Here is a 55400-nt window from a genome sequence, read left to right as displayed (position 1 = left end):
CGGACAGGCTGGCAGATTGTGGATAAATATGGCCGGAATTATACACAGCTGCTTATCCACATCTGTTGCGCACGGAATTTACCTGGTTAACCACAGCGGCTTCAGTGCAGCTCGGTTACAATGCGCGCCATGATGAACGTACTGATTGTGCGTACCTCGTCGATGGGCGACCTTATCCACACCTGGCCAGCCATCACCGAGCTCAAGACGCACTACCCCAATCTCAGGATCAGCTGGCTGGCCGAAGAAAATTTCGCCGACATTCCCCGTTTACACCCGGCGGTGGATGACGTGATTCCTTTGGCATGGCGACGCTGGCGCAAAAAGCTGCTGTCACCAGCCTGTTGGGCTGAAATGAAAGCCGTGCGCCAGAAGCTGCGCGCCACGCAATGGGATCTGGTGGTGGATTGTCAGGGGTTGCTGAAAAGTGCAGTGCCAGCCAAGTTCAGCGGTGCGCCGCTTACCGGCTATGACCGCCACAGCATTCGCGAACCGCTGGCCTGCCTGCTGTATGACAAGACCCACCGGGTGGACTGGTCGCTGTCGGCAGTGGAACGCTGCCGCTTGTTGCTGGCCAAGGTATTCGGTTACCAACCGCAGGGCAGCCCATGTTTTGGCGTACCTGCGGCAGCCCGACCGGACTGGTTGCCGCAAGGCGAATACGCCGTGCTGCTGCATGCCACCAGCCGTGCCTCCAAGGAATGGCCGGAACAACACTGGATTGCGCTGGGTGAACAGCTTGCTGCACAACATGGTCTGCAACTGATTATTCCCTGGGGCAATGCTGCCGAACAGCAGCGCGCTGAGCGACTGGCCGCTGCCATGCCGCAGGCCATGGTGGCACCACGCATGAATCTGGTAGAGGCTTGCGGATTACTGGGCCATGCCCGCGCCGTCATCGGCGTGGATACCGGTCTGTGCCATCTGGCCAATGCCCTGAATGTGCCGCTGGTGGCCATCTACACCGATACCGACCCCAGCAAGACCGGCGTGGTGGAAACCCCCTGGGCCACCAATCTGGGCAATATCGGCCAGTGCCCGACGGTGGATGCGGTGTATCAGGCCTTGCTGGCGCGCAAGGACATGCAATGAACTGGCGGCGCGGCCTGTACTCGCTGCTGTGGTGGGCTGCCACGCCCCTGATTCGCCGTTATCTGAAAAAACGCGCGCGCAAGGCCCCGGCCTATCTGCAGCATTGGGACGAGCGATTCGGCCAAGCACGCCAGCCGCGTGCCACCGGCGCGATCTGGATTCATGCGGTATCGGTGGGTGAAACCCGCGCCGCCCTGCCGCTGATTCAGGCCATTCGCCAGCGTTGGCCGGATGCGCCGCTGCTACTCACCCAGATGACCCCCACCGGGCGGGAAACCGCCTGCCAGCTCTACCCGGATGCCGAAGTGCGTTATCTGCCCTACGACTATCCCGGTGCGGTGCGGGATTTTCTGGCCGTGTGGCAGCCGCGCTTTGGCGTGCTGATGGAAACCGAGCTCTGGCCCAATCTGCTGCATGCGGCACGCCAGCAAGGCGTACCGGTTTTTCTGGCCAATGCCCGGCTGTCGGAAAAATCGCTGCGCGGCTATTGCCGCATTCAGGGGCTGATTGGCCCGGCCTTGCGTAATTTGACTGCTATTGCTGCACAAAGCCAGCAAGATGCCGAACGTTTACAGCAATTGGCTGTGTGTTCACCGGTAGTGTGTGGCAATACCAAGTACGATTTCACCCCGCCAGCCGCCATGGCTGCACTGGCGACGCAGTTTCGCCAGCGCATTGGCAGCCGTCCGGTATTCATTTGCGCCAGCACGCGCGATGGCGAGGAACAGCTGATCCTGCAGGCCTGGCAACAGGCCGAAGTCGGCAATACCCTGCTGCTGCTGGTGCCGCGTCATCCGGAACGCTTCGACAGTGTGGCCGCGCTGGCGCAGGACATGGGTTTTGCCGTGCAGCGTCGTAGCGACCAGCAAACCGTGGCTGCATCAAGCAGGGTGTGGCTGGGCGACAGCATGGGCGAGCTGTTTGCCTATTACGGCTGTGCCGATGTGGCTTTTGTCGGCGGCAGCCTGTTGCCGCTGGGTGGGCAGAACCTGATCGAGCCGGCCAGCCTCGGCCTGCCGGTCTTGTTTGGCCCGTCCATGTTCAATTTTGCCCAGGCCAGTGAATTGGCGCTGCAGGCAGGCGCTGCCTTGCAAGTGGCGGATGCCGCCGCGCTGGTGCAGCAGGCACTTGAGCTGTTGCAGGACGATGCCCGTCGTCAGCAGATGCACAGCGCCGCGCTGGCGTTTACGGCAGCGCATCGTGGTGCCAGCCAGCGTATTGTCCAGTTACTGCAGGCGCATCTGCCTGACTGATGCAGTGGGCCGGCTGCGGCCTGCTGTTGCCTGCCCGCCACGCCTGACCGGCCATTTCCTGTCTTGCATCAATTATTCCAATATCTTGCTTTGCCATTTTTATACACATGTATAAATTAGCAGCATGAAGCGCGAAACCAATCCTCACCCCACCCGCGTCCTGTTGCTGGAACATGGCTTGCAGCACTTGCGCCAGCATGGCCTGCGCCAGTTGACCGTACGGGGTATTTGCCAGCAGGCCGAGGTGAATCCCGGTGGTTTTGTCTACCACTTTGGCAACCGCCAACAATTTGTCAGCATGCTGCTGGAGCTGTGGTATGCGCCGCTATACCGGCAATTGCAGGACAGCCTGCAGCAGCAGGGTGAGCCGCTGGACCGTCTGTCGGCCATGCTGCTGCAGCTGGTGGCTTTTGCCAAAGCCGAGGGCGGGGTGATCAGCCAGTTGCTGCTGGATGCCGGCTCGGGCGAGGTGGTCGCGGTGGAATTCATCCGCAATCTGGCGCCGCGTCATCCGCAGTTGTTATTGCAATGCCTGAGCGAGGCGCAACAGGCCGGCCAGCTGTGTCAGGCTCCGCCCTTGCATCAACTGATGTATTTGATGTCGGCACTGGGCTTCCCGGTGCTATTGCAGCAATTGAGCAGTGGCAAGCACATTCTGCCCACGCTGCTGGAGCAGGGTTTGGCCAGCTATGCGCTGGAACCGGAACATTTGCAGCAAAGATTGCACTGGGCGCTCAAGGGCCTCAGTGCCAGGGAGCTGGCGTAATGAACAAGAAACGCATGGTGGCGGGGCTGCTGGTGTTGGGGCTGCTGGCCGCAGGTATCTGGTACGGGCAACAAGACAAGGGCGCAGATGCGCTGGTGCTGTCCGGCAATGTGGATATCCGCGAGGTGAATTTGTCCTTCCGCGTGGGTGGCCGCCTGCAGCAAGTGCTGGTGGACGAAGGCGCAACGGTGAAGGCCGGGCAGGTACTGGCCCGGCTGGACGACGCACCGCAACGCAATACCCTGGCCGATGCCGAAGCGGCACTCTCAGCACTCAAGGCCCGGCAATCGCTGATGCACCAGGGGTATCGGGCGGAAGATGTGGCACAGGCCCGCGCCACGCTGGATGCCCGCCAGGCGGTGCTGACCGATGCCAATGCTGCCTGGCAGCGGCAACAGGAACTGGCCGGCAGCGGTGCCGCGGCCGTGAAGGCGCTGGATGCCGCCCGCTCTGCCCGTGAGCAGGCGCAAGCGCAGTATCAGGCCGCACAGCAGCAATACCAGGCACTGAGCAAGGGCTACCGGCCGCAGGAAGTGGCCGAAGTGGACGCCAATGTGAAACGGGCCGAAGCCCAGCTGGCCAGTGCCCGGCTGCAACTGGCCGATACCGTGCTGAGCGCACCGTCGGACGGCATCATCCTCACCCGGGTGCTGGAGCCGGGCAGCATGCTGGCAGCCGGTGCCAGCACCTTGACCCTGTCGCTCACCCGGCCGGTGTGGGTGCGTGCCTATGTGGCTGAAACCCAGCTGGGCCAGACCCAGCCGGGGCGCAAGGTATGGGTTTATCGCGACGGGCGCAGCCAGCCCTATGCCGCCGTAGTGGGCTTTGTCTCGCCCACGGCGGAATTCACTCCCAAGAATGTGGAAACCGCCGACCTGCGCACCGCCCAGGTTTACCGTTTGCGCGTGATCGTCTCCCAGCCGGATGCCGCCTTGCGTCAGGGCATGCCGGTGACGGTGAAGCTGGCGCAGCCATGAACCAGGCCACGAGCACGCCTGCGGACGACATCGCCATCCGCCTGCGCGGTCTGAGCCATGCCTTTGCCGGTCGCCCGGCCCTGCATGCGCTGGATGCCGACATCCGCCGCGGCGTCATCACCGGGCTGGTGGGGCCGGATGGTGCTGGCAAGACCACCCTGCTGCGGCTGATGGCCGGCCTCCTCAAGCCTGATAGCGGTAGCTTGCAGGTGGAAGGGCTGGACCCGGTAACGGCGGGTGACGCATTGCGCCTGCAACTGGGCTATATGCCGCAAAAATTCGGCCTGTACGAAGACCTTACCGTGCTGGAAAACCTCACGCTGTATGCCGATTTGCGCGGTGTCACCGGCGCTGAGCGGGAGGAAAGTTTTCAGCGCCTGCTGGCGTTTACCGATCTGGCACGCTTTACCACACGGCTGGCCGGCAAATTGTCCGGCGGCATGAAACAGAAACTGGGCCTGGCCTGCACCCTGCTGGGTTCGCCACGCATCCTGTTGCTGGATGAACCCTGTGTCGGGGTGGACCCCATCTCGCGGCGCGAGTTGTGGCGCATGGTCAGCAGTCTGGCCGATGGCGGCATGGCGGTGCTGTGGAGTACCTCTTATCTGGATGAGGCCGAGCTGTGCGGCGAAGTGTTGCTGATGCACGAAGGCCGCCTGCAATACCGCGGCAGTCCGCAGGCGCTGATGGACAGCATGCAGGGCCGCAGCCTGCTGTTGCAGGGCATTACCGGCAACCGTCGTCAGGTATTGCGCCGCGCACTGCGTTGCCCGCAGGTGATAGACGGTGCGCTGCAAGGCCACGCGGTGCGGCTGGTGTTGCGCATGGCAGGCGAGCTGCCGGATCTTGCCAGTTTGGATGCCGGGCCGGATGCCAGCCTGCAGCCAGTCAAACCACGGCTGGAAGATGCCTTCATCGATTTGCTGGGTGGTGGGCCGGGTGGCGATTCACCGCTGACCGAACATATGCCGCCAGCGCGATTGCCGGATGGGGTGGATGCCGACGCCGTCATCGTGGCGGAACAGCTCACCCGTCGTTTTGGTGATTTTGTCGCCACCGATCATGTGGATTTCCGCATCCGCCGAGGCGAAATCTTCGGCCTGCTCGGCCCCAATGGCGCGGGCAAATCCACCACCTTCAAGATGATGTGCGGCCTGTTGCCGGTAAGCAGTGGCACGGCACGGGTGATGGGGCTGGACCTGAAAAAATCCGCCAGCCAGGCGCGGCAGCAAATTGGCTACATGGCGCAGAAATTTGCCCTGTACAGCAACCTCAGCGTGGCGCAGAACCTGGAATTCTTTTCCGGCATCTACGGCCTGTCCGGTGCGCGCCAGCGGGCGGCGGTGGCTGACATGGTGCGGGTATTTGCCTTGCAGCCTTTCCTCGCCATGAATGCCGGTGAACTGCCGCTGGGCTTCAAGCAGCGGCTGGCGCTGGCCTGCGCGCTGATGCATCAGCCGCCGCTGCTGTTTCTGGATGAACCAACGTCGGGGGTGGACCCGGTCAGCCGCCGCGAATTCTGGAACCATATCAACAGCCTGGTAGACAAGGGCGTCACGGTGATGGTGACCACCCACTTCATGGACGAAGCAGAATATTGCGACCGCATCGGCCTGGTGTACCGCGGCCGCATGATTGCCAGCGGCACGCCGGATGCACTCAAGGCCATGGTGGCCAGCCCGGCCCTGCCCGACCCAGGCATGGAAGACGCCTTCATCGCACTGGTGGAGCGTGACGACCAATTGCAGGAGGCCACATGAGCATCAGCCTGCGCCGCCTTGCTGCGCTGTGCCGCAAGGAAAGCTACCAGATCGTGCGTGACCCCAGCAGCATCCTGATTGCCTTCGTACTGCCGGTGTTGCTGCTGTTCATCTACGGCTATGGCATCAATCTGGATGCCAACCGGGTGCGTCTGGGCATCGTGCAGCAGGATGGCGGCGCAGAAGCCAGCCGCCTGGTGCAAACGCTGCAAGCCTCGCCCTATATCGCCGCCAGCTTGTCCACTTCCGAGTCCGCCATGCGTCAGCAATTGCAGGCGGGCGAGGTGCGCGGGGTGGTGATCCTACGCAGCGATTTTTCCGCCAGGGTCAGGCAGGGTCAGGGCACCGCCGCCATCCAGCTGCTGACCGACGGGGCCGAACCCAATACCGCCAATTTTGTTGCCAGCTATGTGCAAGGGGTATTCCAGCTGTGGCTGAACCAGCGCCAGAGCGGCCCGCCGGCTGCCGCTACGCTGACCGTGCAGCCGCGTTACTGGTTCAACCCCACCACGGTGAGCCGCAATTATCTGGTGCCCGGCTCCATCTCGGTCATCATGACCATCATCGGCGCGCTGCTCACCTCGCTGGTGGTGGCACGCGAGTGGGAGCGCGGCACCATGGAGGCACTGCTATCCACACCGGTCACCCGCAGCGAATTGCTGCTGTCCAAAATCATCCCTTACTACCTGCTGGGCATGGCTGCCATGGGCATGTGTGTGCTGGTGGCTACCCTGGTGATGGGTGTGCCGCTGCGCGGTTCGCTGTGGGTGCTGTTTGTGGTCACCAGCCTGTTTCTGGGCAGTGCACTGGGCTTGGGCCTGTTGCTGTCCACCACCACGCGCAACCAGTTCATTGCCGCCCAGTTTGCGCTGACCGCGGCCTTCCTGCCCGCCATCATGCTGTCCGGTTTCGTGTTTGAAATCCGCAGCATGCCGCTGGCGGTACAGGCGGTGACTTACCTGATTCCGGCGCGCTATTTTGTCAGCGCCTTGCAGACACTGTTCCAGGCTGGTGAAATCTGGCCGGTCTTGCTGATCAACCTGCTGTTTCTGCTGCTGTCCGCCGCCTTCTGGCTGGGCCTGACTGCCTGGCGGACACCGCGCCGACTGGATGGCAACTGAGATGTGGCAACGTCTGCTCACCCTCATCCGCAAGGAAATGCAGGCGCTGCTGCGCACCCCGCAAAGCCGCCGCCTGCTGATCGCCCCGGTGCTGCTGCAACTGCTGCTGTTTCCGTTTGCCGCAACGCTGGAAGTGAAAAACAGCACGCTGGCTGTATTCAATCAGGATGGCGGCGCTGCTTCCATCGAGCTGGTGCAACGTTTGGCTGCCACCCAGGCTTTTCCACAAGTGCTGATGCTGCACAGCCAGCAAGACATGCAGCAGGTGATAGACCGGCAACAGGCCTTGCTGGCCATCAGCCTGCCGCAGGATTTCTCGCGCCGCCTGGCCAGCGGCCAGGGCGTGACGGCGCAGGCCATCATCGATGGCCGACGCAGCAACAGCGCACAGATTGCCTATGGCTACGCCCTGCAAGTGGTGCAGCAGTATGCCGCCGAGCGCAGCCGGCAAGCCGCACCGGCGCGGCTGCTGGTGCAAAACCTGTACAACCCCAATCTGGAATACCGCTGGTTCGTGCTGCCAAGTCTGGTGGCCATCATCACCACCATCGGCTGCCTGATGGTGACCGCGCTGTCGCTGGCACGCGAGCGCGAGGAAGGCACCTTCGAGCAACTGCTGGTGTCGCCGCTGACCCCGGCCTACATCATGGCCGGCAAGGCGCTGCCCGGCATGCTGGTGGCGCTGGTGCAAGGCTGCATCATTGCCGCTGCCGCGGTATGGGTTTACCAGGTGCCGTTCAGCGGCACGGTGTGGTTGCTGCTGGTTTCCATGCTGTGTTACGGGCTGTCGCTGGTGGGTTTCGGCCTGCTGATTTCCGCCCTCAGCAGCAATCAGCAGCAGGCATTTCTCGGCTCGTTTGCCTTCATGTCGCCAGCGGTGATTTTGTCCGGCTACATGGCCCCGGTGGAAAACATGCCCTTGCCGCTGCGCATGGTCAGCGCGGTGGACCCGCTCAGCCACTTCATCGTCATCGTCAAGGGCATCTTCCTGAAGGGTTATGGCCTGGCCGAGGCCTGGCCACACCTGTGGCCGCTGCTGGCCATTGCCGCCGGCACCTTGTTGCTGGCTTACCGGATGTTCCTGCAGAGGAGTCACTGATGTCACACCGTATCCTCTTTCCTTTGCTCTTCCCCTTGCTGGCGCTCACCGCCTGCGCTGTCGGCCCGGATTACCACGCGCCGCAAACCACGCTGCCGGCGCACTACCAGCATCAGGCCGGCAGCAGCCAGCCGCAGTTGCAGCGCTGGTGGACGGTATTTGATGACGCCGCGCTCAGCCAGCTGGTGGAGCAGGCCTTGCAGTCCAGCCCGGATCTGGCCCAGGCCGAGGCCCGTGTGCGCCAGGCACGGGCCAGCCTGGGTGTGGTGGACAGTGCGCTGTGGCCGCAACTGAATGCCGGTGCGCGCAGCGGGCGCGACCAGTTCAGCCGCAATAGCGAAAACTTTGCCAACATCCCGTTTGCCAATCCGCGCACCGGCTTTAACGACCAGCGCCTGCAACTGGATGCCAGCTGGGAAATCGACCTGTTCGGCCATACCGCCCGCAGCCGCGAAGCTGCCAGCGCCCGGCTGGACAGCGTGCAGGAACAGCAGGCCGATGTAGCGCTGCGGGTGGCGGCGGAAGTGGCGCGCAATGTGATTGATTACCGTGGCTGGGTGGCACGCCAGCACAATCTGGAAGCCCAACTGGCGGCAGCGCGGGAAAGCCTGCGCCTCACCGGCTTGCTGCGCCAGACGGGTGAAATTTCCGATAGCGAACTTAACCAGGCGGCCAGCAATGTGGCCAGCCTGCAAGCGGCGCTGCCAGCCCTGCACACCGCCCAAGGTGCTACCGTGGCTGCACTCAGCGTATTGCTGGACCAGACCCAGGCCCAGTTGCTGGCCACGCTGGCAGCGGAACGGCCTGTTCCTGCCACGCTGGCGCAGGCACCGGTGGGCATGCCGGCTGACTTGTTGCGGCGGCGGGCGGATATCCGTCAGGCCGAACGCGAACTGGCGGCGGCGACAGCCGATATCGGCGTGGCAGTGGCCGAGCAATACCCGCGGCTGGTGCTGGTGGGCAGTGGCGGCTGGGATTCCATCCACGAAGGCAATCTCACTGCGGCGGCAAGTCGCTTCTGGAATGTCGGCCCGCAACTGAGCCTGCCCTTGTTTACCGGTGGACGACTGAAAAACCAGGTGACAGCGCGCGAAGCGGCGCGGGATGCGGCTTTGGCGGCTTATCGGCAAAAAGTGCTGGCAGCACTGGCCGATACCGAAACCGCCTTGCTGCGCTACCAGCAAGAGGCACAGCGCCAGCATGCCTTGCAGGCCAATGTGGAACTGGCCGAATTGCAGCTAGGGTTGGCGCGGCAGCGTTTCCGTGTTGGTGAGGTGGCAAAAACCGAGGTATTGGCGCAGCAACAATTGGAAGCGCAGCAGCGTGAAGCCTGGCTGGCATCACGGCAAGCGCAGGCAGAAAACCTGGTGGCCCTGTTCAAGGCACTGGGCGGGGGTATGCAAGGCAAGTAGTGTGGCAAGGAGACGCAATGCAGCAACGGAGATGTTGCGAATGGGTCTCCATGCCATGCTTACGGTTTGGTAGCCTGCCACACGGCAATACCCTGACTCCCAGCCTGCAGCGGAATTTCAAACTGCATCAAATCCTCGCCTATCACAAAAGGGCCATCGTAATTTGCTTGCACCTGTTTGGCGATGTCCGCAACGGAAACCTCCCCATTCAGACCGATATGACTGAAGACTGCCAATGTGGGTCGCGCTTCCCGCAAGACCCGGGCGGCATCCAACGGAGAGGAAAGATGGCCAAAAATGGCCTTGTATGCCGGGTTGGATTGCAACAAGGCATCCGATGTCAAAGAAATACAATGCACTAGCAAATCCACACCTTTGGCCTGCTTGACTACCTCAGGGCTATAGCGGGTATCCCCGGAGAGCACCACAACATGACCTTGATATTCAATGCGATACCCAAATGAAGGCTTGATATTGACGCCATGATCATTATCAAAGGCATAAACCCGCACGCCACCCTCGTCATACACCAAACCTGCTGTTTCATCATGAGCCTGGATCATGACCCCATCCATAGGGGTGCCCTCATCTTTCACTCGGGTAGCAATATCGGTTGCATAAGCCTGTTGCAAGCCCTGCGCCAGCGCTTCCGTTCCAGTGGGGCCATAAAGCTTCATCGGTGAAGTACGGCGGCCATAGGCCGGTTGTAACCAGCCCGTCAGCCAAAAATCAGGTAAACCGACAGTATGATCGGAATGAAAATGAGTCAGGAAAAAAGCATTGATGCGCCCTAGCGGAATATGCAATTGCCACAGCCGCGTGCTGGCACTGCGACCAAAATCAAAAACCAGTTTCTGGTTTCCTGCCTCCACTAAAGTGCTATAACCCGCACGCGCCATTTGTGGCACTGGCGTCCCGGTACCCAGTAAGCTTACTCGAAAAATCTTACCATCCTGATCCGCCGTAAGCTCACTGGCCTGTGCCACCAGTGCTGATATGGCAAAAACAGCAGCAAGCAAACCTTTGGCAAAAGTAGCAAATTTCATTTTGGCCTCATCCGCTAGTTGTTTAGAAAGAAATGAGTTTAATTTGAAATTTTTTCAGCATAAATAATTAAATTTTCTATAATATCGAAACCAATAGTTTCTAATTAAGCGATATTACAGACTTTTGTAAGGCAAAAATGTGGACAGATTGACGAGCATGACCGCTTTTGTCAGGGCAGTTGAGGAAGGGTCATTTACCAAGGCGGCAGACAAGCTGGAAATCACGGCCCAAATGGTAGGCAAGCATGTACGGGCTCTGGAGCAATGGACCGGCACCCGGCTCATGAACAAAACCACCAGGCAGCAAAGCCTAACTGAAACCGGCAACCTGTTTTACCAACGCTGCAAAACTATCCTGGGTGAAATCGCAGCCACAAAAGCGATTGTAGAGGAAATGCAGGCCGAACCACGCGGACGTCTGAAGCTGGCAGCACCCTTGAGTTTTGGTCAATGCTTACTGGTGCCCATGTTGCCCTCTTTTCTGCAGGCCCATCCTCATATTGAAATGGATCTGTACCTGAGCAACCGCTTTGTGGACTTGGTAGAAGAAGGATTCGATGCTGTGATTCGCGTACAGTCGCCTGGTGATGAGCAATTTGTCGCCAAGCCACTGGGGGAGCAGCAGCTCTGTTTGTGCGCCGCCCCTTCTTACCTGGAAAAATACGGAAAACCAGTCCATCCTGTGGAGCTCAAACATCACCAATGTCTGCATGGCAACTGGGGAGGCAATGAAACCTGGTCGTTTCAAGGCCCGGATGGAACACACCACATCAAGATCTCCAGCCGGTTGAAAATAAACAACTGGCCTGCCTTGTTTTCTGCCGCGCTACATGGTGGCGGTATCAGCCTGCAACCTATTCATATGCTGCAACAAGCCCTGGCACAGCACGAACTAGTGCCACTGCTGGAGGACTACACCATTCCTGCCATACGGCTTTACCTATTCTTCCCGCCAGCCAGACAACAAACCCTTAAACTGCGATGCTTTGCCGATGCTTTGCAAAAATATCTGCAAACCAGAGCAATCCATGCGGCACCCGCACCGTAGAAGCAGCAGCGTGACGGATAGCGGGGGCAGCAGTAAAAAAATGGCCATTAATTGAACAATGCCGCCATCTGGCTGGCCGCCGCTGCCGGGTCGGGGGCATCAAACAGGCCGCCAATCACCGCAATGGCACTGGCACCGGCGGCCACCACTTCGGCGGCATTGTCCGGGGTGATGCCGCCAATGGCGACGGATGGCAGGCCCAGCTTTTTTGCTGCGGCAAACAGCGACAGCGGTGCTGCCACTGCATGCGGTTTGGTGCGGGAGGGAAACACCGCGCCAAAGGCCACATAGCTGGCACCGTCGCGTGCGGCCTGTTCGGCCAGGCGGATGTCGTTGTAGCAGGACACGCCGATGATGGCATCCGGCCCCAGTATTGCGCGGGCATCGGCTACCGAGCCGTCGGTCTTGCCCAGGTGCACGCCATCGGCCTGTACCGCGCGGGCCAGGGTGACATCGTCGTTGATCAGGAACAGCACGCGGCGGCTCTTGCACAGGCTGGCCAGCAGGCTGGCCTGGCGCAGGCGGCGCACGGTGTTGTCGCTCTTGTTGCGGTATTGCAGGATGGCCACACCGTTATCCAGCACGCGGCTGACCTTGGCCAGTAATTGCTCGCTGTCTTCTGCCTCCGGCGATACCGCATACAAGCCCTTAATCACTGTCACCTTCTGCTCCTTCTTCTTCGCGGGCCCAGAACATCCGGTCCGGGATGTATTGGCCCATGCCGGGGCGGAAACCCGCCACCAGGCTTTGATAGGTATATTCCTGTGCTTCGCGCACTGCTTCGGGCAGCATCAGCCCGGTGGCCAGCATGCCGGCAATGGCCGAGGCCAGCGTGCAGCCCGAGCCGTGATAGCTGGCAGGCAGCCGCTCCCAGCGGTCGGCACGTACTATGCCGTTGGGACTGTACAGACTGTTTATGACTTCTTTGGTATTTTCGTGCGTACCGGTAATCAATACATGCGGGCAGCCCAGTGCCAGCAGGCGTTTGGCACACTCGTCCAGGCTCAGTTCCTCGTCTTCGTCCGGGTCGTTCATCGCCAGCCGGCGTGCTTCCATGCTGTTGGGGGTGATGATGGACACCTGCGGAATCAGCAAGTCGCGCATGGCGGCAATCAGGTCGTCATCGGCCAGCTCGTGGCCGCCGCCGCTGCGCAGCACCGGGTCCAGCACCACGGGTACATCCGGATAGTCGGCAATCAGCTGGGCCACCACGGCCACGTTTTCTACGCTGCCCAGCATGCCGATCTTGAACACCAGCACTGGAATGTCTTCCAGCAGGAAGCGCGCCTGGTCGTTCACCATGTCGGCATCCAGCACCATGAAGTCGTCCACGCCCACCGTATCCTGCACGGTAATGGCGGTAATTACGGACAAGGGGTGGCAACCCAGGCTGGCCAGGGTGAGAATGTCGGCCTGGATGCCGGCGCCGCCGGAAGGGTCGGAACCAGCCAGGGTGAGTACTGCTGGTGGAGGGGGCAATGTGGACAAGGCGGTAACCTCTTTGGTCAGATCGTGCGGCAGCAATTAGAATGCCTATTTTAACCGAGCTTGGAACAAACGTATGCGCACCTGGATGTGTCTGATTTGCGGTTTCATCTACGACGAGGAAGCCGGGCGGCCGGAAGACGGCATCGCGCCGGGAACTCCGTGGGAAGATGTCCCGCCCAACTGGACCTGTCCCGATTGCGATGCCCGCAAGGACGATTTCGAAATGGTGGAAATCTGAGCTGGCGGCACGCATGCACTTCACGGCATTAAGGCCGTGGCAAGGAATGTGGCATGAATCAAGTTTGCAGAAAAGTCTTTTCCCACGCAGCCCTGCTGTTGGCACTGGCCGGCTGCGCCCAGGTCAACACCACCAATAGCGGTGTGGTGGGCATCAACCGTAGCCAGAGCATGTGGCTGAGTGCACAGGAAGTGGAGCAGTCCTCGGCCAAATCCTACGCTGGCCAGGTCAGCCAGGCGCGCAGCGCGGGCAAACTCAATACCGACAAAGTACTCACCGCCCGGGTAAAACGGGTGGCGCAGCGGCTGATTGCCCAGACGCCGGTGTTCCGCCCGGATGCCGCCAAATGGAAATGGGAAGTCAATGTGGCGCAGACGCAGGAGCTGAACGCCTACGCCATGGCCGGCGGCAAGATCATGGTGTATTCCGGCCTGGTGACGCGCTTGCAGCTGACGGACGATGAAATGGCGGCCGTCATCGGCCATGAAATTGCCCATGCGCTGCGCGAGCACAGCCGCGAAACCCTGAGCCAGGCCTATGCCCAGCAGATGGGCTTGTCGGTGGTGGGCACGCTGGCCGGGCTGAACCAGAGCCAGCTGAACCTGGCCGGCATGGTGACCGATGTCACGCTGAGCAAGCCGCATAGCCGCACCATGGAATCCGAAGCCGACATCATCGGCCTGGAGCTGATGGCGCGCGCCGGTTACAACCCCAATGCCGCCGTCAATGTGTGGAACAAGATGATGAGTGCCGGTGGCGGCAGCGGGCCGGAGTTTTTGTCCACCCACCCTTCGGGGCCCACGCGCATCAGCGATTTGCAGGCACATATCCCGCAAGTCATGCCGCTTTACTTGCAAGCCAGGCGTGGTTGAACCTGGTGTTTCACGTGAAACGTCGTGTGGCACCGGCTACATGGCATGCAGTCTGAATGGAGTCTGAATTGGCTTACCTGTATCTGAAGGCTTTTCACATCATTTTTGTCACCTCGTGGTTTGCCGGGCTGTTTTATTTGCCGCGCATCTTCGTCAACCTGGCCATGGCTGCACCGGGTGCCGAGTACGACCGCCTGCTGCTGATGGCGCGCAAGCTCTACCGCTTCACCACGCCGCTGGCGGCGCTGGCGCTGGCGCTGGGCCTGGTGCTGTGGCTGGGCTTTGGCATTGCCGGTGGCTGGCTGCATGCCAAGCTCACCCTGGTGGCACTGCTGATTGCCTATCACCTGTACTGCGGCAAGCTGTATCGCGACTTTGTTGCCGGTGCCAATCGCCACAGCCATGTGTGGTATCGCTATTTCAACGAAATCCCTGTGCTGGTGCTGTGCGCGGTGGTGATTCTGGTGGTGGTGAAACCCTTCTGAATACATTTAGCTCAAGCATGAGCCGGGCCATGCGCCCGCAACAGGAAAACAAACATGGGACTGGAAATCGAACGTCGTTTTGTTATCGCCAATGATGGCTGGCGCGGTCTGGCAGAAGGCGTGCAATACCGCCAGGGTTATCTGTCGGTAGAGAAAGAACGCACCGTGCGGGTGCGTATCGTGGGCGATCAGGCCTGGCTCACCCTCAAGGGCAATATCAGCGACATCAGCCGCCACGAGTTCGAATACACCATTCCGCTGGGCGATGCCCAGACCATCATGGACGCCATGTGCCCGATGGTGGTGGACAAGCTGCGCCACCGTATCGAGTTTGGTGGCTTTGTCTGGGAAGTGGACGAGTTCTTCGGTGAAAACGCCGGGCTGGTGCTGGCGGAAATCGAGCTGCCAGCGGAAGACACCCCGTTTGCCAAGCCGGACTGGGTGGGCGCGGAAGTCACCCAAGACGGGCGTTATACCAATGCCTATCTGTCCAAGAAGCCCTACACCAGCTGGCCGCAGCGCTGAAATGCCAACACTGGCCAGCCCGGCTGTGGAAAAATAACGCTTTCGCCAGCATGGATACCGCACGGCGCATGCCCTGCGCCACTGGCAAACCCGATTCCGGCAGCAAACCAGACTGGTTTGCGCCCTACCCGTCATAAGGAAACAGCATGTCCCGCAATCTCGAACTGTTTGAACGTGGCAAGAAAACCATCCCCGGTGGTGTCAATTCGCCGGTACGGGCCTTCGGCTCGGTAGGCGGCACGCCGCGCTTTGTGAAAAAGGCGCTGGGCGCACACTTCTGGGATGCCGACGACAAACAGTACATCGACTACATCGGCTCCTGGGGCCCGGCCATCGTCGGCCACGCCCACCCCACCGTGATCAAGGCGGTGCAGGATGTGGCGGTGGATGGCCTGTCCTTTGGCGCGCCCACCGAAGCGGAAATCGAGATTGCCGAGGAAATCTGCAAGCTGCTGCCCTCGGTCGAGCAAGTACGTCTGGTGTCCTCCGGTACCGAAGCCACCATGAGCGCCATCCGTCTGGCACGTGGCTTTACCGGCCGTGACGCCATCGTAAAGTTTGAAGGCTGCTACCATGGTCACTCCGACAGCCTGCTGGTGAAGGCCGGTTCCGGCCTGCTCACCTTTGGTAATCCTTCTTCCGGTGGTGTTCCGGCCGACTTCACCAAGCACACCCTGGTGCTGGAGTACAACAACGTCGAGCAGCTGGAACGGACGTTCAAGGAAATCGGCGACCAGATTGCCTGCGTCATCCTGGAGCCGATCGCCGGCAATATGAACCTGATCAAGCCGTCGGCAGAATTCGTGCACGCCCTGCGCGCCCTCACCGAAAAACACGGCACGGTGCTGATCTACGACGAAGTGATGACCGGTTTCCGCGTGGATCTGGGCTGCGCCCAGGCCCTGCACGGCGTCAAGCCGGACCTCACCACCCTGGGCAAGGTGATTGGCGGCGGCATGCCGCTGGCTGCTTTCGGTGGCCGTGCTGACATCATGGGCTGCATCTCGCCGCTGGGTAATGTGTATCAGGCCGGCACTCTGTCCGGTAACCCGGTGGCCGTGGCCGCTGGCCTCACCACGCTGAAGCTGATCCAGGAACCGGGCTTCCACGCCACCCTCAGCCGCCGTACCGCCCGTCTGGCACAAGGCCTGGCTGAAGCCGCCAAAGAGGCGGGTGTCAGCATGGTCACCGACAGCGTGGGCGGCATGTTCGGCATCTACTTCTGCGATGCCGTACCCACCAGCTATGCCCAGGTGACCGCCTCGGACCGCGAACGCTTCAACCGCTTCTTCCACGCCATGCTGGAAGAAGGCGTGTACCTGGCCCCGTCGGCCTACGAAGCCGGTTTTGTTTCCATCGCCCATACCGACGAAATCATCGAACAGACCATCGCCGCCGCCCGCCGCGCACTGGCGCGCATCTGAGCGCAGGTCGCAGGTGCAAGGGCGGCTGCTTTGCAAGCGCCCGACAGCCCAACCGTCCACCCTTGGTGGGCGGTTTTTGTTTGTCCGTACCGCTTGGCAAACTGCCATCAACAGCGGGTCTGAGGCACAATAGCCCAGCCCAAACAAACCGCCGTTTTCCTGTTTCCCTGCTGATGAATACCACCTCCTCCCAGCGCCTGGCCTGGCGCATTCTGGCCAATGAAGCCGGTATCCACCTCACCCCCTGTATCCAGCAGCCAGAAGGCGCTGGCTGGAGCCGTGGCCGCGTGCTGCCGCTGGGGCGCTTGCTGGATCAGGCCGCGCAGTGGGACTGGCTCAGCGCGCAGGACCGCTTGGTGATAAGCCAGCTTGAACGTACCCATCAGCTGACTGATGGCAGCAGCCTGGCCGAGCTGGAGGGCGAAGCCGCCCTGCCGCTGCTGCTGGGTCATCCGGCCTTGTTCTGGGAAGAACAGCCCGATCAGCCGGTCACGCTGGAAGCGGGCCAGATCAGCCTGCTGTTGCACAAGCAGCAACAGCAGATGGTGTTGCAACTCAGTCCGCCCGGCATTGCTGCCTGCCAGCATTGCCTGTGGCAGCGCAGCGGGCTGAACAGCTTGCTGGTGTACTGGCCGGGGCCGGAAATCCGCCAGCTGGCCGCGCTGCTGGGCCATCGCCTGAGCGTGCCCTTGGCCGCGCGCAAGAAACTGCTGGAAGCCATCGGCGACATGGTGCCGTGGCTGCCGGTCGAGCTGGTGGAGGCGGATGATGGCGCCGACCTGCCCGCCATGCCGGCCGACCCGCGGCTGTTTGCCGTTCTCACCCCGCTGCCCGAGGGACTGCGCCTGCAACTGCGCTGCCGGGTGGCGGAACAAGCCGCCTGGTATCCGCCGGGGCGCGGGCCATGGCAGCAGGTGGCGCTGGAACAGGGCCAGGCTATCCGCTTTCAGCGTCAGTTGGGCGAGGAAAAACAGGCACTGGCGGCCTTGCTGGAAGATTGCCCGGCATTGGCGGCGGCAAGGCCCGACCCGGATGGCGTGCTGCAATGGCTGCTGGCCAATCAGCAACAGGCCTTGCAAGTGGTACAGCAGTTGCAGCAATTGCAGGCCATTGCCCCGCAGCGGCTGGAATGTGTCTGGCCGCAAGGCCAGCGCATGCGCATCCAGGCCCAGGCCGGCTTGCCCCAGCTGCGGCTGAAAACCAAACGCAAGAATGGCTGGCTGGAAGTCACGGGTGAAGTGCAGGTGGATGAAGACCGGGTGCTGCAATTGCGTCAGTTGCTGGAAGCGCTGGCCAATCAGCCCGGTCAGTACCTGCGCCTGTCCGAGCAGGACTGGCTGGTGCTGTCCGACAGTCTGCAAGCCAGGTTGCAGCAATTGGCCCGGCTGGCCGATCACGCCATGACTGACGGTTTGTGCCTCAGCCTGCTGGCCGCCCCGCTGCTGGCCGGGCTGAGTGAGGACATCGGCCAGTTTGACGGCGATGCCGGCTGGCGGCAGTTGCAACAAGGCTGGGACAGCCTGCGCACCTTTCAAGCTGAGGTCCCAGCCACGCTGCAAGCCAGCTTGCGGCCTTATCAGTTGCAAGGCTTTGCCTGGTTGTCCCGGCTGGCGCATATCGGTGCCGGGGCCTGCCTGGCCGACGACATGGGGCTGGGCAAGACGGTACAGACGCTGGCGCTGTTGCTCAGTCGTGCGCATCTGGGCCCGCAACTGGTGGTGGCACCCACCTCGGTGGCGCTCAACTGGTTGGCCGAGGCCGCCCGCTTTGCCCCCAGCCTGCGCTTGCGCCCTTATCAACAGCAGCGCGACTTATCCACAGTCGGGCCGCAGGATCTGGTGATTGCCAGTTACGGCCTGCTGCAATTGCAGGCGGACGATTTTGCCGATGTGCACTGGGCCAGCGTGGTGCTGGACGAGGCACAGGCCATCAAGAATGCGGCTACCAAACGTGCGCAGGCGGCACAAAGCCTGTGGGCGGATTTCCGCCTGGCTGCCAGCGGCACGCCGGTGGAAAACCATCTGGGCGAGTTGTGGAGCCTGTTCCGCTTCATCACTCCCGGCCTGCTGGGTAATGAGGAGCGCTTCCAGCAGCGCTTTGCCCAGCCGATTGCCGAAGGTGATGAAGAAGCCCGCGCCACGCTCAAGGCGCTGATCCAGCCTTATCTGTTACGTCGTACCAAGGCCGAGGTGCTGACCGAGCTGCCACCGCGTACTGACATTACCCGCCGCATTGCGTTGTCCGAGCAGGAATTGCATGTCTACGAAGCCATGCGTCAGCAGGCGCTGCAAAAGCTGGCCGAGGTGGACAGCCAGGATAAGAAGACCATGCAGGTGCTGGCCGAACTGACCCGCTTGCGCCGCTTCTGCTGTCACCCGGCCTTGCTGCAAGCGGACACCGCCCTGCCCGCCAGCAAGTTTGCCTTTTTCTGCCAGTTGATGACCGAGCTGCTGGACAACGGCCACAAGGCGCTGGTGTTCAGCCAGTTTGTCGATCATCTGGCGCTGGCGCGGCAGTGGCTGGATGAGCAAGGCATTGCCTACCAGTACCTGGACGGTGCCACACCGGGCAAGCAGCGCAAGGCACGCATGGATGCGTTTCAGGCTGGCGAGGGGGATGTTTTCCTGATCAGCCTGAAAGCCGGCGGCACCGGGCTGAACTTGACGGCGGCCGACTACGTGATTCATCTGGACCCATGGTGGAACCCGGCAGTGGAAGACCAGGCCAGCGACCGCGCCTACCGCATGGGCCAGCAACGGCCAGTCACCGTGTACCGGCTGGTGGCGGAAAACACCATCGAGGAAAAAATCGTCGCCCTGCATGCGGAAAAACGCGCACTGGCCGACAGCCTGCTGGAAGGCGGCGATCTGGCAGCCAGACTGGATGGCGAGGCGCTACTGGCGCTGTTGCAGTCGTTCTGACCCCAGGGGTGCGACGCCATTCTGTCAGCAGCCTCAAGCGCTAGGGCCGCTAGTGGCTGAACTGCTGGAACAGGTGCTTGCGCAGTTCGGCAATGCCGCTGCCCACGGCAGACGACAAGCGGCTGTAGTGTGATGGCCCGACCGCCAGTGCTTCGCTGGCGGCATCGAACTGGCCCTGGTTGATGAGTGTGGCCACCCGCGCTGCTTCCAGATGGAAGTCGCGATGGTTTTCCACCAACTGTTGGAACACCGCATACTGACAGCAATTGACACGGCCCTCCTCCTGCAGCCAACGCCCCAGTTCACAGCCGCAGTCATCGGCAATCTGCGCGCAATCCAGCTGTCTGCCCTCCAGCATGGCCATGCGCAGTTCCTGCTTCATTTCAAAATGCAGCAGCAGGGCATCTTCAAGATTCATGCCTATTTCTCCGCAATCACGACCCCCGAGCTGTCAATATAGACAGGGAGAATCCATCAATGCCAGCCCGGTTTCAAGTCCTGTAGGCACTTAGCGATACCAGGGCTGGCTGGTGGTGCGTAGCTGCTGCTGCCGCTTGGCCGCGACTGTCCGGGTTACCTGCATGAAGCCATCCAGCGGGATTGCCGACGGCCAGTCAGCCGTGGAGATTTACCATTGCTGCAGACGGTAGGCGCGGTGCATGGCGTGTGCTTTTTGAATCCTGCGTGTTCAAGGTGTGACCGGGCTGCATAACTCCAGCAGCATGCCATCCGGGCAACGCAGGAAAGATACCGTCTGGCCCCAGGGTTTGACTTGTGGTGCCGCCAGTTCGCTGGCACCGGCAGCCAGTGCGGCCTGGTGTGCCGCCATCACGTCATCAGTAGCCAGGGCGATTTCCACCCCCAGCGGCAGTGCGCCATCATCGGCAAAGCGAAAACCCTGTGGATGATTGCCAAGCGCCAGCGCCTTGCTGGCAAAGGACAGGGTGGTGTCGCCGGTGTCCAGCTCGCCATAGTCGCCTTCCGGGGTGAGAAAGCGGCGGGAAAAGCCGAATGCCGTTTCAAAAAATGCCAGCGAACCGGCAACATCCGCCACATAAACAATGGTGTAGGCAAATTTCATCATGCTTCCTTTCCTGAGGTGGTGCGAGGTAGCTGTTCCCGCGCCAGTGCGATGACCTTGGCGATGGCCTGCCGTGCCTGCGGGCTGTTATGCCAACAGCTGGAGCCAATTGCCTGCGCCACTTGCCAGGTGATGTTGGCGGCGTCTTGGTCCGCCAGCTGGCTCAGGCTGCTGAAGCCTATCTGTTCCAGCCGGGCGATGACTGTCGGGCCAACACCCTTGAGTGCAAGCAGTTGCTGGCGTTCCTGAGCGGTAAACGGCATGGGTGTGCTCCTGCTGGATTATTTATGATATGTGGATTGATGGATGGTTCGCGGGCACCAAGGTTCCACAGCAGGACCATGAAATTGGCTAGTAGAAAGCGAGGGCATGTGCATGGGTTTGGACGCAAAAAAGCCACCGGCTGGCGGTGGCTGTGGGCGGTCAATGCAAGGCAGGTAGCAGCGCAGGCACTAATCGAGCTGACCGGCCAGCGCAGCCAGTACACGGGCGCTGGTGGCCTGCGGATGGGCAGTGATGCGCAGCATGTGGCGCACGGCCGGGTGCTGCGGGCGGTGAATGGCGATGCCGCTTTGCAGCAGATGGCGCTGGATGGCCTCGGCCTGCTGCGCATCCGGATAGGCGACGCAGACAAAGTTGGTGTGCGATGGCAGCGGGGTCAGGCCCTGATCGTACAAGGCATGGCTGAGGTGATGGCGCAGGGTGATGGTCTGTGCCACCAGTTTGCGCGAGTAGTCCGGGTCGTCCAGCACGATTTGTGCCGCGGTCTGGGCAATGCTGGACAGCGCATATTGCGGGCGGATCTGGTCGGCCTTGGCGATGATGTCGGCGCTGGCAATGGCATAGCCCACGCGCAGACCGGCCAGTGCATAGGCCTTGGACAGGGTGCGCAGGCGCAGGGTGTGCGGCAGGATGCCGGCGGGGGGCGCATCGGCGGCATCGGTACAGAAATCGACATAGGCCTCGTCCAGCAGCAGCAGGGTGTGCGGTGGCAGTGCGGCGCGCAAGGAGCAGATATCCTCGGCTTGCCAGTAATGGCCGGTGGGATTGTCGGGGTTGGCCAGATACAGTACCGAGGCATGCTCGGCGCGGGCTACTTCGGCCAGCCGGGCCAGATCAGGTCGCATGTGCTGACCACGCTGGCAATAGGGCACTTCCAGCACGCGTGCGCCCACACCCTCGGCAAAGTAGCGGAAGCTGGGATAGGTGCCAGCGGTGGTGACCACGGCGTCGCCAGGGTTGCAGGTCAGTCGCAATGCCAGCAGGATCAGGCTATCGGCACCGGTATCGAACAGCACTTCCGCCGGGCTCACACCGTTAAGCTTTGCTGCCCGTTCACGCAGTGCGTGGGCGTAAGGATCGGGATACAGCCTGGCCATTTCCGCCAGGACCTTGCCCAGTTCACCCGCCAGTGGCGACACCGGGTCCGGCAGGCTTTCATTGGAGCCGATACGGGTCTTGATGCGATGCCCGAGTGCGGTTTCCAGTTTCACGATACCGGGAAAGGGATTGACGATGGTGTGGTGTTCCAGATGGCGGGCAAAACGGGTCATGGCAGCTTTTCGTCCTTCGGGCAGCGTATTCTGGATGAAGACCGGCTGGTGACAAATCACCAGATCAGCTAACGATAGTATCCCGCCGGGCCAGCGCGGCACGCGGGCCACGCAGTGTAGCGGCAAACCCGCCAGCCGACGGATCCGGCCGGGTAAAAAGCGGAAAAACCGTTGTTACTGGGCCGGGCGCGCCTGCGCCGCCGGGGCCGAAGCATGGGTATGGGCCCCTTCCTGCTTGGGCAGGAAAAGATTGCCTTTATAGCCACAGGCAGTCACGACAAGGCTCAGGGCAAGGCAGGTCAGCATGGTTCGCAGCATAAAAGGCAGTCCGATGTGGCAAAATCCTGAGTCTAGCACACCGCAATTCAAGGAAGAGACGACATGAACGAAAGCGAATTTCTGGATGTGACCGATCGTATTTTCAGCCGCATCGAAGATGCCATTGACGACGCCGGTCTGGATGCCGACTTCGTTACCAATGGCAATGTACTGGAAATCGAGTTCGACGATGGCAGCAAGATCGTGGTGAACCGCCATGCCGCCAATCAGGAGCTGTGGATAGCCGCCAAGAGCGGTGGTTATCATTTTGCTCACAAGGACGGCCAGTGGTTGGCGGTACGGGATGGTGCCGAATTCTTTACCACGCTGCGCGCCGCCATTGGCGAAGCCTGTGGCCAGCCTGGCCTGGAACTGGACATCTGATGGATGCCGTCTGGCTGGCGCTGGGCGGACTGGCGGTATCGGCATTTACCTCGGCCACCATTTTGCCGGGCAATTCGGAAGTGGTGCTGGCGGCCTTCCTCTACAAATGGCCGGACTGGCTGTGGCCAGCTTTGCTGCTGGCTACGCTGGCCAACAGCGCCGGCAGCATCACCAGTCTGTGGCTGGGGCGCCGCGCCCCGCGCAAGGAATTATCACCGAGGCTGGAGGGCTGGTTTGCCCGTTATGGTCCGGCGGTATTGCTGCTGTCCTGGGTGCCGTTGATTGGCGACGCCCTGCCGCTGGCGGCCGGCTGGCTGCGGCTGCCGTGGCTGGCCAGCATTGTCTGGCTGACCGCAGGCAAGGCCCTGCGTTATCTGGTACTGGCCTGGGGTGTGCTGGCATTTGCCCACGGCTGAGCAGAAACAAGGGGTTGGCACACGCTGGCGGGTAAGGTTTACAATTCAGGCAATTCTTCTCTCGAGCTTCCATGAGCCAACATATTCCCCGCAAACGCTTTGGCCAGAATTTCCTGCAAGACGCCAGCGTGATTGAAAACATCGTGCATGCGGTGAACCCGCAGCCGGACGATGTAGTGATCGAAATCGGCCCCGGTCTGGGTGCCATTACCAAGCCGCTGCTGGACCGCCTGCGCCACCTGCATGTGGCGGAGATCGACCGCGACATCATTGCCCGGCTGAAAAAGGAATTCCCGCCCGAGCGCCTGACCATCCACGAAGGTGATGCACTCAAGTTCGATTTCGGCTCCATTACCGATGGCGCGTTCAAGATTGTCGGCAACCTGCCCTACAACATTTCTACCCCGCTACTGTTTCACCTGGCCAGCTTTGGCCAGCGCGTTACCGACATGCACTTCATGTTGCAAAAGGAAGTGGTGGACCGCATGCTGGCTGAGCCTTCCACGACAGATTTTGGCCGGCTGACAGTGATGTTGCAGTACCGCTTTGAAATGGAACTGGTGCTCAATGTGCCGCCGGGTGCATTCTGGCCGCCGCCGAAGGTGGATTCCGCCGTGGTGCGCATGATTCCGGCGCCGGGACGCTGTGGTGTGGCCAAGGATGAACGGCAGCTGGAAGAGCTGGTGACCAAGGCCTTTTCGCAGCGGCGCAAGACCTTGCGCAATAATCTGAAGGGCGTGCTGGAACTGGCCGATTTCGAAGCCCTGGGCATAGACCCGGGCCTGCGGCCGGAAAACCTGCAGGTGGAAGACTTTGTCCGCATGGCCAACCAGCTGTCTGGTAGAACTGTCGCAACAAGTTGACAAAGGGGCTGCTGCAAGCAGCCCTTGTTGCAGTGCCACTTGCATTACTGCGGTCACTGGCAGCAGAATCGCAAACTTTTCACCCCCGGCCAAAACGGGGGGAAAACACAGGGAGAGCCGCCCATCACAAGAGGCGGTGACTGTAAGCAGGATGTCTACGATGGACTGACGGGATGGCAAACGGGGGTTTGCCGGCAGTGCCCGCAAGTCAGGACTGGATCCTGTTGCTGGTAAATCCAGCCTATAACAGCAGCAGTGCCTGCGGCCTTCAGGCTGAGGGCAGTGAATCTATCAAGGACCCCAGGAGAAACCAATATGAAGCTTTGCACCCGTCTCATCTCTGCAGCAACCCTGGCCGCTCTGGCCAGCACCCCGGCCATGGCTGCCGAACTGACCGGCACCCTGAAGAAAATCAAGGAATCCGGCGTCATCGTGCTGGGCAACCGTGATGCATCCATCCCTTTCTCCTACTACGACAATAACCAGAAGCCGGTGGGCTACTCGGTAGACCTGGCCAACAAGGTTGTCGAAGAAGTGAAGAAAGAGCTGAAAATGCCGAACCTGCAGGTCAAGTACAATCTGGTGACCTCGCAAACCCGTATTCCGCTGGTACAGAACGGTACTGTCGATCTGGAATGTGGCTCCACCACCAATAACGTAGAGCGCCAGAAGCAAGTGGCTTTCTCGGTGGGCATTTTTGAAATCGGCACCCGTCTGCTGACTGCCAAGACTTCCGGCGTGAAAGACTTTGCCGACCTCAAGGGCAAGAACGTGGTAACCACCGCCGGTACCACTTCCGAGCGCCTGCTCAAGGCTATGAATGCCGACAAGCAGATGGGCATGAACATCATTTCTGCCAAGGACCATGGCGAATCCTTCCTGATGCTGGAATCCGGCCGTGCCGTCGCCTTCATGATGGACGACGCCCTGCTGTACGGTGAAATGGCCAAGGCCAAGAACCCGGCGGGCTGGGTGGTGACCGGCAAGCCGCAGTCCTTCGAAATCTACGGCTGCATGCTGCGCAAGGACGACGCTGCCTTTAAGAAGGTGGTGGACGATGCCATCAAGGCCACCTACAAGTCCGGCGAAGTAAACAAGATTTACGCCAAGTGGTTCACCAGCCCGGTTCCGCCCAAGGGCCTGAACCTGAACTTCCCGATGTCCGAAGTGGTGAAGGAACTGATCGCCAAGCCGACCGACAAGGCCGCCGAATAAGCGATCCCTCCCTGTAGTGCAGATGCATGAGCCGGCCTGGGCCGGCTCAATTGCTATCTGCCTGTCCCCCTGTTCTGCTTATGGCTATAACGGCAGCACGGGGGCGGCAGCTTTGCATCTGCATTTTCTGCCTGCAGGCTGCAGGCAGGGACTTCATCCCTCAGTCCTGCCTTCCCGGCTTGGGAAGGCGTGTGGCTGTCGGCAGCAGGCATGTGTGCCTGCTTGCATCAGGAGAAAAACATGAATTATCACTGGGACTGGGGCATTTTCTTTAAGTCCACCGGTGTCGGCAGCGAAATCTACCTGAACTGGTTTGTGTCCGGTCTGGGTTGGACCATTGCCGTGGCGCTGGCGGGCTGGATCATCGCCCTGCTGCTCGGTTCGGTGCTGGGCGTGATGCGCACCTTGCCGGGCAAGCTGCTGCCCACCATCGCCACCACCTATGTCGAGTTGTTCCGCAACGTACCGCTGTTGGTGCAGCTGTTCATCTGGTACTTCCTGGTACCGGATTTGCTGCCCACGCCGCTGGAAATGTGGTTCAAGCAGGGCATCAGCCCGGCGACCTCTGCCTATCTGTCAGTGGTGGTCTGCCTGGGTCTGTTTACTGCTGCACGGGTGTGCGAACAGGTGCGCACCGGCATTCAGGCGCTGCCGCGCGGCCAGAACAATGCCGCTCAGGCCATGGGTTTCACCACGGTACAGACTTACCGCTTTGTGCTGTTGCCGCAGGCCTTCCGCATCATCATTCCGCCGCTTACCAGCGAGTTCCTGAACATTTTCAAGAACTCCTCGGTGGCGTCCTTGATCGGTCTGATGGAGCTGCTGGCCCAAACCAAGCAGACCGCCGAGTTTTCCGCCAACATCTTTGAAGCCTTCACTCTGGCAACGCTGATCTACTTTGTTCTCAACATGAGCCTGATGGGTTTCATGGCCTGGGTGGAAAAGCGGGTACGCATTCCCGGCATGATGGGAGGTAGCAAATAATGGCCCTCGATTTCAGTCAGATCATTCCCGCCCTGCCCGGCCTTGCCGATGGCATGGTGCTCACCCTCAAGCTGCTGCTGCTGGCGGTGACTGGCGGTGTGGTGCTGGGTACCCTGCTGGCACTGGCACGCCTGTCGGACAACCTGGTGCTGTCACGGCTGGCCAAGTGGTACGTCAATTATTTCCGTTCCATCCCCTTGCTGCTGGTCATCTCCTGGTTCTATCTGGTGGTGCCGATGGTACTGAGCTGGATTACCGGCGATTTGACGCCGGTCGGTGCATTCACCTCCTGCCTGGTGGCTTTCGTGATGTTCGAGGCGGCGTATTTCTCTGAGATCGTCCGCGCCGGCATCCAGTCCATTTCGCGCGGGCAGATCAATGCCGCCTATGCACTGGGCATGACTTACAGCCAGGCCATGCGGCTGGTAATCCTGCCGCAGGCCTTCCGCAAAATGATGCCGCTGCTGTTACAGCAAAGTATCATCCTGTTCCAGGACACCTCGCTGGTGTATGCGGTAGGCTTGATGGACTTTCTCAACACCGCCCGTTCCAAGGGCGATGTCGTGGGGTTGCCGCATGAATTCCTGCTGTTTGCCGGAGCGGTATACTTCGTGATCAGTTTTGGCGCGTCGCAATGCGTGAAGCGTCTGCAAAAAAGGTTGGCGGTATGAGCGCGATGATTAGCATCAACAATGTAAGCAAGTGGTATGGCGATTTCCAGGTGCTGACCGATTGCACCACCGGCGTCAAGAAAGGCGAAGTGGTGGTGGTGTGCGGCCCGTCCGGCTCCGGCAAGTCTACGTTGATCAAGTGCGTCAATGCACTGGAACCCTTCCAGAAGGGTGAAATCATTGTCGACGGCATCTCGGTGGGCGACCCGAAAACCGATCTGCCCAAGCTGCGTAGCCGCGTGGGCATGGTGTTCCAGCACTTTGAGCTGTTCCCGCATCTGTCCATTACCGAAAACCTGGCCATTGCCCAGGTCAAGGTACTGGGCCGCAGCACGGACGAGGCTCGCGATAAGGGCCTGAAGCTGCTGGATCGGGTGGGCCTGAAAGCCCATGCGCACAAATTCCCCGGCCAGTTGTCCGGTGGTCAGCAGCAGCGCGTGGCCATTGCCCGTGCGCTGGCGATGGATCCGATTGCCATGCTGTTTGACGAGCCCACCAGTGCGCTGGACCCGGAAATGATCAACGAAGTGCTGGATGTGATGACCGAGCTGGCCCAGGAAGGTATGACCATGATGTGCGTGACCCACGAAATGGGCTTTGCCCGCCGTGTGGCGCATCGTGTCATCTTCATGGACAAGGGGGCCATCGTGGAGGACTGCGACAAGGACGCCTTCTTCGGCGACATCAATGCCCGTTCAGAACGTGCCCGTCAGTTCCTGTCCAAGATCCTGCAGCACTGAGACCATCAGCCTGCAGTACCGAAAACCCGGCCCCGGCCGGGTTTTTTCATGCCCCACCCAGCGCCGAGTAACCGGTTGATGACAGTAGAATCCAGTTCTTGCCGCGCACAGATGACACTATCCGCCTTATTAGTTGATAATGATTACAAGTGATGTAATCACCAATGTATTATTGACGGAGTAAAATCCCTGCCAAGCCATCTGCTACGGGCCTACACTGACAATAGTGTCAACGATTTGCCGCCAGGTCCCTTCATGTATTCGACCCGCTATCTTGGGCGACAGCCCATTGTCGATGCCAACCAGCAGTTGGTGGCATACGAACTGTTGTTCCGCTCCAGTCAGGCCAATGTCGCCCGGGTCAACGATGATGTGATGGCCACCACAGCGGTGATCCGCCATGCCTTTGTCGATCTGGGTGTGGGTGAAGTACTGGGAGACCGGCTGGGCTTCATCAATGTCAGTGACACCCTGTTGATGGATGATCTGCTGGACGTTTTGCCCTGCGACAAGGTGGTGCTGGAGATCCTGGAAACGGTCAAGGTAACCCCGGCCTTGCTGGACAGGCTGGCTGATCTGCGCCGCAAGGGCTTCAGGCTGGCGATGGACGATGTCATCGAACTGGATGACGACCGGCGTGCCCTGCTGCCGCTGGTGGATATCATCAAGATCGACCTGGTGGCACTCAGCCTGCTGCAATTGCGTGAGCTGGTGGTGCAGCTGGCCGGTTTCCCCGGCATTCTGCTGGCCGAGAAGGTGGATACGGTGGAGCAGTTTGCGCTGTGCCGCGAACTGGGCATCCAGTGGTTCCAGGGCTATTTCTTTGCTCGGCCTACGGTATTGTCCACCCGCCAGGCCAATGCCAGCCAGCATGCCATGCTCAGCCTGCTGGGCTTGCTGATGAGCGATGCCGACAATGAGGAACTGGCACAGGCACTGAAGCTGGCACCGGATGTGGTGCTGATGCTGATGAAGCTCGGCACTACGGCTTCTGCGGCAACGCGTCGACCGGTATCGTCAGTGCAGGAGGCCATCATGGTGCTGGGGCGGGCCAAGATAAAACGCTGGTCCATGCTGCTGCTGTTTGCCAGCAATGCCACCAATATCGAACCACAGCGCAATCCGCTGCTGGAGCTGGCCGCCACGCGCGGGCGCATCATGGAGCTGCTGGCCGAAGCCTGTTATCCACAGCGGCGCGATGTACAGGACAGCGCCTTCATGATCGGCATGCTGTCACTGGTGGATGTGCTGGTACAGCAGCCCAAGGCCGAGGTGATTGCTGGCTTGCCGGTGGATGACATCCTGAAGGAAGCGGTACTGGAAGGCCGGCATGTGCTGGGCGAATTGTTGCGCGTGACCGAATCGCTGGAGAACGAGGTGGAGCCTCAACTCGCGGGTTACGACCCGGAAATGCTGATGCGGGTGCAGACCCAGGCGCTGGACTGGGTCAACAGCATGTGGAAATGACACTGCCCAGCCCGTGCGGTCCCCAGCCGAACTGATCTAGTCACCATCCTGATCATGCAGCCGGTTAAGAAAGCCCTGTACCCGTTCGTTATCCCTCGGCAGCCAGTCCAGAATCTCATGCAGCATGCGGTCGTATTCGGCCACATCCTGATTTTTCTTGCGCAGTTGCTCCCGAACCCGCAGCAAAATGGCACAGGCGTTCATGCCCGTACGCTCGTTGTACAGGCGCATGGCCATTTCATGCAGCATATGGCCTGCTTCGGCGGCTCGGCCCTCGGTCGTCAGTTCCACGGCCCGGTTGCTTTGCTCCTGCAATTCGGCATAGGCCTGCTCGATCAATTCGCTGCAATGGGGATGCTTGCGGGCAATTTCCTGTAGCGTAGCCAGTTCGTGCCGGCTGTAGGCAAAACGCATGGTGATGGTACGGGTCCAGTTTTCCAGCAGCGACGGGTCTGGCAAGGTTTCTGGCAGGCGTACCACGGCCCCCAGAAAACGCTGGGCCGATTCAAAGTGCACAAAGGGTTTGAGCAGGTCGCCAGCCGCCTGCTTGAGCAAGCCCAGCGCCTCCTCGGCCCGTTGCTGTACCAGCGCGGTCAGTGCCTTGCAGGTGAGCAGGGTGAATTGCGCTTCGGGGCGATCGGCCAGGCTGGCGCTGATTTCGGCTTGCAGACGGTCGATATTCTGGGTATTGCCGGTTTCGGAATAAGCCTGCAGCAAGTCGACCAGTACTTCCGGGCCAAAGAAATTGTTGTTACGCCCTACTTCCACCGCCCGTTGCAGGTATTGTGCACCCTTTTCCGGATCTCCAGAGCGCAGGGCCGCGGTGCCACAGCTTTTCAGACGATGAAAATTGCGTGGTGAAATGCTGACTGCTTTTTCCAGCACATCAACGGCCTGTGCATACTGCCCTTCGTCGATCAGGTTCTGCGCCAGCAAGTCGTAGGCGTCGGTATAAAGCGGTGCATCCTGGATGATTTCCTTGAGCAGCGCGCTGGATTCGCCCTGCATGCCCTGGTCGGCCTGGATGCGCGCCACGCCCATCTTGGCCCAGGGAATCACTTTGCTTTCCAGCAATTCCTGGTAGATGTGCAGTGCCTCGCCCTGGCGGCCTTCGGTCACCAGCAGTTCGGCACACAACCGGTTGGCGTCAATGCGGTTGGCCGTGCCCGGCGCGGCAGCAACCAGCTGCTGCAAGGTGCTGATGGCACCACTGCGGTTGCCCTTCTCCAGTTGTTCGTGGGCCGGGGCCAGAAACTGTTTGCGCTTGTGGGCATTATTCATGCGGGTAAGCAGCAGGTTGGAGTTGAAGGGCTTGAGGATGTAATCATCCGGAGCCATTTCGGCGGCAGCTACCACGCGTTCGTATTTGCGCTCGCCGGTAATCATGATCCAGATGGTGGGTAGCGGTAGCGCCCCGGTTTTGCGCAGTGCTTCCAGCAATTCCTGGCCGTCCATACCGTCGCCCAGGTTGTAGTCGCACAGCACGACATCAAAGCGCCGCCCTTTGAGCCTGGCGCGCCCTTCGGCAGCGCTGCTGACTGCATCGGAGCGGGTAATGCCAGCCATGGACAGCATGGTACGCAGGCCCTGACGTACGGTAAGCGAATCCTCGATGATGAGGACAGTCGTGTTTTCGTCGAAGTACATCTGTTATTTTCCAGTCGCCCGTGCAGGTGGCTCAGCCTGGGCGTAATGCCACCGGCTCAGACGATGTTCAGATGGTCGATGCCATCCAGCGGGTCGCGTCCTTTCGAGCTCTCGCTGTATAGCTTGATCTTCAGGCGCAGGTCGTTGATGGAGTCGGCATTGCGCAGCGCATCTTCGTAACTGATGTAGCCGGCTTCGAACAGGTCGAACAGCGACTGGTCGAAGGTTTGCATGCCGGACTCGCGTGCACGGCTCATCACTTCCTTCAGGCTGGCAATTTCGCCCTTGAAGATCATGTCGGAAATCAACGGCGTATTGAGCATGATTTCCACCGCAGCCACCCGTCCGCGCCCGGTCTTGATTGGCAGCAGGCGCTGCGAAATGATGGAGCGCATGTTCAGCGACAAGTCCATCAGCACCTGCTGGTGGCGTTCTTCCGGGAAGAAGTTAAGGATGCGGTCCAGCGCCTGGTTGGCATTGTTGGCGTGCAGTGTGGCCAGGCACAGGTGGCCGGTTTCGGCGAACTGCAGCGCATAGCCCATGGTTTCCCGGTCGCGGATTTCCCCCATCAGGATCACATCCGGGGCCTGGCGCAGGGTATTTTTCAGGGCAACTTCCCAGTCTTCGGTATCCACGCCTACTTCGCGCTGGGTGACAATCGACTTCTTGTGCTGATGCACGTATTCGATCGGGTCCTCGATGGTGATGATGTGGTCCTGGTTATGGCTGTTGCGCCAGTCAACCAGAGCTGCCAGTGAGGTGGATTTGCCCGAGCCGGTACCGCCAACGAAAATCACCAGCCCGCGCTTGATCAGCGCAATGTCCTGTAATACCTCGGGCAGGTTCAGCTTGTCGAAGGTGGGAATCTCGGTATTGATCTTGCGCAGTACCATGCCGGCACAGCCCTGCTGGATGAAGGCGCTGACCCGGAAACGCCCGATGCCCGGCGGGTTGATGGCGAAATTGGCCTCTTTCTTCGATTCGAACTCTTCCGTCTGGCGGTCGTTCATCACCGAGCGCACCAGCTCCTTGGTGTGCTGTGCCGACAGCGGCTGAGGCGCTACCGGGGTGATCTTGCCGTCGATTTTCATTGCCGGCGGGAATTCGGCTGAAATGAAAATATCAGACGCGTTTTTACCGACTGCATGTTTGAGCAAGTCGTGAATGAATTTTGATGCCTGGTCTTTTTCCATGATGGCCATCCGAGCGGGCTAGCGTGCCTGCTTTAGTTTAGAACGCATCCTTGGACGCTGCTTTCTGGCGTGCTTCGTTTGGCGCAACAATATTGCGCCGTACCAGCTCCTGCAGACACTGGTCCAGCGTTTGCATGCCGTGTTGCTGGCCGGTCTGGATCATTGAGTTGATCTGGGCGATTTTGTTTTCGCGAATCAGGTTGCGGATGGCCGGTGTCCCGATCATGATTTCATGTGCCGCCACCCGACCATTGCCGTCCTTGGTTTTCAGCAGGGTCTGGGAGATGACTGCGCGTACCGATTCGGACAGCATCGAACGTACCATTTCCTTTTCCCCGGCCGGGAACACATCGACGATACGGTCGATGGTCTTTGCCGCAGAACTGGTGTGCAGGGTGCCGAATACCAGATGGCCGGTTTCAGCTGCCGTCAGCGCCAGGCGGATGGTTTCCAGATCGCGCAATTCACCCACCAGGATTACATCCGGGTCTTCACGCAGTGCCGAACGCAGGGCATTGGAGAAGCTGTGGGTCTGCAGGCCAAGCTCGCGCTGGTTGATTAGCGATTTCTTGCTTTCGTGCACGAATTCGATCGGGTCTTCCACCGTCAGGATGTGCGAATAATTGTTTTCGTTGACAAAATCCACCATCGCCGCCAGCGTGGTGGATTTACCGGAACCGGTCGGGCCGGTAACCAGCACCAGGCCGCGCGGGTAGCTGGAAATATCCTGGAAAATCTTGGGTGCCCCCAGTTGCTCCAGCGTCAGCACCTTGGACGGAATCACACGGAATACCGCGCCCATGCCGCGGTTCTGCACGAAAGCATTTACCCGGAAACGGGCTATGCCGGGTAATTCAAAGGAAAAATCGCATTCGAATTCGTCTTCGAAAATCTTGCGCTGATAGTCATTCATGATGTCGTACACCATATCGTGCACATCATGGTGATCCAGCGGCGGCAGGTTGATGCGACGAACATCGCCGTGAACCCGGATCATCGGTGGCAGACCTGCGGACAGGTGCAGGTCAGATGCCTTGTTCTTGACGGTAAAGGCCAAGAGCTCGGAAATTTCCATTTATAATTTCTCCACGATTACCCGGCAGCGGGCATGACGCTAACGTTTTTTTGCGATTGTAAGCGCAAGCCGTTGCAAAAGGATATGTAGATAGCAATAGAGGCAGCAGTCCTGCCATTTTCGTTGTAGAGAGCGCCCGGCTGCGCCACAAGGAGCAATATGAGCGATTCCATCGCACAGGCCATTACCGATGTCTGCCAGCGCATCCGTGCCGCCGAAACCGCTGCAGGCCGGCAAACCGGCAGCGTGCGTCTGCTGGCGGTCAGTAAGACTTTTCCTGCCAGTGCCGTGCAGGAAGCTTATGCCACTGGCCAGCGTGCCTTTGGCGAAAACTATGTGCAGGAGCTGCAGGCCAAGGCTGCGGCCCTTGCTGGGCTGGATATCGAGTGGCATTTCATTGGTCCGCTGCAGTCCAACAAAACCCGTATCGTGGCAGAAAATGCCCATTGGGTGCACTCCATCGAACGGTTGAAGATTGCACAGCGCCTGTCCGAGCAGCGTCCGGCAACACTGCCGCCCCTGCAGGTTTGTGTGCAAGTGAATGTGTCCGGTGAGGACAGCAAGAGCGGCTGCGCACCTGCCGAAGCCAGGGCGCTGGCCCAGGCGGTGGCGGCACTGCCGAATCTGCAGCTGCGAGGCCTCATGTGCATTCCCGAGCCAACCGACGACAGGGAAAAGCTGGCGGGCCAGTTTGCCCTATTGCGTCAGTTGCAGGATGAATTGCGCGAAGACGGCCTCACATTGGATACTGTATCCATGGGAATGTCTTCCGACATGACGCAAGCCATCGCGGCAGGCAGCACCATGGTGCGGGTAGGCACTGCCATTTTCGGTGCCCGCCACTATCATGCATAACATCAGCAACCGGGCAGCAGGACTGTCCGGGCATGGCAATAGAGATCAAGAGGAAAAACAGGCAATGCAGATTACCTTCATCGGCGGCGGCAACATGGCTACGGCCATCATCGGCGGACTCCATCAGCAAGGCGGCCATCGCATTCATGTGGTGGACCCCAACACCACCAAGCTGGCGGAATTGAGCCGTGATTTTGGCGTGACAACAGCCAGCGACCTGCCGGAGCAACTGTCGGCGGATGATATCGTGCTGCTGGCCGTCAAGCCGCAACAGCTGAAAGATGTCTGCCAGGCGCTGGCACCACGGCTGAATGGCGGCATGGTATTGTCGATTGCCGCCGGCATCCGCTGTGATGCCATGGCACGCTGGCTGGGCAGCGAACGCATTGTGCGCGTGATGCCCAATACCCCGGCCATGGTGGGCAAGGGCGTATCCGGCTTGTATGCTGGCAGTGGCGTCAGCGCGGAAGACCGCAGCAATGCCGAAACCATCATGCAGGCTGCCGGTATTACGGTATGGCTGGACAAGGAAGAAGGCATAGACGACATTACCTGCGTTTCCGGCAGTGGCCCGGCCTATGTGTTCTACTTTATCGAAAGCATGATCGAAGCCGCCGAACAGGCCGGCTTTGCTGCCGACGAAGCACGCCGGCTGGTACTGGCCACCTTTGATGGTGCAGTGGAGCTGGCACGCCAGAGCACGCTGCCGGTAGCCACCCTGCGTACCAACGTGATGTCCAAGGGCGGCACCACCGAACGTGCCATCGCCCGTTTTGAAACCGAAGGCGTCAAGGCTGCCATCATTGCGGGTGCCATGGATTGCCGTGACCGCTCCATCGAAATGGGTCAACAACTCAGTCAGGATTAAAGCTTCATGTTTCTGGAAACCGTGCAATCTCTGATCAAGACCATCGCCGACCTGTTTGTACTGGTTCTGCTGCTGCGTTTTTACCTGCAAGTGGCCCGGGCACCGTTCAAGCACCCCTTGTGCCAGTTTGTCATGGCCGCCACCAATTTTGCTGTGCTGCCGCTGCGCAAGCTGGTGCCATCGCTGCGCGGTTATGACAGCGCCACCATGCTGCTGGCCTGGCTGGTAAGCATGGTTTCCAGCGTCATCATCCTGTCGCTCAATCCGATGTACAGCCTGGCAGCACCAGAAACCTGGCTGGCACTCACCCTGCTGGCTGTGCTGGATGTGTTCAAGCAGTCGTTGATCTTGCTGATGGGCGCGGTCATTGTGCAGGCGGTGCTCAGCTGGGTGAACCCCTATAACCCGCTCAGCCCGATTCTGGATGCCCTGACCCGGCCGTTTCTCAAACCCTTCCGCCGCGCTACGGTGGGCGGGGTCGACCTGTCGCCGATGATTCTGTTCCTGATCATCCAGTTTGTTCTGATGCCGCTGGTGCAGTACCTGGAAAACAGCTTCTTGATGCAACTCAAAGTGGTGATGCAGTAAATGTGTTTATTTGTCAGGCTCTGTTATATCTGAAAAGATGTAGAGACATTTCCTCAATGATCTGGAGAATCGTGATGAAGAAAATGCTGCTTGCTGCCCTGCTGCTGGGTACTGTTGCTGCACCTGCCATGGCTAACCTGCAACTGGCACAAAAGAACAATTGCCTGTCCTGTCACGCGGTAGACCACAAGGTGGTGGGTCCGGCTTACAAGGATGTGGCCAAGAAGTACGCTGGTGACAAAGGTGCCGAAGCCAAGCTGATCGCCAAGGTAAAAGCAGGTGGTTCCGGTGTGTGGGGCCCGATCCCGATGCCGCCGAACGCTCAGGTCAGTGACGCCGACGTCAAGACTCTGGTGAAGTGGATTCTGTCGCAGAAATAAGTGCGGATTGTAGTTCCAAGGCGGCTTCGGCCGCCTTTTTCATGTGACAAGCTTGTTACCCGCCGCGATTGGCGCTATACCAAGTGTCAGCAGCGGGGCGAGCCGGAGAAGGGAATTGTAGCTGGCAGTTGCACAAATCCGATACCGTGGGTAATCTTCTTCGCCTGTCTGCCAACTCTCATGCTGGAAGCACCAAAATTATGGCCAAGCTGACCGAACAAGATATTCTCAACTGGGAAGGCGATGATTACATGAACGCCGACCATCTTGAGTTCTTCAAAGACCGGTTGTTGCAGATGCAGCAGGAGTTGTTGATCAACGCCAATGCCACTGCCAACCATCTGCAAGAGCAGGAAGCCACCCCGGACCCTGCCGATCGCGCCACGCTGGAAGAAGAATATGCGCTGGAATTGCGCACCCGTGACCGCGAGCGCAAGCTGCTGCAGAAGATTCAGGCCTCGATCCGTCAGATTGACGATGGCTCCTACGGCTATTGCGAAGACACTGGCGAACCCATTGGCCTGCGCCGCCTGATGGCGCGTCCGACAGCCACCCTGTCGGTGGAAGCCCAGGAGCGCCGTGAACGGATGAAGCGCCAATACGCAGACTGAGCCAGCGCGACATTCTACCCTGACAAAGCGTCATCGCCTTGCGATGGCGCTTTTTGTTTTTTTGCCTGTGCATGCCACTCACACAAGGGCTTGTCGGCCATGGCTGGTACGGGTATCTTGCTGCTATGCAAGGTAAAAACGATATCAGCTAGGGACAAACATGCAACGCCAGACCGACGACGTCAGAATCAACGAAATCAAGGAATTACTGCCTCCGATTGCCCATCTGTACGAACTGCCCATCACCGAAACCGCTTCCGAAGTCATCTACACCACCCGCAAGGACATTGCCGCCCTGCTGCGTGGTGAGGATGATCGCCTGCTGGTGGTGATCGGCCCCTGTTCGATTCACGATACCGATGCCGCCATCGAGTACGCGCGCAAGCTCTCCACGCTGCGCAACAGTCTGGCTGGCGAGTTGGTGGTGGTGATGCGTGTGTACTTTGAAAAGCCGCGCACCACCGTGGGCTGGAAGGGTCTGATCAACGACCCGCACCTGAACGAATCCTACGATATCAATACCGGCCTGCGCCTGGCGCGCCGTCTGCTGCTCACGCTCAACGACATGGGCATTCCGGCGGCAACCGAATTCCTCGACATGATCACCCCGCAATATTTTGCCGACCTGATCAGTTGGGGTGCCATTGGTGCACGTACCACCGAAAGCCAGGTTCACCGCGAACTGGCTTCCGGTCTGTCCTGCCCGGTGGGTTTCAAGAACGGTACTGACGGCAACCTGAAAATTGCCGTGGATGCCATCCGCTCGGCCAGCGTGTCGCACCACTTCCTGTCGGTTACCAAGACCGGTCATTCCGCCATTGTGTCCACCGGCGGCAATCCAGATTGCCATGTCATCCTGCGTGGTGGCAAGGAACCCAACTACTCGGCCGAGCATGTACGCGCCGCCGCTGCCGAACTGGCGGCCGTGGGCCTGCCGCAAAAGCTGATGGTGGATTTCAGCCATGCCAACAGCCGCAAGGACTATCGTCGTCAGATGGAAGTGGCGGACGACGTGGCTGGCCAACTGGCAGCCGGAGATCAGCATATCTTTGGCGTGATGGTGGAAAGCCATCTGGCAGAAGGCCGTCAGGACCTGAAGCCGGGCTGCGAGCTGAAATACGGTCAGAGCATCACCGATGCCTGTATCGGTTGGGATGACACCGAGAAGCTGCTTACCACCTTGGCCGATGCGGTCAAGGCACGCCGTGCCAAACTGGGCACGGTTGGTGGCAAATAAGCTCTCTTGCATCCGATATGAAAAACGCTGCCCTCGGCAGCGTTTTTTTATGACCAGCACCAAGTGGCAAGCTTTAGCCGCCTTGCAGGACCACTTCCGTTGCCGGTTCGTCCGGAGCGGCATGCCGCCGTACCGCCCAGGCCACCCCGCCAAGCAACAGCAGCATGGAGGCCAGTTCCAGCGGTCGCGGCCAGCGTTGCAGCCAGGCAAAGCCATACAGCAAGGCAAACAGCGTTTCAAATACGATCAACTGACCGGACAAGGTGGGTGGCAGACGGCGCGCTGCGGCATACCACAGTGCATTGGCCAGCCAGGAACCGCCGAGCGCACACGCGGCAGCAGCCAGCCAGAACAGCTGCCACTGCCCGTTGCTGACGGCATGGCTGACCATGGGCAACCCCAGCCCCTTGCCAACCAGCCACAACACACCGCCCATCATCCCGGTCACCATGCCCAGCAGGCAAGACCATTCATGGCTGTCAAAACAGGGGCGCTGGCGCAGATAGCGCGTATTGCGGGAGGCAAACCAGCTCCAACTGGCCAGTGCACCCAGCGCAGCCAGTACGCCCAGGATACGGTCTGCCACGCTGGCAGTGGCCGGATGGCTGCCGGCAAAGGTATCGATATTGATGCAGACAATGCCGGCCAGCACCATCAGCAAGGGCCAGGCCAGTTGGCGCAGCGACAGCGCACCCTCGTCTTTCAGCCCCAGCAGGGTAATGGTGACCGGCAGCACACCGACAATCAGCGAGGCGGGAGCAATGCCGACCAGCTGGATGGCGGCTGCCAGCAGAATGAAATACAGCAGATTGCCGACCAGTGACAGTACGGTCAGCATGAGCAGGTCCCGGCTTTGCAGCTTGGCCCGTATCCGCCCGGCCCGCGGCAGTGCCAGCAGCAAGGAGATGACGCCATACAGCGTGAAGCGAACCGCGCTGAGCAGCCAGGGGCTGAAGGCCGGCATGACCTGCGGCACCATCAGCACCATGCCCCATACCGCACCGGCCAGGCCGGCATAACTGACTCCGCGTTTCATTTTGCATCTTCCCTGCGCAACTGATGATGACCCAAGGCTACGTGCTGGCAGGGCGGGCCGACAAAGGATATCTCGGCATTCACGCATTCCTTGCAGGAATGGCATATCTTGCATGGGGCTTGTCCGGGTTAATATCATGCTTCAATACAAGATGCTGAACGGGAATGTCAGCCCGGCAGCAGTGATGATGGGGACGCAAATACATGAGCCGGTATCTGAAGAATCTGCCGCCGCTGGAAAGCCTGATTCATTTTGAGGCAGTACTGCGCAATGGCAGCTTTACCAAGGCGGCCACCGAGCTGTGTGTGACGCAAAGTGCGGTGAGTAAGCAGATTCGCGCGCTGGAAGACTGGCTCAAGCTGCCGCTGTTCGAGCGGCTGGTGCGCGGCATCCAGCCTACCCCGGCCGGGCTGGCCTTGCAGCGCGAGGTCGGCCCCATGCTGCAATCGCTGTTGCGCAGCGTGGTGCGGCTGCAGGCCGAGCACAACCGCCATACCCTTACCGTGAATTGCACCCATGCGGTGGCGCAGTTCTGGCTGTTTCCCCGGCTGGTGGCCTTCAGTCAGCAGCACCCCGACATTACGGTGAATATTCATGCCAGCAACAGCATGGATGAAGCCAGCGTGGCCGAATACGACTTTGCCATTTTCTATGGCGATGGCCAGTGGAGCTCGCTGGCGGCCGAGCCACTGTTTCCCGAAGTGGTATACCCGGTGTACAGCGCGCAGCTTGATTACCCAGCCATCACGCAGGTGGAGCAGCTAGCTGAGTTGCCGCTGATCCAGCTGGATTCATCGGCCTGGAATTGCATCAACTGGCATGACTGGTTTGGCCACTTCGGCCTGGCTTATACCGCGCAGGAGCGGGTGCCGATGTTCAATCAGGTGACGCTGGCCTTCAATGCCGTGTTGCAAAGAATGGGCATCGGACTGGGCTGGGAGTTCATGGCGCATGATCTGCTGCAGCAAGGCGTGCTCAAGCGGCTGGGGCCGTTTGCCTTTGTCAGCGGCAAGGTGGATTTCCTGGTCCACCCGCGCCACAAATCATTGAGCGACAATGCCCGGCTGTTCAAAAGCTGGCTGCTGGACAGTGTCAGTCAACCGGCCACTGCTGCGCCAGCGCTGCCACCGCCTCCAGGGTATTGAGATTGGGAAAGGGCTGGTCAAACTGCGCGGTTACATGTTGCAGGCCGGCCAGCCAGCCGCGGATGGAACGACCGCCGCCGTCCAGGTAGGCCTGCAGCAAGGGCAGCAGGCCGGCTTGCAGCGCCAGCAGGCTGGGATGCCATTGCGCGCTATCGCTGGCGCTGACTGCCTGTTGCCCCGGCAAGGCTGCCAGCAGGCGTGCGGCAAAGTCGGTGGGCAGACACACGGCATCGCATGGCAGCATCAGCAGGATGGCATCCGGTGCCGCCTGCATGCCACTGAGCAAGCCCGCCAGTGGGCCGGGGAAATCGGGCAGACTGTCCGGCAATACCGGATGACCGTAAGCGGCGTAGGCATCCAGATTGCGGTTGGCCGAAATCAGGATTCGCGTCGGTGGCTGGCTTTGCGCGGTGAGGCTGTGCAGGGTGCGGACAATCAGCGGCTGGCCAGCCAGTTCCACCAGGCCCTTGTCCACCCCGCCCATGCGGCTGGCCTGGCCGCCGGCCAGAATCAGCGCGGTGTAAGGCATCACTGCCAGCGTCCGGCGGCGCTCTGGTCGCTGGCCTTGGCTTCCACCCAGTAACTGCTGCCATCCTGCTGGATTTCCTTTTTCCAGAATGGCGCTTCGGTCTTGAGGAAGTCCATCAGGAATTCGGCGGCGGCAAAGGCATCCTTGCGATGGCTGCTGGCGGTGACCACCAGCACGATGGCCTCGCCCAGCGGCAAATAACCCACGCGGTGGATGATAGTTGCTGCCTGTAGCTGCCAGCGTTCCCGCGCTTGCTGGATGATGGCGTGCAGTGTGTTTTCCGTCATACCCGGGTAATGCTCCAGCTCCAGCGCGGCAATGTCCTGCCGGTCGCCATAGTCGCGTACCAGGCCGCTGAAACTCACCACGGCACCGCAGGCCGGGTTGGCCGACAGGCGGGCGATTTCCGCACCGCAATCAAAGGCCTCATGCTGGATCCGCACCGTAAATGGCTGCATGTCAGCCCCCGGTAACCGGCGGGAAGATGGCCACTTCGTCCCCGTCGCTCAGTGTGGCATCCAGCCGCACCAGTTCCTGGTTGCGTGCCACCCGGAAGGCCTTGCCGGCTGCCAGCTCGCTGCTCCAGTTGCCGCCGCGCTGGCGCAATTCGGTAAGCAGCTCGTCCACGCTGCTGGCCTCGGTTTCCAACTGTTCATTACCCATGCCGAAGCTGTCTTTCAGGCGGGCAAAATACAGGATGTCGAGTTTCATGGTTGGTCCTTGGTGCGCTTGTCGTTGTTGCCATGGCCCAGCAGCATGATCCACAGGTGAAAACCCAGCCCGAGTAGTGGAATCACTGCCAGCAGAATGACGAAAAACCATTCGAGGGGAGATAACAGTTCGCTCATCATTGCAGTGTAAGCAATGGTGTGGCTTGCGCCAATGCTGCTGATGGGGGAGGCCGGCATGCGGCGGCTGGCGGATGGACATGAAAAAGCCCGCTGCAGGAGCGGGCTGATGGCAGAATGGAGGGACGCTTACTTGACGATTTGCGCCAGCTGGCCCTTCAGATACAGATTGGCCATGGTGTCCAGATTGATGGCCTTGATCTTGCTGGCCTGACCGCAGGCACCGAAGGCTTCGTAGCGGGCGATGCAGATGTCGCGCATGGCATCGGTGGAGGCCTTCAGGTATTTGCGCGGATCGAATTCCTTCGGGTTCTGCGCCATGAAGCGGCGGATGGCACCGGTGGAGGCCAGACGCAGGTCGGTGTCGATATTCACCTTGCGCACGCCGTGCTTGATGCCTTCCACGATTTCTTCCACCGGCACGCCATAGGTTTCGCCCAGCTCACCACCGAATTCGTTGATGATCTGCAGCCATTCCTGCGGTACCGAAGAGGAACCGTGCATCACCAGATGGGTGTTGGGGATGCGGGCGTGGATTTCCTTGATGCGGTCGATGCGCAGCACGTCGCCGGTGGGCTTCTTGCTGAACTTGTACGCGCCGTGGCTGGTGCCGATGGCAATGGCCAGGGCATCCACACCGGTGTCCTTGACGAAGCGGGCGGCTTCTTCCGGGTCGGTCAGCAGCTGGCTGTGGTCCAGCACGCCTTCGGCGCCCACGCCGTCTTCTTCGCCGGCCATGCCGGTTTCCAGGCTGCCCAGGCAGCCGATTTCACCTTCTACCGACACGCCACATGCGTGCGAGAAGTTCACCACGGTGCGGGTCACGTCCACGTTGTAGTCGTAGTTGGCCGGGGTCTTGCCGTCGCTTTTCAGCGAGCCGTCCATCATCACGGAAGAGAAACCCAGCTGGATGGAGCGCTGGCATACGTCCGGGCTGGTGCCGTGGTCCTGGTGCATCACCACCGGGATATGCGGGAATTCTTCCACGGCGGCCAGGATCATGTGACGCAGGAAGGGTGCGCCGGCGTATTTGCGGGCACCGGCGGAAGCCTGCACGATGACCGGTGCGTCGCACTTGTCAGCGGCTTCCATGATGGCGCGCATCTGTTCCAGGTTGTTGACGTTGAAAGCCGGCAGGCCGTAGCTGAATTCGGCTGCATGGTCCAGCAGCTGACGCATGGAAACGAGTGCCATGAAAATCTCCTCAAATCATGCCGCGGTTTGGCGGCATGGGTTTCAAATCGGGGACTGCCATCTGTGGTACAGCGGCAGTCCAATTACGCATGCGGTGGTGCAAGCCGCCTAGTGGCGGGACACGCCGGACAACAACAGGCCGGCACCGACAAAGGCCCCGCCGGATACCTGGTTCACCAGTTTCAGGCGACGAGCGCTGTTGAGCCAGCCTGCCAGGCGGGCGCCACCACTGGCATAGACAAACTGCCAGGAGGCTTCAATCACGTAAAACGTGGCCGCCAGAATGGCCAGCTGCGGCCCCTGCGGCAGCCGCGCGTCCATGAACTGCGGGAACAGCGCAGTAAAAAAGATGAAGGCCTTGGGATTGCTCATCGACACCAGAAAGCCGGTGCGGAACATCATCCCGGGGGTATGACTCTTGCTGCTATCTTCGGCCACTTCCGTTACCGGTTGCGGCGTGGCACGCCAGGTTCTGATGCCAAGATAGATCAGATAGGCGGCACCGGCGTATTTTACTATGGAAAACAGTTGTTCCGATGTCGCCAGCAAGGCTCCCAGGCCGGCTGCCGAGCCCAGCATGATGATGCCAAGGCCGGTCATCAGCCCCAGGCAGGTCACGGCAGTGCGGCGCACGCCATGGTGAATGCCGTGGGTCATGGCCAGCAGCATGTTGGGGCCGGGCGTGGCGGAAACAAAAAACACGGTGGTAAGAAACAACAACCAAGTATTCAGCGGCATGGCAGTACTCCGGCAAGGGTGGGGAGAATGGCGCATCAGCCGCGCCATTCACTTGCATGTGGTGATGACTGCGATCAGGCGGCGCGTTCGCTCAGAATGGCTACTGCCGGCAGGGTCTTGCCTTCCAGGAACTCCAGGAAAGCGCCACCACCGGTGGAGATATAGCTGATGTCATCGGTGATGCCGTACTTGGCAATCGCCGCCAGGGTGTCGCCACCGCCGGCAATGGAGAAGGCCGGCGACTGGGCGATGGCCTGCGCCAGGGTCTTGGTGCCGTTACCGAACTGGTCGAATTCGAACACACCGACCGGGCCGTTCCATACCACGGTACCGGCCTTGGCGATGATGGCCGCCAGTTCGGCGGCGGAATCGGGGCCGATGTCCAGAATCATGTCGTCAGCGCCTACCTCGGCCACCGGCTTGGTGGTGGCAGCGGCGGTTTCGGCAAATTCGGTGGCGCACACCACGTCGCTGGGCAGCGGTACATCGCCGCCACGGGCGCGGATTTTGGCAATCACCTTCTTGGCTTCCTCTACCAGATCGGCTTCGGCCAGCGATTTGCCGATGTTCTTGCCTTCGGCCAGCAAGAAGGTGTTGGCAATGCCGCCGCCCACGATCAGCTGGTCCACCTTGTCGGCCAGCGATTCCAGAATGGTCAGTTTGGTGGACACCTTGGAACCGGCCACAATGGCCACCAGCGGACGTGCCGGGGCCAGCAGGGCCTTGCCCAGTGCGTCCAGCTCGGCAGCCAGCAGGATGCCGGCACAGGCGGTGGGGGCAAACTGTGCTACCGCGTGGGTGGAGGCTTCGGCGCGGTGCGCGGTGCCAAAGGCATCGTTGACGAATACGTCGCACAGGCTGGCATAAGCCTGGCCCAGCTCGGCATTGTTCTTCTTCTCGCCCTTGTTCAGGCGCACGTTTTCCAGCATCACCACTTCACCGGCAGCCACGTTCAGGCCGGCTTGCCAGTCGGCAACCAGACGTACCGGCTTGCCCAGCAGGGCGGACAGGCGTTCCACCACCGGAGCCAGGCTGTCTTCCGGCTTGGGTTCGCCTTCGGTCGGACGGCCCAGGTGGGTCATCAGGATGACGCCGGCACCGGCGTTCAGGCTGTGTTCGATGGAAGGCAGGCTGGCGCGGATGCGGGTGTCGTCGCCGATCACGCCATTTTTCACCGGCACGTTCATGTCAACACGGATCAGCACGCGTTTGCCGGCCAGGTCCAGCTCGGTCAGTTTGTTGAATTTCATCGGTGGCTCGCTTTTATCTGTTGAATGCGATTGGCGACCGCCTTCGTGGGAGAAGGCCGTACAGCCGTATTCGGGCTTGGCGATAGTGTAAGCGCAATGACATATGACTGGCAGCCTTGTCACTGTGCTGGCTATCGCTGTAGCTACTGTACCGGGCTGTCTGCATGCGCAACAGACAGCAGATCAAGTAGTGTATTTATTACAGCAGTTGGCTCTTGCACCCTGCCCTGCTGGCTGTTAAGCGCCGCTAACAAAAACCCTGCTGCTGCGTTGCGCCTCCTTGCCGTACCCTTGTACTGTCGGCGTCGGCGCGCCTTGCCCCAGGGACGCTACGCTATTTTGTTAGCCGCGCTAAGCCGCAGCCTGGGCGGTTGTGTTTGCCTTGGGGCGCAGTGGCGGGAGCATGGCTCAACCGGCTCACCCGTCAACCCTCTTAACTGCAGGAAAGCAGGCGGACCTGCGTCCCACCTGCTTTCATTTGCTGCTGGCCCCGCAGGGCCACACCTTACTTGGCTTCGAACATGGCGCGAGCGGTTTTCAGCATCTGGTTGCTGAAGCCCCACTCGTTGTCGTACCAGGCCAGTACCTTCACCATGTTGCCGCCGGTCACCTTGGTCAGGGTGGCGTCGAAGGTGGAGGCTTCGGTACTGTGGTTGAAGTCGGAAGAAACCAGCGGCAGGGTGTTGAAGCCCAGCACGCCCTTCATCGGGCCTTCAGAGGCAGCCTGCAGGATTTCGTTGACTTCGTCTTTGGTGGTGTCACGGCCAGACTTGAAGGTCAGGTCAACCAGCGAAACATTGATGGTGGGAACGCGCACGGCGAAGCCATCCAGCTTGCCCTTCAGTTCCGGCAGTACCAGACCCACGGCCTTGGCGGCACCGGTCTTGGTGGGGATCATGTTTTCGGTGGCGGAACGGGCGCGGCGCAGGTCTTTGTGACGCACGTCGGTCAGCACCTGGTCGTTGGTAAAGGCGTGGATGGTGGTCATCAGACCTTTGGTCACGCCAATGGTGTCGTTCAGTGCCTTGGCCACCGGTGCCAGGCAGTTGGTGGTGCAGGATGCGTTGGACACCACGGTCATGGCGCTGGTCAGCACGTCGTGGTTTACGCCGTACACGATGGTGGCGTCAACGTCGTCGCCACCCGGGGCGGAAATCAGCACCTTCTTGGCACCGGCGTCCAGGTGGACCTGGCACTTTTCCTTACTGGTGAAGGCACCGGTACATTCCAGTACCAGGTCTACATTCAGGGCTTTCCACGGCAGTTCAGCCGGGTTGCGGGTGGAGAAGAAGGGAATCTTTTCACCGTTGATCAGCAGGTTTTCTTCATCGTGAGCGATGTCTGCCGGAAAACGACCGTGTACGGTGTCGAACTTGGTCAGGTGGGCGTTGGTGGCCAGATCGCCGGTTGCGTTGACGGCAACAACCTTGAAATCGTTGTGCAGGTTGTATTCGTAAATGGCGCGCAGTACCTGACGGCCAATGCGGCCGTAGCCGTTGATCGCGATGCGAATGGTCATACTATTACTCTCCCGGAAAACTGGTGCCTCCCCGCGTGAGCGGGTCAGAATGGAGACACCATGAAAATAAGGCCACCCCTGCTTTGTTTTTGGATGGGGCGGCCTGTGCTTTTTTATTGAATGATGTTCTTGGTTTTGGCGACGACATTGTCGACGGTGAAGCCGAATTCCTTGAACAGCACGCCGGCCGGTGCGGATTCGCCGAAGTGGGCCATGCCCACCACGTCACCTTCCAGACCGACATACTTGCGCCAGCCGTCCGGTACACCGGCTTCAATGGCCAGACGCGGCAGGCCGGCCGGCAGTACGCTTTGCTGCCAGGCCTTGTCCTGCTGGTCGAACACATTGGTGCAAGGCATGGACACCACGCGCACGGCGATGCCTTCGGCTGCCAGTGCTTCCTGTGCCTTCAGCGCCAGTTCAATTTCCGAACCGGTGGCAATCAGCACGGCACGGGCATCGGCGGCATCGCGCAGCACGTAGCCACCACGGGCGATGTCCTTCACCTGCTGCGCATCACGCTGCACGAAGGGCAGGTTCTGGCGGCTGAGGATCAGGCTGCTCGGGGTGGTTTTCTGTTCGATGGCATGCGCCCAGGCCACCGCAGCTTCGGTGGTGTCGCACGGACGCCAGGTGTGGTGATTCGGGATCAGGCGCAGCGTGGCCACTTGTTCCACCGGTTGGTGGGTGGGGCCGTCTTCGCCCAGGCCGATGGAGTCGTGAGTGAACACGAACACCGGGTTGATCTTCATCAGCGAAGCCATGCGCAGTGCATTGCGGGCGTATTCGCTGAACATCAGGAAGGTACCGCCGTAGGGGCGCAGGCCACCGTGCAGCGTCATGCCGTTCATGATGGCAGCCATGCCGAACTCGCGTACGCCATAGCTGATGTAGTTGCCGTTGCCGGCCGCGTCGATCCACTTGGAACCAGACCAGTTGGTCAGGTTGGAGCCGGTCAGGTCGGCCGAACCGCCGACAAACTCAGGCAGGCTGGGCGAGAAGGCTTCCAGTGCAATCTGGCTGGCCTTGCGGGTGGCCACGGTCTGGGCGGCGTCGACAATCTTGGCGATGGCGGCATCGCGGGCTTCGGCCCAGGCTGCCGGCAGTTCGCCCTGCATGCGGCGTTCGAATTCGGCAGCCAGTTCCGGGTAGGCAGCGCGGTAGGCGTCAAACTGCTTGTTCCATTCGATCTCGGCCAGTGCACCCTTGTCGCGGGCGCTCCAGGCAGCGTAGATGTCGGCCGGAATTTCAAACGGCGCATGAGGCCAGTTCAGCGTTTCGCGGGCGGCGGCAATTTCAGCCGCGCCCAGCGGTGCGCCGTGCACGTCGTGGGTGCCTTGCTTGTTGGGCGAGCCAAAGCCGATGGTGGTCTTGCAGCAGATCAGGGTCGGACGGTCGCCCTTCTTGGCGGTTTCGATGGCCGTGGCGATTTCCACCGGATCGTGGCCGTTGACGTTCTTGATCACCTGCCAACCGTAGGCTTCGAAGCGGGCCGGGGTGTTGTCGGTGAACCAGCCTTCAACATGACCGTCGATGGAGATGCCGTTGTCGTCCCAGAAGGCGATCAGCTTGTTCAGGCCCCAGGTACCGGCCAGCGAGCAGGCTTCGTGGCTGATGCCTTCCATCAGGCAACCGTCACCCAGGAATACCCAGGTATTGTGGTCGACTACGGTATGGCCGTCGCGGTTGAACTGGGCGGCCAGCATTTTTTCGGCCAGCGCCATGCCCACCGCATTGGTGATGCCCTGGCCTAGCGGGCCGGTGGTGGTTTCCACGCCCGGTGCATAACCGTATTCCGGGTGGCCCGGGGTTTTGGAGTGCAGCTGACGGAAGTTTTTGAGGTCGTCGATGGACAGATCGTAGCCGGTGAGGTGCAGCAGGCTGTAGATGAGCATGGAGCCGTGCCCGTTGGAGAGCACGAAGCGGTCACGGTTGGACCAGGAAGGATTGGCAGGGTTGTGCTTCAAGTGATCGCGCCACAGTACTTCGGCGATATCAGCCATGCCCATCGGGGCGCCAGGGTGACCAGATTTGGCCTTCTCCACTGCATCCATAGACAGGAAACGAATGGCGTTGGCTAGCTCGGTTCGGGTGACCATTTCGGGAAAACCTCAAAACTGTAAAGGGGGCGGGACAGACGCGGTACGACAGTCAGCCCGTGGCCCGTGCATGGCACCGGCATGGATTAACCGCCGCGAAATCATGGAATTATCGCTGATTTTGCCGCATTGCGGCAACCTTCACGGCGCAGCTTGTGCGCCGTTTTCATGCATTTTCAATGCTTTGTTGACAGCATTGCTGCATGCAGCCTTAGCTGCCTGGCCGGGGTCGGCTGGCTAACGGGCTTGACCTGCACCCCGCTCTCATGGACAGTCGGCGCAGGATTTTGGGTTTTCACCATGAAACAGCCGTACAGGAGCAAGCATGCAGACTGATTTCCCCGCACGCATCGATGCACGCCAGGTGGGCTATGCACGTGGCTGGCGCTGGATCGTGGAAGCATTTTATCTGGTTAGGCAACAACCGCTGACCTGGATGCTGCTGGCTGGCAGCTATCTGCTGATCCACTTTGCCGTGGCGGCCATACCCATGCTGGGGCCGCCGCTTACCTTTTTCCTGGGACCGGTGTTTGCCGGTGGCTTTGTGTTGGCGGCACAACAGGCGGAGCGCGATACCGAACTGAAGTTGAGCGCGCTGTTTGCCGGTTTCCGTCAGGCTCCCCGCGCCTTGCTCAATGTCGGCATGCTGTATCTGGCCTTGTTGCTGCTGGCGATGATGCTGCTCAGTGCGGCCATGCCCTTGCTGGGCGTCCATGTGATTGCCACGGAGAATGCGCAGAATATGCCCAGGCTGGATGGACCCATCGGCTTGCTCATGTTACTGGGTGCAGCGCTGATGTTTCTGCTCAGCCTGTGCTATTGGTTTGCGCCGGCGCTGGTGGTGCTGAACGGATTGGGGCCGTGGCAGGCGCTGCGTGACAGTTTCCGTGGCGGCTTGGCCAACTGGCAGGCGGTGCTGCTGTCTGCCTTCATGCTGGCCTTGCTGCTGTTTCTTGCCTTGCTGCCGCTGGGGCTGGGCTTGTTGCTGTGGTTCCCAGTGTTGTATGTCACGGCGTATACCGGCTGGAAAGACCTGTTCGCTCCGCGGGCGGATTGAACAGGTTGCAGCTTAGTGGCTGAGTGTGCCGCGCCGCATGTCCACGTGCATGATGCCGCCATCGTCATAGGGCTGCGAAACCGCAACAAAGCCGAAGCGCTCGTACAGTCCGCAGGCAGCCAGCTGGGCCGACAGCATGATGGGTGCTGCGGGCCACAGCTGCAGGCAGTGGTTCACCGCCTCGGCCAGCAGCTGGTTACCCAGGCCCTTGCCACGCAGTGCCGGTTCCAGTACCACCCGGCCGATGGCGCTGGCATCCGGGTATTTTTCACCGGGAGCAATCAGGCGGGCATAGGCCTGCAGTTTGCCGTGACCATCATGTCCTTGCAGGTGGTAGCAATGCAGGTCGACACCGTCGACATCGCCATAGATGGATTGCTGCTCCACCACGAAAACCCGGTCGCGCAACTGCAGCATTTCATACAGCGCAAGCGGGGAAAAACCGTCAAACGGGTGGCATTGCCACTGCAACAGGCTGGCCATAGTAGAATTGCCCTCGAAAATGAATGGCGCAGTGTTCCACCCTGCCCGGCTGATGGCCGGTGTGCAGCGTGGCGGTACTGCAGATGAACAAGCTGAAACCCTATCACACAAGCAAGCCCTGCCCCATGAACAGTAACGATCTCTTTGACGATGCGCCGCCAGTCTCCGGCACGCAGCCGCCCGTGACACCGCCTGCCCCGCCGGCTGATGCACAGACGGGCGACTGGATTCCACTGGACCAGTATGCCGAGCGTGCTTATCTGGAATACGCCATGAGCGTGGTCAAGGGCCGCGCGCTGCCAGAGGTGGCCGATGGCCAGAAGCCGGTGCAGCGCCGCATCCTGTATGCCATGCGCGATATGGGTCTGGCGCATGGTGCCAAGCCGGTCAAATCGGCGCGGGTGGTGGGTGAAATCCTGGGTAAATACCACCCGCACGGCGACAGCTCGGCCTACGAGGCGCTGGTGCGCATGGCGCAGGACTTCACCCTGCGCTATCCACTGATTGATGGCCAAGGTAACTTCGGCAGCCGCGATGGCGACGGTGCCGCCGCCATGCGTTATACCGAGGCGAGGCTGACACCGATTGCCGAGCTGCTGCTGGGCGAAATCGACATGGGCACCGTGGACTTTGTGCCCAATTACGACGGTGCCTTCGAAGAGCCCGCCCTGCTGCCGGCACGGCTGCCAATGGTGCTGCTCAACGGCGCTTCTGGTATTGCCGTGGGCATGGCCACGGAAATCCCGCCACATAACCTCACCGAGGTGGCACGTGGCTGCCTGGCCTTGCTGGCCAATCCGGAACTGACTACCCGCCAGCTGATGGACTTTATCCCCGGCCCGGACTTTCCCGGCGGTGGCCAGATCATCACCCCGTTCGACGATATCCTGGCTGCTTATGAAGGTGGCCGTGGCAGCGTGCGGGTGCGGGCCAAGTGGGAAGTGGAAAAACTGGCGCGTGGCCAGTGGCGCGTCATCGTGTCCGAGCTGCCGCCGGGATCGTCGGCACAGAAAGTACTGGCCGAGATCGAAGAAGCCACCAACCCCAAGCTCAAGGCCGGCAAGAAAGCGCTGACACAAGACCAGCAAAACCTGAAGAGCCTGATGCTGTCGCTGCTGGACCGCGTGCGGGACGAATCGGACAGCCAGTGTCCGGTGCGGCTGGTGTTCGAACCCAAGTCCAGCCGGCAGGACCCGGACGAGTTCATCAACATCCTGCTGGCGCAAACCAGTCTGGAAGGCAATGCCTCGATGAACCTGGTGATGATCGGTCTGGACGGCCGCCCGGCGCAGAAGGGTCTCAAGGCTATTTTGTCCGAGTGGATAGACTTCCGTCGCAGCACCGTCACCCGCCGCCTCAAGTATCGGCTGGGCCAGGTGGAAAAGCGTATTCATATCCTGGAAGGCCGCATGATTGCCTTCATCCATATCGATGAAGTCATCCGCGTCATCCGCGAATCGGACGAACCCAAGCCCGACCTGATGAAAGCCTTCGGCCTGTCCGAAGCACAAGCCGAGGACATTCTGGAAATCCGCCTGCGCCAACTGGCGCGGCTGGAAGGTTTCAGGCTGGAAAAAGAGCTGTCCGAGCTGCGTGAAGAGCGCGAAGGTTTACGCCATGTGCTGGATACGCCGGACGCCCTCACCCGCCTGATCCGCGATGAAATCATGGCCGATACCGCCAAGTATGGCGATCAGCGCCGCACCGAAATCAAGGCCGCCGAACGCGCCGTGCTCACCCAGACCATCGCCGACGAGCCGGTCACCATCATCCTGTCGCAAAAGGGCTGGATCCGCGCCCGCGTCGGCCACAACGTCGATCTGTCGGCACTGGCCTTCAAGGATGGCGACGGTCTACACACCGTGGTGGAAACCCGCACCGTGTGGTCGGTCATCGTGCTGGACAGCAAGGGCCGTGCCTACACCATCGACCCGGCTGATGTGCCGACCGGTCGTGGCGACGGCGTGCCGGTGGCCTCGCTGGTGGATCTACAGGACGGTGCCAAGCCGGCGCAGATGATTTCCGGCAAGGACGATGCCCGCTTCGTGGTGGCCGGTTCTGGCGGTTATGGCTTTGTGGCCAAACTGTCTGACATGTCGGGCCGGGTCAAGGCCGGCAAGGCTTTTCTCACGCTGGACCATGGTGAAAACGTCATCACCCCGGTAGTTGTGGCCAGCAATGCCGATCTGGCGGCCATGCGACTGGTGGCTGCAGCGGATAATGGCCGCCTGCTGGCATTCCCGGCTGGCGAGCTGAAGGAAATGGCCAAGGGCCGTGGCCTGATGCTGATGGCGCTGGATGCTGGCGAAACGCTGACCGCCATTGGCCTGGTCAAGGGCGACAAGGCGCTGCTGGCTACGGTATCGGTGCGCGGCAAGGTAGCTGACGAAAAGCTGGCCCTGGCCGAGTTCGATGCCAAGCGTGGCAAAAAGGGCAAGCTGATGCCGAAGAAGTGGGCAGTATCGGCCATTGGCGACCTGCCGGCGGCTGGCACGCCATGATGCTGGATCGCCCGCTGCCGCTGACCCCGCGCAAGGCCCTGGCCTTCGTCAACGGTTTTCGTGCACTCATGTTGCTGGTGCTGCTGTTCATGTCCCTGCTGCAAGGCTCGGAAGGACAGCCGCTGGTGGGTGGCGGTGGGCGCTTCTATCTGTGGTCCGCGGTATATGGTGGACTGATTGCCTGTTGGTTTGCCCTGCGCAATGGCAAGGCGGGGCATACCCTGCAGCTGTCACTGGCCATTGCCGCCGACATTCTGATGATCGTGCTGCTGATGGGCATGAACGGCGGGGTGAAAAGTGGCTATGGCATGTTGCTGCTGCCCTATCTGGCCGTGGCGGGTTTGCTGTCCTCCGGGCGATTTGCCCTGTTCTATGCATCCATCGCCACCGCCAGCCTGTTTGGCTACGTGGGCTATGAACACTATCGGCATGAAGTACTATTTGGCAGCACCACCGACCTGTTCCAGACCGGCCTGCTGTCGCTGGCCGGTTTTGTCACTTCGGTGGTGACCTACCAACTGGCACGGGTGGCGCGAGAGTCCGAAGAGCTGGCTTCGCGCCGTGGCGGGGAAATTGCCAACCTCAACCGCCTGAACGAACTGGTGCTGCAAAGCCAGCGGGATGCGGTCATCGTGCTGGATGAAACCGGTACCGTCAGGCAGTTCAATGCCCAGGCAGTGCGCTACTTTCCCAATATGCAGCGTGGCATCCTGTTGCCCGAGCTGAGCCCGGTGGTGGAGCGCTGGCGCCTCAACAGCCATTCGCCCATGCCGGTATTTGTCGAGCGCAATGTGCGAGGCCGGCAACTGGCCGGTCGCATGGTGCCCATTCTGGCCGGTGATCTGCGCGGCGTGGTGATGTTCCTGCGCGACATGGCTGACATGGCGGAAGAAGCCAAGCGCATCAAGCTGGCTGCACTGGGTCGGCTTACTGCCAATATCGCCCATGAAATCCGCAACCCGCTGGCAGCCATTTCCCATGCCGGCGACCTGCTGGCCGAGGGGGCGGAGGATCCCGCTACCCAGCGGCTTACTCGCATCGTTCGCGACAACGCCAAGCGCATCAATGGCCTGGTAGAAGAAGTACTGATGCTGGGGCGGCGTGACCGGGTCAAGACCGAAACGATCAAACTGTCACAGTTTCTTGCCGACTTTCTCGATCAGTTCGGCATGGCACAGCCGGAAGCCGCCGGTCGCATACTCCCCATTTTCTACAGCACCGGCAGCGTTTATTTTGACCGCGGCCATCTGGGGCAGATCCTGTCCAACTTGGTGGCCAACGCCTGGCGTCACTCCTCGCACGTCCATGGCGCGGTGCGTATTGAAGTCAGCCAGATTGAAGCGCAAGTGCTCATCCACGTGTTTGACGATGGCCCAGGTATGAGCGAAGACGCCCAGGCCCACCTGTTTGAACCCTTTTTTACCACGGAAAGCAGCGGGACCGGCCTAGGACTGTATATCGCCCGTGAACTGGCTGAAGCCAATGATGCCCGGCTCGACTATATCCCCCCGGGCGGCGTTTTCCGTTTAAGCTGTCATCATGCCTATGAATAAGAACACCCTGCGTGTGCTCGTGGTGGACGACGAGCCGGATATCCGCGAACTGCTCGAACTCACTCTGCTCAAGATGGGGCTGGATGTGGTGACCGCTGGTAATGTCACCGATGCCAAGGCACTGCTGCTGCGCGAACCCTTCAATCTGGTGCTCAGCGATATGCGCATGCCGGATGGAGAAGGGATAGAGGTGGTGGAGTTCATCGCCGAGCAGGCACTGGATATTCCCAGCGCCATCATTACCGCCTATGGCAGTACCGAAAACGCAGTCAAGGCAATGAAAGCCGGTGCCTTTGATTACCTGTCCAAACCCATCAGCCTGGCGCAATTGCGCACGCTGGTGAAATCGGTATTGAAAGTAGAGGGCAATGGCAAGCCGCTGGGCATGGAGCGCCTGGTCGGCGACTCACCCGCCATGCTGGATGTACGCCGCATGATCGAAAAGCTGGCACGTAGCCAGGCGGCGGTCTACATCAGCGGCGAGTCAGGCACCGGCAAGGAACAAGCCGCCCGTCTGGTGCACGAGCAAAGCGCGCGTGCCGAGCGGCCATTCGTCCCGGTCAACTGTGGGGCCATCCCGGAAAACCTGATGGAGAGCGAATTCTTCGGTTACCGCAAAGGTGCATTTACCGGAGCCGACAGTGACCGTGACGGGTTCTTCCAGCAAGCCACCGGTGGCACTCTGTTTCTGGACGAGGTCGCCGATCTGCCCTTGGCCATGCAGGTCAAGTTGTTGCGTGCCATCCAGGAAAAGAAGGTGCGCAAGCTGGGCAGCCCGCAGGAGGAGCCGGTCGATGCGCGCATCATCTGTGCAACCCACAAAGATCTGGCCGCGCTGGTTGAGGCCGGCCAGTTCCGGCAAGACCTCTACTACCGGCTCAACGTATTGCCGCTGCGCATGCCACCGCTGCGCGAGCTGCGCGATGACATTCCCCGTTTCATCGGCGCGCTGCTGGACCGTTTCGCCACCCCGGAGAGCCGTCCACGCCTCACGCCGGATGCAGTCAAGGCCATGCTGTCCTATAACTACCCGGGCAATTTCCGCGAACTGGAAAACATCCTTGAGCGTGCCATCGCGCTGGCCGGAGACGACAAGGTCGATGTCGCCGACTTGCAGCTCACCCCCTGTCAGGCCCTGGATGACCTGGAAAGCAGTATTGGCTACGCCGGTAGTGAACCGCTGCAGATGTTTCTAGACCGGGTGGAGCGTGAAGCCATACTCAAGGCGCTGGATGTCACCCGCTTCAACCGTACTCAGGCAGCCAAACTGCTAGGCCTTACTTTCCGCTCCATGCGTTACCGCATGGACAGACTGGGGATCAAATGACAGCAATAAAATCATCTATATAAAGAGACAGATTAGTAGAGACAGATAAGATATTGGCAAAAAGCCCGGCCCAGCCGGGCTTTTTGCTGCCGGTGGCAGTGCGCTGACCAGCTTTTTGCGCCAGTTTCCCCCGTTGATCAGTAGCAGGCTGGACTGCGGTGCGCCGCCGCCTGTGCACCCGCAGCAAAATAGTCATGAAACCCGTATTTCATAAAGTATTACCGTTCAGTGACTTAGCGCGCAGTGGGACGGAATTTCAGCAAATCGTGCAGATTTCTTCGCACAAAGTGTTGACGAGGGTGGGGTGTGGCGGTATAGTTCGCCTCCTCAGCAGACAACGCAGCGACGGAAACGAAACGCAGCGACCTGCACCGCTCTTTAAAAAACAGAATAACCGATAGGTGTGAGTGCTTGGCGAAAGCCAAATACTTGCACTGCAAGACAAGAA

Annotated in this window: 58 protein-coding genes; 34 read left to right on the top strand and 24 right to left on the bottom strand. The window is 60.4% G+C overall.

Annotated elements, in window-relative coordinates; all coding sequences use genetic code 11:
• Positions 1–132 precede the first annotated feature (132 nt).
• The 8 genes from waaC (at position 133) to QVF59_RS19295 (ending at position 9480) form a co-directional block, all read left to right on the top strand.
• A complete protein-coding gene (gene waaC / locus QVF59_RS19330; RefSeq protein WP_287882183.1) occupies positions 133–1092 on the top strand; it encodes a lipopolysaccharide heptosyltransferase I in 960 nt (319 codons plus the stop codon).
• Positions 1089–2345, top strand: a complete 1257-nt coding sequence (gene waaA / locus QVF59_RS19325) for a lipid IV(A) 3-deoxy-D-manno-octulosonic acid transferase (protein ID WP_287881992.1) — start codon at positions 1089–1091, stop codon at positions 2343–2345. Before waaC ends, waaA begins: the two co-directional genes overlap by 4 nt.
• Before the next feature lie 124 nt (positions 2346–2469).
• Entirely contained in the window at positions 2470–3111 is a 642-nt protein-coding gene (locus QVF59_RS19320; RefSeq protein ID WP_287881991.1) for a TetR/AcrR family transcriptional regulator, read from the top strand.
• A complete protein-coding gene (hlyD, locus tag QVF59_RS19315; RefSeq protein ID WP_287881989.1) occupies positions 3111–4088 on the top strand; it encodes a secretion protein HlyD in 978 nt (325 codons plus the stop codon). Before QVF59_RS19320 ends, hlyD begins: the two co-directional genes overlap by 1 nt.
• Positions 4085–5848, top strand: a complete 1764-nt coding sequence (locus tag QVF59_RS19310; protein ID WP_287881987.1) for an ATP-binding cassette domain-containing protein — start codon at positions 4085–4087, stop codon at positions 5846–5848. Before hlyD ends, QVF59_RS19310 begins: the two co-directional genes overlap by 4 nt.
• Positions 5845–6969 carry an ABC transporter permease gene (locus tag QVF59_RS19305; RefSeq protein ID WP_287881985.1) on the top strand — a complete coding sequence of 375 codons (1125 nt, stop codon included), beginning with the start codon at positions 5845–5847 and terminating at the stop codon, positions 6967–6969. The genes QVF59_RS19310 and QVF59_RS19305 overlap by 4 nt, the downstream gene beginning before the upstream one ends.
• Before the next feature lies 1 nt (position 6970).
• The gene (locus QVF59_RS19300) at positions 6971–8068 is read left to right on the top strand and encodes an ABC transporter permease (RefSeq protein ID WP_159880511.1); all 1098 of its coding nucleotides are present in this window, start codon (positions 6971–6973) and stop codon (positions 8066–8068) included.
• Positions 8068–9480, top strand: a complete 1413-nt coding sequence (locus QVF59_RS19295) for an efflux transporter outer membrane subunit (protein WP_287881983.1) — start codon at positions 8068–8070, stop codon at positions 9478–9480. Before QVF59_RS19300 ends, QVF59_RS19295 begins: the two co-directional genes overlap by 1 nt.
• Before the next feature lie 59 nt (positions 9481–9539).
• On the opposite strand, the gene QVF59_RS19290 is transcribed toward QVF59_RS19295, so the two are convergent.
• The gene (locus QVF59_RS19290) at positions 9540–10526 is read right to left on the bottom strand and encodes an MBL fold metallo-hydrolase (RefSeq protein WP_287881981.1); all 987 of its coding nucleotides are present in this window, start codon (positions 10524–10526) and stop codon (positions 9540–9542) included.
• 157 nt (positions 10527–10683) lie between these two features.
• On the opposite strand from QVF59_RS19290, the gene QVF59_RS19285 reads away from it, so the two are divergent.
• Entirely contained in the window at positions 10684–11574 is an 891-nt protein-coding gene (locus tag QVF59_RS19285) for a LysR family transcriptional regulator (protein ID WP_197715460.1), read from the top strand.
• 47 nt (positions 11575–11621) lie between these two features.
• Here the strand turns inward: QVF59_RS19285 and thiE are convergent, their stop codons facing one another.
• Together thiE and thiD are read right to left on the bottom strand one after the other, a co-directional pair.
• Entirely contained in the window at positions 11622–12236 is a 615-nt protein-coding gene (thiE, locus tag QVF59_RS19280) for a thiamine phosphate synthase (RefSeq protein WP_287881978.1), read from the bottom strand.
• Positions 12223–13062 carry a bifunctional hydroxymethylpyrimidine kinase/phosphomethylpyrimidine kinase gene (gene thiD / locus QVF59_RS19275; protein ID WP_159880921.1) on the bottom strand — a complete coding sequence of 280 codons (840 nt, stop codon included), beginning with the start codon at positions 13060–13062 and terminating at the stop codon, positions 12223–12225. Before thiD ends, thiE begins: the two co-directional genes overlap by 14 nt.
• A gap of 73 nt (positions 13063–13135) precedes the next feature.
• Between thiD and QVF59_RS19270 the strand changes: the two genes are divergently transcribed.
• The 6 genes from QVF59_RS19270 (at position 13136) to QVF59_RS19245 (ending at position 19527) form a co-directional block, all read left to right on the top strand.
• A complete protein-coding gene (locus QVF59_RS19270; protein ID WP_045845915.1) occupies positions 13136–13300 on the top strand; it encodes a rubredoxin in 165 nt (54 codons plus the stop codon).
• A 53-nt stretch (positions 13301–13353) separates the two neighbouring features.
• Positions 13354–14172 (top strand): M48 family metallopeptidase, encoded by an 819-nt coding sequence (locus tag QVF59_RS19265; RefSeq protein WP_287881972.1) that lies wholly within the window; start codon positions 13354–13356, stop codon positions 14170–14172.
• Positions 14173–14228: 56 nt separating this feature from the next.
• Positions 14229–14657 carry a CopD family protein gene (locus tag QVF59_RS19260; protein WP_287881971.1) on the top strand — a complete coding sequence of 143 codons (429 nt, stop codon included), beginning with the start codon at positions 14229–14231 and terminating at the stop codon, positions 14655–14657.
• A gap of 54 nt (positions 14658–14711) precedes the next feature.
• Complete coding sequence (locus QVF59_RS19255) at positions 14712–15182, top strand: CYTH domain-containing protein (RefSeq protein WP_287881969.1); 471 nt, start codon at positions 14712–14714, stop codon at positions 15180–15182.
• A 146-nt stretch (positions 15183–15328) separates the two neighbouring features.
• Positions 15329–16606, top strand: coding sequence for a glutamate-1-semialdehyde 2,1-aminomutase (gene hemL / locus QVF59_RS19250; RefSeq protein ID WP_287881967.1), 1278 nt, complete (start codon positions 15329–15331; stop codon positions 16604–16606).
• A 173-nt stretch (positions 16607–16779) separates the two neighbouring features.
• Positions 16780–19527, top strand: coding sequence for a DEAD/DEAH box helicase (locus QVF59_RS19245; protein ID WP_287881965.1), 2748 nt, complete (start codon positions 16780–16782; stop codon positions 19525–19527).
• A gap of 49 nt (positions 19528–19576) precedes the next feature.
• Here the strand turns inward: QVF59_RS19245 and QVF59_RS19240 are convergent, their stop codons facing one another.
• The 5 genes from QVF59_RS19240 to lptM form a co-directional block, all read right to left on the bottom strand.
• Positions 19577–19945: a CZB domain-containing protein gene (locus tag QVF59_RS19240; RefSeq protein WP_159880493.1), complete on the bottom strand. Its 369-nt coding sequence runs from the start codon at positions 19943–19945 to the stop codon at positions 19577–19579.
• Positions 19946–20215: 270 nt separating this feature from the next.
• A complete protein-coding gene (locus tag QVF59_RS19235; RefSeq protein WP_287881962.1) occupies positions 20216–20611 on the bottom strand; it encodes a VOC family protein in 396 nt (131 codons plus the stop codon).
• Positions 20608–20871 carry a nucleotidyltransferase family protein gene (locus QVF59_RS19230; protein WP_159880491.1) on the bottom strand — a complete coding sequence of 88 codons (264 nt, stop codon included), beginning with the start codon at positions 20869–20871 and terminating at the stop codon, positions 20608–20610. Before QVF59_RS19230 ends, QVF59_RS19235 begins: the two co-directional genes overlap by 4 nt.
• A 189-nt stretch (positions 20872–21060) precedes the next feature.
• The gene (locus tag QVF59_RS19225; protein ID WP_159880489.1) at positions 21061–22161 is read right to left on the bottom strand and encodes a pyridoxal phosphate-dependent aminotransferase; all 1101 of its coding nucleotides are present in this window, start codon (positions 22159–22161) and stop codon (positions 21061–21063) included.
• 174 nt (positions 22162–22335) lie between these two features.
• Complete coding sequence (lptM, locus tag QVF59_RS19220; RefSeq protein WP_159880487.1) at positions 22336–22479, bottom strand: LPS translocon maturation chaperone LptM; 144 nt, start codon at positions 22477–22479, stop codon at positions 22336–22338.
• Positions 22480–22542: 63 nt separating this feature from the next.
• On the opposite strand from lptM, the gene cyaY reads away from it, so the two are divergent.
• From cyaY to QVF59_RS19180, 8 genes are all read left to right on the top strand, one after another.
• Positions 22543–22863: an iron donor protein CyaY gene (gene cyaY, locus QVF59_RS19215; protein ID WP_287881958.1), complete on the top strand. Its 321-nt coding sequence runs from the start codon at positions 22543–22545 to the stop codon at positions 22861–22863.
• The gene (locus tag QVF59_RS19210; RefSeq protein ID WP_159880919.1) at positions 22860–23279 is read left to right on the top strand and encodes a YqaA family protein; all 420 of its coding nucleotides are present in this window, start codon (positions 22860–22862) and stop codon (positions 23277–23279) included. Before cyaY ends, QVF59_RS19210 begins: the two co-directional genes overlap by 4 nt.
• 71 nt (positions 23280–23350) lie before the next feature.
• Positions 23351–24142: a 16S rRNA (adenine(1518)-N(6)/adenine(1519)-N(6))-dimethyltransferase RsmA gene (rsmA, locus tag QVF59_RS19205; protein WP_287881956.1), complete on the top strand. Its 792-nt coding sequence runs from the start codon at positions 23351–23353 to the stop codon at positions 24140–24142.
• 315 nt (positions 24143–24457) lie between these two features.
• Positions 24458–25357, top strand: coding sequence for a glutamate/aspartate ABC transporter substrate-binding protein (locus QVF59_RS19200; RefSeq protein ID WP_159880481.1), 900 nt, complete (start codon positions 24458–24460; stop codon positions 25355–25357).
• A 240-nt stretch (positions 25358–25597) separates the two neighbouring features.
• Complete coding sequence (locus QVF59_RS19195) at positions 25598–26341, top strand: amino acid ABC transporter permease (RefSeq protein ID WP_159880479.1); 744 nt, start codon at positions 25598–25600, stop codon at positions 26339–26341.
• Positions 26341–27012 carry an ABC transporter permease subunit gene (locus tag QVF59_RS19190; RefSeq protein ID WP_159880477.1) on the top strand — a complete coding sequence of 224 codons (672 nt, stop codon included), beginning with the start codon at positions 26341–26343 and terminating at the stop codon, positions 27010–27012. Before QVF59_RS19195 ends, QVF59_RS19190 begins: the two co-directional genes overlap by 1 nt.
• Before the next feature lie 5 nt (positions 27013–27017).
• Complete coding sequence (locus QVF59_RS19185) at positions 27018–27752, top strand: amino acid ABC transporter ATP-binding protein (RefSeq protein WP_287882181.1); 735 nt, start codon at positions 27018–27020, stop codon at positions 27750–27752.
• 255 nt (positions 27753–28007) lie between these two features.
• Complete coding sequence (locus tag QVF59_RS19180; protein WP_159880475.1) at positions 28008–29219, top strand: EAL and HDOD domain-containing protein; 1212 nt, start codon at positions 28008–28010, stop codon at positions 29217–29219.
• A 36-nt stretch (positions 29220–29255) separates the two neighbouring features.
• Here the strand turns inward: QVF59_RS19180 and QVF59_RS19175 are convergent, their stop codons facing one another.
• Genes QVF59_RS19175 through QVF59_RS19165 form a run of 3 tightly spaced genes read right to left on the bottom strand, consistent with a single transcriptional unit; the run spans position 29256 to position 33134 of the window.
• The gene (locus QVF59_RS19175) at positions 29256–30866 is read right to left on the bottom strand and encodes a response regulator (RefSeq protein ID WP_159880473.1); all 1611 of its coding nucleotides are present in this window, start codon (positions 30864–30866) and stop codon (positions 29256–29258) included.
• Between the two features lie 56 nt (positions 30867–30922).
• Positions 30923–32059 (bottom strand): PilT/PilU family type 4a pilus ATPase, encoded by a 1137-nt coding sequence (locus QVF59_RS19170; RefSeq protein ID WP_159880471.1) that lies wholly within the window; start codon positions 32057–32059, stop codon positions 30923–30925.
• Positions 32060–32096: 37 nt separating this feature from the next.
• Positions 32097–33134, bottom strand: a complete 1038-nt coding sequence (locus QVF59_RS19165; protein ID WP_159880469.1) for a type IV pilus twitching motility protein PilT — start codon at positions 33132–33134, stop codon at positions 32097–32099.
• Between the two features lie 159 nt (positions 33135–33293).
• Between QVF59_RS19165 and QVF59_RS19160 the strand changes: the two genes are divergently transcribed.
• The 6 genes from QVF59_RS19160 (at position 33294) to aroG (ending at position 37673) form a co-directional block, all read left to right on the top strand.
• Positions 33294–33989, top strand: a complete 696-nt coding sequence (locus QVF59_RS19160; protein ID WP_287881950.1) for a YggS family pyridoxal phosphate-dependent enzyme — start codon at positions 33294–33296, stop codon at positions 33987–33989.
• A 64-nt stretch (positions 33990–34053) separates the two neighbouring features.
• Positions 34054–34857, top strand: coding sequence for a pyrroline-5-carboxylate reductase (gene proC, locus QVF59_RS19155; RefSeq protein WP_287881948.1), 804 nt, complete (start codon positions 34054–34056; stop codon positions 34855–34857).
• Between the two features lie 6 nt (positions 34858–34863).
• Positions 34864–35445 (top strand): YggT family protein, encoded by a 582-nt coding sequence (locus tag QVF59_RS19150; RefSeq protein ID WP_287881946.1) that lies wholly within the window; start codon positions 34864–34866, stop codon positions 35443–35445.
• Positions 35446–35519: 74 nt separating this feature from the next.
• Entirely contained in the window at positions 35520–35825 is a 306-nt protein-coding gene (locus tag QVF59_RS19145; protein ID WP_089082493.1) for a c-type cytochrome, read from the top strand.
• A gap of 200 nt (positions 35826–36025) precedes the next feature.
• Positions 36026–36436 (top strand): RNA polymerase-binding protein DksA, encoded by a 411-nt coding sequence (gene dksA / locus QVF59_RS19140; protein WP_089082494.1) that lies wholly within the window; start codon positions 36026–36028, stop codon positions 36434–36436.
• Between the two features lie 160 nt (positions 36437–36596).
• Entirely contained in the window at positions 36597–37673 is a 1077-nt protein-coding gene (gene aroG / locus QVF59_RS19135) for a 3-deoxy-7-phosphoheptulonate synthase AroG (RefSeq protein ID WP_159880461.1), read from the top strand.
• A gap of 73 nt (positions 37674–37746) precedes the next feature.
• On the opposite strand, the gene QVF59_RS19130 is transcribed toward aroG, so the two are convergent.
• Positions 37747–38709, bottom strand: coding sequence for a DMT family transporter (locus QVF59_RS19130; protein ID WP_287881943.1), 963 nt, complete (start codon positions 38707–38709; stop codon positions 37747–37749).
• Between the two features lie 203 nt (positions 38710–38912).
• On the opposite strand from QVF59_RS19130, the gene QVF59_RS19125 reads away from it, so the two are divergent.
• Positions 38913–39854, top strand: coding sequence for a LysR substrate-binding domain-containing protein (locus QVF59_RS19125; RefSeq protein WP_287881941.1), 942 nt, complete (start codon positions 38913–38915; stop codon positions 39852–39854).
• On the opposite strand, the gene mobA is transcribed toward QVF59_RS19125, so the two are convergent.
• From mobA to tkt, 9 genes are all read right to left on the bottom strand, one after another.
• Positions 39802–40383, bottom strand: a complete 582-nt coding sequence (gene mobA / locus QVF59_RS19120; RefSeq protein WP_287882179.1) for a molybdenum cofactor guanylyltransferase MobA — start codon at positions 40381–40383, stop codon at positions 39802–39804. The two genes, QVF59_RS19125 and mobA, sit on opposite strands and share 53 nt — an antisense overlap.
• Complete coding sequence (locus tag QVF59_RS19115) at positions 40383–40841, bottom strand: molybdenum cofactor biosynthesis protein MoaE (protein WP_287881939.1); 459 nt, start codon at positions 40839–40841, stop codon at positions 40383–40385. Before QVF59_RS19115 ends, mobA begins: the two co-directional genes overlap by 1 nt.
• A gap of 1 nt (position 40842) precedes the next feature.
• Positions 40843–41094, bottom strand: a complete 252-nt coding sequence (gene moaD, locus QVF59_RS19110) for a molybdopterin converting factor subunit 1 (RefSeq protein WP_089082499.1) — start codon at positions 41092–41094, stop codon at positions 40843–40845.
• Positions 41091–41231, bottom strand: a complete 141-nt coding sequence (locus tag QVF59_RS19105) for a hypothetical protein (RefSeq protein WP_287881937.1) — start codon at positions 41229–41231, stop codon at positions 41091–41093. The genes moaD and QVF59_RS19105 overlap by 4 nt, the downstream gene beginning before the upstream one ends.
• 129 nt (positions 41232–41360) lie before the next feature.
• Positions 41361–42425 (bottom strand): class II fructose-bisphosphate aldolase, encoded by a 1065-nt coding sequence (gene fba / locus QVF59_RS19100; protein WP_159880449.1) that lies wholly within the window; start codon positions 42423–42425, stop codon positions 41361–41363.
• Positions 42426–42533: 108 nt separating this feature from the next.
• Positions 42534–43163: a LysE family translocator gene (locus QVF59_RS19095; protein WP_287881935.1), complete on the bottom strand. Its 630-nt coding sequence runs from the start codon at positions 43161–43163 to the stop codon at positions 42534–42536.
• A gap of 74 nt (positions 43164–43237) precedes the next feature.
• A complete protein-coding gene (locus QVF59_RS19090) occupies positions 43238–44413 on the bottom strand; it encodes a phosphoglycerate kinase (RefSeq protein WP_287881933.1) in 1176 nt (391 codons plus the stop codon).
• Positions 44414–44918: 505 nt separating this feature from the next.
• Positions 44919–45932 carry a type I glyceraldehyde-3-phosphate dehydrogenase gene (gap, locus tag QVF59_RS19085; RefSeq protein ID WP_159880443.1) on the bottom strand — a complete coding sequence of 338 codons (1014 nt, stop codon included), beginning with the start codon at positions 45930–45932 and terminating at the stop codon, positions 44919–44921.
• Between the two features lie 113 nt (positions 45933–46045).
• Complete coding sequence (gene tkt / locus QVF59_RS19080; protein WP_287881932.1) at positions 46046–48031, bottom strand: transketolase; 1986 nt, start codon at positions 48029–48031, stop codon at positions 46046–46048.
• A 325-nt stretch (positions 48032–48356) separates the two neighbouring features.
• Between tkt and QVF59_RS19075 the strand changes: the two genes are divergently transcribed.
• Positions 48357–49088, top strand: a complete 732-nt coding sequence (locus QVF59_RS19075; protein WP_287881931.1) for a BPSS1780 family membrane protein — start codon at positions 48357–48359, stop codon at positions 49086–49088.
• Between the two features lie 12 nt (positions 49089–49100).
• Here QVF59_RS19075 and QVF59_RS19070 read toward each other — a convergent pair whose 3' ends face one another.
• Positions 49101–49571: a GNAT family N-acetyltransferase gene (locus QVF59_RS19070; RefSeq protein ID WP_287881929.1), complete on the bottom strand. Its 471-nt coding sequence runs from the start codon at positions 49569–49571 to the stop codon at positions 49101–49103.
• Between the two features lie 125 nt (positions 49572–49696).
• Between QVF59_RS19070 and parC the strand changes: the two genes are divergently transcribed.
• The 3 genes from parC to QVF59_RS19055 are packed head-to-tail and all read left to right on the top strand — an operon-like array spanning position 49697 to position 54952.
• Positions 49697–52072, top strand: coding sequence for a DNA topoisomerase IV subunit A (gene parC / locus QVF59_RS19065; protein ID WP_287881927.1), 2376 nt, complete (start codon positions 49697–49699; stop codon positions 52070–52072).
• Positions 52069–53625 (top strand): two-component system sensor histidine kinase NtrB, encoded by a 1557-nt coding sequence (locus QVF59_RS19060; RefSeq protein WP_159880433.1) that lies wholly within the window; start codon positions 52069–52071, stop codon positions 53623–53625. Before parC ends, QVF59_RS19060 begins: the two co-directional genes overlap by 4 nt.
• Complete coding sequence (locus QVF59_RS19055) at positions 53618–54952, top strand: sigma-54-dependent transcriptional regulator (protein ID WP_287882177.1); 1335 nt, start codon at positions 53618–53620, stop codon at positions 54950–54952. The genes QVF59_RS19060 and QVF59_RS19055 overlap by 8 nt, the downstream gene beginning before the upstream one ends.
• On the opposite strand, the gene QVF59_RS19050 is transcribed toward QVF59_RS19055, so the two are convergent.
• Both QVF59_RS19050 and QVF59_RS19045 read right to left on the bottom strand, forming a co-directional pair.
• Positions 54945–55148, bottom strand: coding sequence for a hypothetical protein (locus tag QVF59_RS19050; protein WP_287881924.1), 204 nt, complete (start codon positions 55146–55148; stop codon positions 54945–54947). The two genes, QVF59_RS19055 and QVF59_RS19050, sit on opposite strands and share 8 nt — an antisense overlap.
• Positions 55149–55185: 37 nt before the next feature.
• On the bottom strand, positions 55186–55400 hold a 215-nt coding region (locus QVF59_RS19045; RefSeq protein ID WP_287881922.1), incomplete at its 5' end, for a hypothetical protein.

Origin of the sequence: Aquitalea sp. (genome assembly GCF_030150775.1) — a bacterium.
GTDB lineage: Bacteria > Pseudomonadota > Gammaproteobacteria > Burkholderiales > Chromobacteriaceae > Aquitalea > Aquitalea denitrificans.
The sequence above is the reverse complement of the archived record's forward strand: the minus strand, read 5'-3'. Positions and strand labels throughout refer to the sequence as shown.

What these genes read in the sequence shown, in the direction of transcription:
- waaC (WP_287882183.1), top strand. Translation starts at nt 133, where the DNA reads ATGAACGTACTGATTGTGCGTACCTCGTCGATGGGCGACCTTATCCAC.
- waaA (WP_287881992.1), top strand. Translation starts at nt 1,089, where the DNA reads ATGAACTGGCGGCGCGGCCTGTACTCGCTGCTGTGGTGGGCTGCCACG.
- QVF59_RS19320 (WP_287881991.1), top strand. Translation starts at nt 2,470, where the DNA reads ATGAAGCGCGAAACCAATCCTCACCCCACCCGCGTCCTGTTGCTGGAA.
- hlyD (WP_287881989.1), top strand. Translation starts at nt 3,111, where the DNA reads ATGAACAAGAAACGCATGGTGGCGGGGCTGCTGGTGTTGGGGCTGCTG.
- QVF59_RS19310 (WP_287881987.1), top strand. Translation starts at nt 4,085, where the DNA reads ATGAACCAGGCCACGAGCACGCCTGCGGACGACATCGCCATCCGCCTG.
- QVF59_RS19305 (WP_287881985.1), top strand. Translation starts at nt 5,845, where the DNA reads ATGAGCATCAGCCTGCGCCGCCTTGCTGCGCTGTGCCGCAAGGAAAGC.
- QVF59_RS19300 (WP_159880511.1), top strand. Translation starts at nt 6,971, where the DNA reads ATGTGGCAACGTCTGCTCACCCTCATCCGCAAGGAAATGCAGGCGCTG.
- QVF59_RS19295 (WP_287881983.1), top strand. Translation starts at nt 8,068, where the DNA reads ATGTCACACCGTATCCTCTTTCCTTTGCTCTTCCCCTTGCTGGCGCTC.
- QVF59_RS19290 (WP_287881981.1), bottom strand. Translation starts at nt 10,526, where the DNA reads ATGAAATTTGCTACTTTTGCCAAAGGTTTGCTTGCTGCTGTTTTTGCC.
- QVF59_RS19285 (WP_197715460.1), top strand. Translation starts at nt 10,684, where the DNA reads ATGACCGCTTTTGTCAGGGCAGTTGAGGAAGGGTCATTTACCAAGGCG.
- QVF59_RS19270 (WP_045845915.1), top strand. Translation starts at nt 13,136, where the DNA reads ATGCGCACCTGGATGTGTCTGATTTGCGGTTTCATCTACGACGAGGAA.
- QVF59_RS19265 (WP_287881972.1), top strand. Translation starts at nt 13,354, where the DNA reads ATGAATCAAGTTTGCAGAAAAGTCTTTTCCCACGCAGCCCTGCTGTTG.
- QVF59_RS19260 (WP_287881971.1), top strand. Translation starts at nt 14,229, where the DNA reads ATGGAGTCTGAATTGGCTTACCTGTATCTGAAGGCTTTTCACATCATT.
- QVF59_RS19255 (WP_287881969.1), top strand. Translation starts at nt 14,712, where the DNA reads ATGGGACTGGAAATCGAACGTCGTTTTGTTATCGCCAATGATGGCTGG.
- hemL (WP_287881967.1), top strand. Translation starts at nt 15,329, where the DNA reads ATGTCCCGCAATCTCGAACTGTTTGAACGTGGCAAGAAAACCATCCCC.
- QVF59_RS19245 (WP_287881965.1), top strand. Translation starts at nt 16,780, where the DNA reads ATGAATACCACCTCCTCCCAGCGCCTGGCCTGGCGCATTCTGGCCAAT.
- QVF59_RS19240 (WP_159880493.1), bottom strand. Translation starts at nt 19,945, where the DNA reads ATGAATCTTGAAGATGCCCTGCTGCTGCATTTTGAAATGAAGCAGGAA.
- QVF59_RS19235 (WP_287881962.1), bottom strand. Translation starts at nt 20,611, where the DNA reads ATGATGAAATTTGCCTACACCATTGTTTATGTGGCGGATGTTGCCGGT.
- QVF59_RS19230 (WP_159880491.1), bottom strand. Translation starts at nt 20,871, where the DNA reads ATGCCGTTTACCGCTCAGGAACGCCAGCAACTGCTTGCACTCAAGGGT.
- QVF59_RS19225 (WP_159880489.1), bottom strand. Translation starts at nt 22,161, where the DNA reads ATGACCCGTTTTGCCCGCCATCTGGAACACCACACCATCGTCAATCCC.
- lptM (WP_159880487.1), bottom strand. Translation starts at nt 22,479, where the DNA reads ATGCTGCGAACCATGCTGACCTGCCTTGCCCTGAGCCTTGTCGTGACT.
- cyaY (WP_287881958.1), top strand. Translation starts at nt 22,543, where the DNA reads ATGAACGAAAGCGAATTTCTGGATGTGACCGATCGTATTTTCAGCCGC.
- rsmA (WP_287881956.1), top strand. Translation starts at nt 23,351, where the DNA reads ATGAGCCAACATATTCCCCGCAAACGCTTTGGCCAGAATTTCCTGCAA.
- QVF59_RS19200 (WP_159880481.1), top strand. Translation starts at nt 24,458, where the DNA reads ATGAAGCTTTGCACCCGTCTCATCTCTGCAGCAACCCTGGCCGCTCTG.
- QVF59_RS19195 (WP_159880479.1), top strand. Translation starts at nt 25,598, where the DNA reads ATGAATTATCACTGGGACTGGGGCATTTTCTTTAAGTCCACCGGTGTC.
- QVF59_RS19190 (WP_159880477.1), top strand. Translation starts at nt 26,341, where the DNA reads ATGGCCCTCGATTTCAGTCAGATCATTCCCGCCCTGCCCGGCCTTGCC.
- QVF59_RS19185 (WP_287882181.1), top strand. Translation starts at nt 27,018, where the DNA reads ATGATTAGCATCAACAATGTAAGCAAGTGGTATGGCGATTTCCAGGTG.
- QVF59_RS19180 (WP_159880475.1), top strand. Translation starts at nt 28,008, where the DNA reads ATGTATTCGACCCGCTATCTTGGGCGACAGCCCATTGTCGATGCCAAC.
- QVF59_RS19175 (WP_159880473.1), bottom strand. Translation starts at nt 30,866, where the DNA reads ATGTACTTCGACGAAAACACGACTGTCCTCATCATCGAGGATTCGCTT.
- QVF59_RS19170 (WP_159880471.1), bottom strand. Translation starts at nt 32,059, where the DNA reads ATGGAAAAAGACCAGGCATCAAAATTCATTCACGACTTGCTCAAACAT.
- QVF59_RS19165 (WP_159880469.1), bottom strand. Translation starts at nt 33,134, where the DNA reads ATGGAAATTTCCGAGCTCTTGGCCTTTACCGTCAAGAACAAGGCATCT.
- QVF59_RS19160 (WP_287881950.1), top strand. Translation starts at nt 33,294, where the DNA reads ATGAGCGATTCCATCGCACAGGCCATTACCGATGTCTGCCAGCGCATC.
- proC (WP_287881948.1), top strand. Translation starts at nt 34,054, where the DNA reads ATGCAGATTACCTTCATCGGCGGCGGCAACATGGCTACGGCCATCATC.
- QVF59_RS19150 (WP_287881946.1), top strand. Translation starts at nt 34,864, where the DNA reads ATGTTTCTGGAAACCGTGCAATCTCTGATCAAGACCATCGCCGACCTG.
- QVF59_RS19145 (WP_089082493.1), top strand. Translation starts at nt 35,520, where the DNA reads ATGAAGAAAATGCTGCTTGCTGCCCTGCTGCTGGGTACTGTTGCTGCA.
- dksA (WP_089082494.1), top strand. Translation starts at nt 36,026, where the DNA reads ATGGCCAAGCTGACCGAACAAGATATTCTCAACTGGGAAGGCGATGAT.
- aroG (WP_159880461.1), top strand. Translation starts at nt 36,597, where the DNA reads ATGCAACGCCAGACCGACGACGTCAGAATCAACGAAATCAAGGAATTA.
- QVF59_RS19130 (WP_287881943.1), bottom strand. Translation starts at nt 38,709, where the DNA reads ATGAAACGCGGAGTCAGTTATGCCGGCCTGGCCGGTGCGGTATGGGGC.
- QVF59_RS19125 (WP_287881941.1), top strand. Translation starts at nt 38,913, where the DNA reads ATGAGCCGGTATCTGAAGAATCTGCCGCCGCTGGAAAGCCTGATTCAT.
- mobA (WP_287882179.1), bottom strand. Translation starts at nt 40,383, where the DNA reads ATGCCTTACACCGCGCTGATTCTGGCCGGCGGCCAGGCCAGCCGCATG.
- QVF59_RS19115 (WP_287881939.1), bottom strand. Translation starts at nt 40,841, where the DNA reads ATGCAGCCATTTACGGTGCGGATCCAGCATGAGGCCTTTGATTGCGGT.
- moaD (WP_089082499.1), bottom strand. Translation starts at nt 41,094, where the DNA reads ATGAAACTCGACATCCTGTATTTTGCCCGCCTGAAAGACAGCTTCGGC.
- QVF59_RS19105 (WP_287881937.1), bottom strand. Translation starts at nt 41,231, where the DNA reads ATGAGCGAACTGTTATCTCCCCTCGAATGGTTTTTCGTCATTCTGCTG.
- fba (WP_159880449.1), bottom strand. Translation starts at nt 42,425, where the DNA reads ATGGCACTCGTTTCCATGCGTCAGCTGCTGGACCATGCAGCCGAATTC.
- QVF59_RS19095 (WP_287881935.1), bottom strand. Translation starts at nt 43,163, where the DNA reads ATGCCGCTGAATACTTGGTTGTTGTTTCTTACCACCGTGTTTTTTGTT.
- QVF59_RS19090 (WP_287881933.1), bottom strand. Translation starts at nt 44,413, where the DNA reads ATGAAATTCAACAAACTGACCGAGCTGGACCTGGCCGGCAAACGCGTG.
- gap (WP_159880443.1), bottom strand. Translation starts at nt 45,932, where the DNA reads ATGACCATTCGCATCGCGATCAACGGCTACGGCCGCATTGGCCGTCAG.
- tkt (WP_287881932.1), bottom strand. Translation starts at nt 48,031, where the DNA reads ATGGTCACCCGAACCGAGCTAGCCAACGCCATTCGTTTCCTGTCTATG.
- QVF59_RS19075 (WP_287881931.1), top strand. Translation starts at nt 48,357, where the DNA reads ATGCAGACTGATTTCCCCGCACGCATCGATGCACGCCAGGTGGGCTAT.
- QVF59_RS19070 (WP_287881929.1), bottom strand. Translation starts at nt 49,571, where the DNA reads ATGGCCAGCCTGTTGCAGTGGCAATGCCACCCGTTTGACGGTTTTTCC.
- parC (WP_287881927.1), top strand. Translation starts at nt 49,697, where the DNA reads ATGAACAGTAACGATCTCTTTGACGATGCGCCGCCAGTCTCCGGCACG.
- QVF59_RS19060 (WP_159880433.1), top strand. Translation starts at nt 52,069, where the DNA reads ATGATGCTGGATCGCCCGCTGCCGCTGACCCCGCGCAAGGCCCTGGCC.
- QVF59_RS19055 (WP_287882177.1), top strand. Translation starts at nt 53,618, where the DNA reads ATGAATAAGAACACCCTGCGTGTGCTCGTGGTGGACGACGAGCCGGAT.
- QVF59_RS19050 (WP_287881924.1), bottom strand. Translation starts at nt 55,148, where the DNA reads ATGACTATTTTGCTGCGGGTGCACAGGCGGCGGCGCACCGCAGTCCAG.